This is a genomic window from Duganella aceris (assembly GCF_011090165.1).
Taxonomy (GTDB): Bacteria; Pseudomonadota; Gammaproteobacteria; order Burkholderiales; family Burkholderiaceae_D; genus Rugamonas; species Rugamonas aceris.
The window spans coordinates 56,371-114,041 of record NZ_JAADJT010000003.1; the positions used below are offsets into that span (position 1 = coordinate 56,371).

At 66.3% G+C, this 57,671-nt stretch carries 43 protein-coding genes and 1 riboswitch (2 of these 44 only partly in view); of the genes, 21 read left to right on the forward strand and 22 right to left on the reverse strand.

Features of this window, described 5'->3' with window-relative positions; all coding sequences use genetic code 11:
* The 4 genes from GW587_RS07475 to GW587_RS07490 form a co-directional block, all read left to right on the forward strand.
* Window positions 1–1,231: the 3' portion of a sensor histidine kinase gene (locus tag GW587_RS07475; RefSeq protein ID WP_166100598.1), read on the forward strand. The gene continues 194 nt to the left of window position 1, outside the view; the window shows 1,231 of its 1,425 coding nt (coding positions 195–1,425); its start codon lies off the left edge, out of view; the stop codon is at window positions 1,229–1,231.
* The gene (locus GW587_RS07480) at window positions 1,221–1,784 is read left to right on the forward strand and encodes a hypothetical protein (RefSeq protein ID WP_166100600.1); all 564 of its coding nucleotides are present in this window, start codon (window positions 1,221–1,223) and stop codon (window positions 1,782–1,784) included. Before GW587_RS07475 ends, GW587_RS07480 begins: the two co-directional genes overlap by 11 nt.
* A complete protein-coding gene (locus GW587_RS07485) occupies window positions 1,781–3,199 on the forward strand; it encodes a sigma 54-interacting transcriptional regulator (RefSeq protein ID WP_166100602.1) in 1,419 nt (472 codons plus the stop codon). Before GW587_RS07480 ends, GW587_RS07485 begins: the two co-directional genes overlap by 4 nt.
* Before the next feature lie 206 nt (window positions 3,200–3,405).
* Window positions 3,406–3,738, forward strand: coding sequence for a BON domain-containing protein (locus GW587_RS07490; protein ID WP_166100603.1), 333 nt, complete (start codon window positions 3,406–3,408; stop codon window positions 3,736–3,738).
* An 80-nt stretch (window positions 3,739–3,818) separates the two neighbouring features.
* Here GW587_RS07490 and GW587_RS07495 read toward each other — a convergent pair whose 3' ends face one another.
* Both GW587_RS07495 and GW587_RS07500 read right to left on the reverse strand, forming a co-directional pair.
* A complete protein-coding gene (locus GW587_RS07495; protein ID WP_166100605.1) occupies window positions 3,819–5,141 on the reverse strand; it encodes a homoserine dehydrogenase in 1,323 nt (440 codons plus the stop codon).
* 41 nt (window positions 5,142–5,182) lie between these two features.
* Window positions 5,183–6,415, reverse strand: coding sequence for a pyridoxal phosphate-dependent aminotransferase (locus tag GW587_RS07500; RefSeq protein WP_166100607.1), 1,233 nt, complete (start codon window positions 6,413–6,415; stop codon window positions 5,183–5,185).
* A gap of 194 nt (window positions 6,416–6,609) precedes the next feature.
* On the opposite strand from GW587_RS07500, the gene GW587_RS07505 reads away from it, so the two are divergent.
* The 10 genes from GW587_RS07505 (at window position 6,610) to GW587_RS07550 (ending at window position 16,820) form a co-directional block, all read left to right on the forward strand.
* Window positions 6,610–7,002: an Mth938-like domain-containing protein gene (locus GW587_RS07505; protein WP_166100609.1), complete on the forward strand. Its 393-nt coding sequence runs from the start codon at window positions 6,610–6,612 to the stop codon at window positions 7,000–7,002.
* On the forward strand, window positions 7,002–8,660 hold the full coding sequence (locus GW587_RS07510; protein WP_166100610.1) for a glycosyltransferase family 39 protein: 1,659 nt from the start codon (window positions 7,002–7,004) through the stop codon (window positions 8,658–8,660). Before GW587_RS07505 ends, GW587_RS07510 begins: the two co-directional genes overlap by 1 nt.
* 16 nt (window positions 8,661–8,676) lie before the next feature.
* Window positions 8,677–9,048, forward strand: coding sequence for an SMR family transporter (locus tag GW587_RS07515; protein WP_166100612.1), 372 nt, complete (start codon window positions 8,677–8,679; stop codon window positions 9,046–9,048).
* Window positions 9,049–9,094: 46 nt separating this feature from the next.
* Window positions 9,095–10,234: a DegT/DnrJ/EryC1/StrS family aminotransferase gene (locus tag GW587_RS07520; RefSeq protein ID WP_166100613.1), complete on the forward strand. Its 1,140-nt coding sequence runs from the start codon at window positions 9,095–9,097 to the stop codon at window positions 10,232–10,234.
* A complete protein-coding gene (locus GW587_RS07525) occupies window positions 10,231–11,241 on the forward strand; it encodes a glycosyltransferase (protein WP_166100615.1) in 1,011 nt (336 codons plus the stop codon). Before GW587_RS07520 ends, GW587_RS07525 begins: the two co-directional genes overlap by 4 nt.
* A complete protein-coding gene (locus GW587_RS07530) occupies window positions 11,234–12,181 on the forward strand; it encodes a formyltransferase (protein WP_166100617.1) in 948 nt (315 codons plus the stop codon). The genes GW587_RS07525 and GW587_RS07530 overlap by 8 nt, the downstream gene beginning before the upstream one ends.
* A complete protein-coding gene (locus GW587_RS07535) occupies window positions 12,178–13,218 on the forward strand; it encodes a bifunctional UDP-4-keto-pentose/UDP-xylose synthase (protein WP_166100618.1) in 1,041 nt (346 codons plus the stop codon). Before GW587_RS07530 ends, GW587_RS07535 begins: the two co-directional genes overlap by 4 nt.
* A 32-nt stretch (window positions 13,219–13,250) precedes the next feature.
* Window positions 13,251–14,195 (forward strand): polysaccharide deacetylase family protein, encoded by a 945-nt coding sequence (locus tag GW587_RS07540; RefSeq protein WP_166101561.1) that lies wholly within the window; start codon window positions 13,251–13,253, stop codon window positions 14,193–14,195.
* A 60-nt stretch (window positions 14,196–14,255) separates the two neighbouring features.
* Window positions 14,256–14,699 carry a peroxiredoxin gene (locus GW587_RS07545; protein WP_166101563.1) on the forward strand — a complete coding sequence of 148 codons (444 nt, stop codon included), beginning with the start codon at window positions 14,256–14,258 and terminating at the stop codon, window positions 14,697–14,699.
* A gap of 270 nt (window positions 14,700–14,969) precedes the next feature.
* Entirely contained in the window at window positions 14,970–16,820 is a 1,851-nt protein-coding gene (locus GW587_RS07550; RefSeq protein ID WP_166100621.1) for a PhoH family protein, read from the forward strand.
* Between the two features lie 154 nt (window positions 16,821–16,974).
* Here the strand turns inward: GW587_RS07550 and GW587_RS07555 are convergent, their stop codons facing one another.
* On the reverse strand, window positions 16,975–17,613 hold the full coding sequence (locus tag GW587_RS07555; RefSeq protein WP_166100625.1) for a CCXG family PEP-CTERM protein: 639 nt from the start codon (window positions 17,611–17,613) through the stop codon (window positions 16,975–16,977).
* Window positions 17,614–17,894: 281 nt separating this feature from the next.
* Between GW587_RS07555 and GW587_RS07560 the strand changes: the two genes are divergently transcribed.
* Window positions 17,895–18,179, forward strand: a complete 285-nt coding sequence (locus GW587_RS07560) for a type II toxin-antitoxin system HicB family antitoxin (protein ID WP_166100628.1) — start codon at window positions 17,895–17,897, stop codon at window positions 18,177–18,179.
* Here the strand turns inward: GW587_RS07560 and GW587_RS07565 are convergent.
* Window positions 18,136–19,446, reverse strand: coding sequence for a PepSY-associated TM helix domain-containing protein (locus tag GW587_RS07565; protein WP_371875554.1), 1,311 nt, complete (start codon window positions 19,444–19,446; stop codon window positions 18,136–18,138). The two genes, GW587_RS07560 and GW587_RS07565, sit on opposite strands and share 44 nt — an antisense overlap.
* A gap of 52 nt (window positions 19,447–19,498) precedes the next feature.
* Window positions 19,499–21,730, reverse strand: coding sequence for a ferric-rhodotorulic acid/ferric-coprogen receptor FhuE (gene fhuE, locus GW587_RS07570; RefSeq protein WP_166100630.1), 2,232 nt, complete (start codon window positions 21,728–21,730; stop codon window positions 19,499–19,501).
* A gap of 38 nt (window positions 21,731–21,768) precedes the next feature.
* Here fhuE and GW587_RS31810 point away from each other — a divergent pair, with 38 nt between their 5' ends.
* The 3 genes from GW587_RS31810 to GW587_RS07585 are packed head-to-tail and all read left to right on the forward strand — an operon-like array spanning window position 21,769 to window position 22,766.
* On the forward strand, window positions 21,769–22,200 hold the full coding sequence (locus GW587_RS31810) for a toxin-antitoxin system TumE family protein (RefSeq protein ID WP_166100516.1): 432 nt from the start codon (window positions 21,769–21,771) through the stop codon (window positions 22,198–22,200).
* The gene (locus GW587_RS07580; protein ID WP_166100631.1) at window positions 22,181–22,537 is read left to right on the forward strand and encodes an HVO_A0114 family putative DNA-binding protein; all 357 of its coding nucleotides are present in this window, start codon (window positions 22,181–22,183) and stop codon (window positions 22,535–22,537) included. Before GW587_RS31810 ends, GW587_RS07580 begins: the two co-directional genes overlap by 20 nt.
* A gap of 28 nt (window positions 22,538–22,565) precedes the next feature.
* Window positions 22,566–22,766 (forward strand): heavy-metal-associated domain-containing protein, encoded by a 201-nt coding sequence (locus tag GW587_RS07585; protein ID WP_166100634.1) that lies wholly within the window; start codon window positions 22,566–22,568, stop codon window positions 22,764–22,766.
* Window position 22,767: 1 nt separating this feature from the next.
* On the opposite strand, the gene GW587_RS07590 is transcribed toward GW587_RS07585, so the two are convergent.
* Window positions 22,768–23,490, reverse strand: a complete 723-nt coding sequence (locus GW587_RS07590) for a glutathione S-transferase (protein WP_166100636.1) — start codon at window positions 23,488–23,490, stop codon at window positions 22,768–22,770.
* 73 nt (window positions 23,491–23,563) lie between these two features.
* Between GW587_RS07590 and GW587_RS07595 the strand changes: the two genes are divergently transcribed.
* On the forward strand, window positions 23,564–24,325 hold the full coding sequence (locus GW587_RS07595; RefSeq protein ID WP_166100639.1) for a sulfite exporter TauE/SafE family protein: 762 nt from the start codon (window positions 23,564–23,566) through the stop codon (window positions 24,323–24,325).
* On the opposite strand, the gene GW587_RS07600 is transcribed toward GW587_RS07595, so the two are convergent.
* The 11 genes from GW587_RS07600 to GW587_RS07655 form a co-directional block, all read right to left on the reverse strand.
* Window positions 24,322–26,379: a TonB-dependent receptor gene (locus tag GW587_RS07600; protein ID WP_166100641.1), complete on the reverse strand. Its 2,058-nt coding sequence runs from the start codon at window positions 26,377–26,379 to the stop codon at window positions 24,322–24,324. The two genes, GW587_RS07595 and GW587_RS07600, sit on opposite strands and share 4 nt — an antisense overlap.
* Entirely contained in the window at window positions 26,376–30,455 is a 4,080-nt protein-coding gene (locus GW587_RS07605; protein WP_166100643.1) for a cobaltochelatase subunit CobN, read from the reverse strand. Before GW587_RS07605 ends, GW587_RS07600 begins: the two co-directional genes overlap by 4 nt.
* Window positions 30,442–30,777: a DUF2149 domain-containing protein gene (locus GW587_RS07610; protein WP_166100646.1), complete on the reverse strand. Its 336-nt coding sequence runs from the start codon at window positions 30,775–30,777 to the stop codon at window positions 30,442–30,444. Before GW587_RS07610 ends, GW587_RS07605 begins: the two co-directional genes overlap by 14 nt.
* A gap of 1 nt (window position 30,778) precedes the next feature.
* Window positions 30,779–31,375 (reverse strand): MotA/TolQ/ExbB proton channel family protein, encoded by a 597-nt coding sequence (locus GW587_RS07615; RefSeq protein ID WP_166100648.1) that lies wholly within the window; start codon window positions 31,373–31,375, stop codon window positions 30,779–30,781.
* Window positions 31,376–31,540: 165 nt separating this feature from the next.
* A riboswitch (cobalamin riboswitch) is annotated at window positions 31,541–31,759 on the reverse strand.
* A complete protein-coding gene (locus GW587_RS07620) occupies window positions 31,757–32,626 on the reverse strand; it encodes a hypothetical protein (protein WP_166100651.1) in 870 nt (289 codons plus the stop codon). (Overlaps the previous riboswitch by 3 nt.)
* A gap of 77 nt (window positions 32,627–32,703) precedes the next feature.
* Window positions 32,704–33,564, reverse strand: a complete 861-nt coding sequence (locus GW587_RS07625; RefSeq protein WP_166100654.1) for a FecR family protein — start codon at window positions 33,562–33,564, stop codon at window positions 32,704–32,706.
* Window positions 33,533–38,032, reverse strand: a complete 4,500-nt coding sequence (locus GW587_RS31225; protein WP_229259349.1) for a two-partner secretion domain-containing protein — start codon at window positions 38,030–38,032, stop codon at window positions 33,533–33,535. The genes GW587_RS07625 and GW587_RS31225 overlap by 32 nt, the downstream gene beginning before the upstream one ends.
* A gap of 21 nt (window positions 38,033–38,053) precedes the next feature.
* Window positions 38,054–39,625, reverse strand: coding sequence for a ShlB/FhaC/HecB family hemolysin secretion/activation protein (locus GW587_RS07640; RefSeq protein ID WP_166100657.1), 1,572 nt, complete (start codon window positions 39,623–39,625; stop codon window positions 38,054–38,056).
* A gap of 157 nt (window positions 39,626–39,782) precedes the next feature.
* The gene (locus tag GW587_RS07645; RefSeq protein ID WP_166100659.1) at window positions 39,783–46,919 is read right to left on the reverse strand and encodes a YDG domain-containing protein; all 7,137 of its coding nucleotides are present in this window, start codon (window positions 46,917–46,919) and stop codon (window positions 39,783–39,785) included.
* 176 nt (window positions 46,920–47,095) lie between these two features.
* On the reverse strand, window positions 47,096–49,378 hold the full coding sequence (locus GW587_RS07650) for a CHASE2 domain-containing protein (RefSeq protein WP_371875555.1): 2,283 nt from the start codon (window positions 49,376–49,378) through the stop codon (window positions 47,096–47,098).
* 9 nt (window positions 49,379–49,387) lie between these two features.
* Window positions 49,388–51,016, reverse strand: coding sequence for an HD family phosphohydrolase (locus tag GW587_RS07655; protein ID WP_166100661.1), 1,629 nt, complete (start codon window positions 51,014–51,016; stop codon window positions 49,388–49,390).
* Between the two features lie 198 nt (window positions 51,017–51,214).
* Here GW587_RS07655 and GW587_RS07660 point away from each other — a divergent pair, with 198 nt between their 5' ends.
* Window positions 51,215–52,111, forward strand: a complete 897-nt coding sequence (locus GW587_RS07660; RefSeq protein ID WP_166100664.1) for an MBL fold metallo-hydrolase — start codon at window positions 51,215–51,217, stop codon at window positions 52,109–52,111.
* 104 nt (window positions 52,112–52,215) lie between these two features.
* Window positions 52,216–54,546: a GspE/PulE family protein gene (locus GW587_RS07665; protein ID WP_166100667.1), complete on the forward strand. Its 2,331-nt coding sequence runs from the start codon at window positions 52,216–52,218 to the stop codon at window positions 54,544–54,546.
* On the opposite strand, the gene GW587_RS07670 is transcribed toward GW587_RS07665, so the two are convergent.
* The 5 genes from GW587_RS07670 to GW587_RS07690 all read right to left on the reverse strand — a co-directional run.
* Window positions 54,429–55,013: a cyanophycin synthetase family protein gene (locus tag GW587_RS07670; RefSeq protein WP_166100669.1), complete on the reverse strand. Its 585-nt coding sequence runs from the start codon at window positions 55,011–55,013 to the stop codon at window positions 54,429–54,431. The two genes, GW587_RS07665 and GW587_RS07670, sit on opposite strands and share 118 nt — an antisense overlap.
* A 95-nt stretch (window positions 55,014–55,108) precedes the next feature.
* Window positions 55,109–56,074, reverse strand: coding sequence for an alpha/beta hydrolase (locus GW587_RS07675; protein WP_166100672.1), 966 nt, complete (start codon window positions 56,072–56,074; stop codon window positions 55,109–55,111).
* On the reverse strand, window positions 56,071–56,547 hold the full coding sequence (locus GW587_RS07680) for a GNAT family N-acetyltransferase (RefSeq protein ID WP_166100674.1): 477 nt from the start codon (window positions 56,545–56,547) through the stop codon (window positions 56,071–56,073). Before GW587_RS07680 ends, GW587_RS07675 begins: the two co-directional genes overlap by 4 nt.
* A 7-nt stretch (window positions 56,548–56,554) precedes the next feature.
* Complete coding sequence (locus tag GW587_RS07685; protein WP_166100677.1) at window positions 56,555–57,406, reverse strand: metallophosphoesterase; 852 nt, start codon at window positions 57,404–57,406, stop codon at window positions 56,555–56,557.
* 143 nt (window positions 57,407–57,549) lie between these two features.
* Window positions 57,550–57,671: the end of a hypothetical protein gene (locus tag GW587_RS07690; protein ID WP_166100680.1), read on the reverse strand. Its footprint extends 265 nt past the window's final position; 122 of the gene's 387 nt are visible here — the last part of the coding sequence; its start codon lies off the right edge, out of view — the gene reads right to left on this strand; its stop codon occupies window positions 57,550–57,552.

Consider the following 57,671-nt stretch of genomic DNA (forward strand, 5'->3'; position numbering starts at 1 on the left):
GCGCAGCGCGCGCCAATACCTGGTGCTGGACGACCCCGCCTTCCGCAAGCGCTACGCCGACTCCTGGCGCGAGGCGCGCGCCTCGCTCGACGCGGTGGCCGCCGCCCTGCCCAACACCCAGCCGCAGCTGTTCGAGCATTGGCGCCAGTCCGGCGAGCAAGCCTGGGACATCCTGCAGATGCCGACCCGCGCCCGCACCAGCGCGCGCCAGCAGGCGCTGGAAAAAGTGCTGGCGCCGCTGCCGGCGGTCAACGAGCAACTGGCCGAGGAGGCCAAGCAGGAGGTGGACCGCCGCAACAGCGAGCTGCTGGCCGAGCTGGACCAGCGGCGCGGCGTGCTGACGGCGCAGGTGATCGCCTCGATCGTGCTGGCGGCGGCGCTGGCCGGCGGCTTCGGCCTGTGGCTGTCGCGGCCGCTGGCGCAGATCGAGACCGCGATCGACCGCCTCGGCGAAAACCGCTACGACGACCAGATCGAGGTGCGCGGCCCGAGCGACCTGCAACGCGTGGGCCAGCAACTGAACTGGCTGCGCCAGCGCCTGTCCGACCTGGAGGCGGACAAGGCGCGCTTCCTGCGCCACATCTCGCACGAGCTGAAGACCCCGCTGGCCGCGCTGCGCGAAGGCGTGGCGCTGCTGGAGGACGGCGTGGCCGGCGCGCTGTCGCCGAACCAGCGCGAGATCGCCGGCATCCTGAACCAGAACACGGCGGCGCTGCAATCGCAGATCGAGGCGCTGCTGCGCTACAACGCCGCCACCTTCGACGCCCAGCACGTGCAGCGCCAGGCCGCCGACATGGAGGCCTTGCTGGCGCAATGCATCGATGGCCAGCGCCTGCAAACGCAGGCCGCCGGCCTGACGGTGGTGACCGAAGGCAAGGCGCGGCCGATCGCGGTCGACACCGACAAAATGGCGGTGGCGCTCGGCAACCTGCTGTCGAACGCGGTGCGCTTCAGCCCGCCCGGCGGCCTGATCTGTTTCCGGCTCGGCGAGTTGAACGGCTCGCTGCTGCTCGACTGCATCGACCAGGGACCGGGCGTGGCGCCGGACGACGCGGCGCGCATCTTCGAACCGTTCTACCAGGGCCAGCGCCAGCCGCCCGGCGCGCGCCGCGGCAACGGCATCGGCCTGTCCATCGTGCACGAATACGTGGCCGCGCACAGCGGCGTCCTGCAACTCATGCCCTCCGAACGAGGTGCGCGTTTCCGAATTGAATTGCCTTATGAAATATAACCCGCTGCCCCTGCTGCTGTGCCTGGCCCTGACCGCCTGCACGCTGAATTCGCCGATGCCGGCGCCGCCGCTGCCCGAGCCGACGCCGGCGCCGGTGGTCGAGGTGGAACCGCCGCCGCAACCGCCGCCGGACGAGGTCGGTCCGCTGCTGAGCTATCACCAATCGCTGCGCCGCATGAGCCAGGGCGAGATGCTGAAGGAGTTGAGCGGCCTGAGCCTGCAAAAGCGCAGCCCGCGCGTGGCGGTGCAGATGGGCATGGTGTTGATGCTGACGCGCGGCACCGGCGACCTGGCGCGCGCGCAGGCGCTGCTCGACAGCGTGGCGACCTCGGCCGATATCGACGCCTCGCCGTTCCGGCTGCTGGCGCAAGTGTTGTCCAGCAATTGCGCCGAGACGCGCCGCCTGGCCGAGCACGCCGACAAGCTGGCGGCGCAGCAAAAGGACAGCCAGCGCCGCATCGACCAGCTCAACGAGATGCTGGAAGGCCTGAAGACCATCGAACGCACGCTGCCGGGCCGCCCGGCGCCCGGCCCGCAGGCGGTGACCAAATGAGCACCGCCGCGCACCCACCCAACCAGGGCGCCCACCTGCTGGTGGTCGACGACGACGCCGACCTGCTGCGGCTGCTGTCGATGCGGCTCACCGCCAACGGCTACCGCGTGACGGCGGTCGGCAGCGCCGAGGCGGCGCTGGCGCGGTTGTCGATCGAGCTGCCGCGCCTGGTCATCAGCGACATCCGCCTGCCCGACCGCGACGGCATGGCGCTGTTCCAGGAAATCCGCCACAGCTATCCGGCGCTGCCGGTGATCCTGCTGACCGCGCACGGCACCATCCCCGACGCGGTCGAGGCCACCACGCTGGGCGCCTACGCCTACCTGACCAAGCCGTTCGACGCCAAGCTGCTGCTGGAGCGGGTGGCGCAGGCGCTGAGCCTGTCGGCGCCGGCCGCCGGCCCGGCCAGCGGCGACGACGCCTGGCGCTCCGGCCTGATCAGCCGCAGCCAGGTGATGGACGAGCTGCTGGCCGAAGCGCGGCTGGTGGCGGCGTCCGACGCCAGCATCCTGATCCGCGGCGAGAGCGGCACCGGCAAGGAGTTGCTGGCCAACGCCATCCACCGCGCCAGCCGCCGCGCCAAGGCGCCGTTCATCGCCGTCAACTGCGGCGCGATCCCGGAGGCCTTGCTGGAGTCCGAGCTGTTCGGCCACGTCAAGGGCGCCTACACCGGCGCGGTCGCCGCGCGCGAAGGCCTGGTGCAGGCGGCCGACGGCGGCACGCTGTTCCTCGACGAGATCGGCGACATGCCGCTGCTGTTGCAGGTCAAGCTGCTGCGCGTGTTGCAGGAGCGCGTGGTGCGCCAGCTCGGCTCCGACGCCGGCAAGCCGGTCGACGTGCGCGTCCTGTCGGCCACCCACCGCGATCTCGATGCCGCCATGCACGCCGGCCAGTTCCGCGAGGATTTGTATTACCGCCTCAACGTCATCACGCTGACCCTGCCGCCGCTGGCGGAGCGGCGCGAGGACATCGCGCTGATGGCGACCCAGTTCCTGCAATCGCTGGCGGCCAAGTACGACAAGACGGTGCGCGGCTACGCCCCCGGCGCGCTGGAGGCGCTGACCACGGCCGCCTGGCCGGGCAACGTGCGGCAGCTGTACAACGTGGTCGAACACGTGTGCGCGCTGGCGACCGCGCCGCTGGTGCCCTTGTCGCTGGTGCAGCGCGCCTTGCGCGTACCGTCGCTGGAGGTGCTCAGCTATACCGAGGCCAAGCAGCGTTTCGAGCGCAACTACCTGGTCCAGTTATTGAAACTCACCGACGGCAACGTGGCCGACGCCGCCCGCCTCGCCGAGCGCAACCGCACCGAGTTCTACCGGCTGCTGCAGAAATACGACCTGGACGCCAGCCTGTTCCGCAGCGATTCCGCCGTTGTCGCCAGCGAGCGACAGGACGATCCCCTTAAAAATCAATGACTTGGAAATCGGCGGCATAGGCTTGTCGCCATTTCCCGACAAATCCCGGGCAATATGGACGGGAATATCACGATGTTGCTGTTGCCCATTAGAAAAATAGAGTCAAGTCATTGAATTTTAACGATTTTTCAGAGCTGGCACGGGGTTTGCAAAGGAGAGGATACGTCCCAGACGTTTTACCTCAAACTTGAAAAAGGAAGCAAATCATGATGACTACCAAACTGATCGCCCGCCTGATGGTTGCCGCTACCCTGACCGCCGCTGCCGCTACCGGAACCGCTTTCGCTGCTGGTCAGCAAGAAGGTGCTATGGCCGGCGCCGCCAAGACCGGCACCGCGACCAACGATGAGGCCATCACCAGCAAGATCAAGGCATCACTGGCAGATCAAAAGCAAATCGGCGTGACCACCACTGAAGGCGTGGTTGTGCTGAGCGGTTCGGTTGCAAGCACCGACATCGGCACCAAGGCCATCCAGGTCGCCTCGGCCGTGCCGGGTGTGAAGGAAGTGAAAAGCGAACTGACCGTCGCTTCGAAGTAATCCGCAGTAACAGCTAGCAGAAAATACCCTTTCACCGGACGGTGTGCGTAGACGCCGTCCGGCTTTTTTTCGTCCAAAAATCAGCTCAGGTTTTCCAGGCGGATCTTGGTGACGTTGCCGCAGACCGTGGACAAGCCTTCCATCTTGGCGATGGCGGCGGTGACGTTCTTCTCCTGGGTCTGATGGGTCAGGAAGATGATGTCGGTGCGGGTCTCGCCCTCGGCCGGTTCCTTTTGCAGCATGGCGTCGATCGAGATCGTCGCGTCGGCCAGGATGCGGGTCAGGTCGGCTAGCACGCCCGGCTGGTCGCTGACGTTCATCCGCAGATAGTAGCTGGTGGTGATTTCCGACATCGGCAGGATCTCGATATTGGTCATCGCGTTCGGCTGGAACGCCAGGTGCGGCACGCGGTGTTCCGGATCGGCGGTGGCCAGGCGGGTGATGTCGACCAGGTCGGCGATCACCGCCGACGCGGTCGGCTCGGCGCCGGCGCCCTTGCCGTAGTACAGCGTGGCGCCGACGGCGTCGCCCTGCACCAGCACCGCGTTCATCGCGCCTTCGACGTTGGCGATCAGGCGCTTGGCCGGGATCAGCGTCGGGTGCACGCGCAGCTCCACGCCCTCCACGCCGTTGACCTTGGCGCGCTTGGCGATGCCCAGCAGCTTGATGCGGTAGCCCAGCTGCTCGGCGTAACGGATGTCGATCGCGTTCAGCTTGGAGATGCCCTCGACGTGCGCCTTGTCGAACTGCACCGGAATGCCAAAGGCGATCGCCGACATGATGGTGGCCTTGTGCGCCGCGTCCACGCCTTCGATGTCGAAGGTCGGGTCTGCTTCGGCGTAGCCCAGTTCCTGCGCCTGCTTCAGCACGGTGCCGAAGTCCAGCCCCTTGTCGCGCATCTCGGACAGGATGAAATTGGTGGTGCCGTTGATGATGCCGGCCAGCCAGTCGATGCGGTTGGCGGTCAGGCCTTCGCGCAGCGCCTTGATGATCGGGATGCCGCCGGCCACCGCCGCTTCGAACGCGACCATGACGCCCTGGTCCTGCGCGGCGGCGAAGATTTCGTTGCCGTGCACCGCCAGCAGCGCCTTGTTGGCGGTGACCACGTGCTTGCCGTTGGCGATCGCCTGCAGCACCAGCGCCTTGGCGTCGTCGTAGCCGCCGATCAGTTCGACCACGATGTCGATCTCGGGATCGTTGACGATGTCGAACGGGTCGGCCACGACCTTGACCTTGCCGCCGGTGCGCGCCTTGGCGCGCTCCAGGTTGCGCGCCGAGACGGCGACCACTTCGATGCCGCGCCCGGCGCGGCGGCGGATTTCTTCCTGATTGCGTTCCAGTACGTCGAACGTACCGCCGCCGACATTGCCGACGCCTAACAAGCCTACTTTGATGGGTTTCATATTATTCGTTTCTATTGATCTAAGGTTCGGCTGTGACCCGCTTAAAAGCTGGCGCCGTGGCGCTTGCGGTAGCCTTCCATGAATTTGGCGATGCGGCCAAAGGCTTCCGTCATATCGTCCGAGTTCGGCAGGAACACGACGCGGAAATGATCCGGCGCGATCCAGTTGAAGCCGCTGCCCTGGACGATCAGCACTTTCGTTTCGGCCAGCAATTCGTAAGCGAACTGCTGGTCATCCGCGATCGGATAGATCTTCGGATCAAGACGCGGGAACAGGTAGAGCGCCGCTTTCGGCTTGACACAAGTGACGCCCGGAATATCGGTCAGCAGCTTGTAGGCCAGGTCGCGTTGCTTCAACAAGCGCCCGCCCGGCCCGACCAGGTCTTGTATCGACTGGTAGCCGCCGAGCGCAGTCTGGATCGCAAACTGCCCCGGTGCGTTGGCGCACAAGCGCATCGAGGCCAGCATGTTGAGGCCCTCGATATAATCCTTGGCGTGGGATTTCTCGCCCGACACCACCATCCAGCCGGAGCGGTAGCCGCAGGCGCGGTAGTTCTTCGACAGGCCGTTGAAGGTGACGAACAGCACGTCGTCGGCCAGCGAGGCGATCGAGACGTGCTCGGCCTCGTCGTACAGCACCTTGTCGTAGATCTCGTCGGCGTAGATGATCAGCTGGTGCTCGCGCGCCAGCTCGATGATCTGCAACAGCAGCGACACCGGATACAGCGCGCCGGTCGGATTGTTCGGGTTGATGACGACGATGGCGCGGGTGTTGGCGTTGATCTTGCGCCGCATGTCGTCGATGTCCGGATACCACTCCTGCTGCTCGTCGCAGATGTAGTGCACCGGCTTGCCGCCCGACAGCGACACGGCGGCGGTCCACAGCGGATAGTCGGGCGCCGGCACCAGCACCTCGTCGCCGTTGTTGAGCAGCGCGTTCATCGACATCACGATCAGCTCGGAGGCGCCGTTGCCCAGGTAGACATCCTCGATGCCGACGCCGGCGATGTTCTTGCTCTGGGTGTAATGCACGATGGCCTTGCGCGGCGCGAACATGCCCTTGGAATCGGTGTAGCCGGCCGCGTTGGACAGGTTGATCTTCATATCCTGGACGATCTCGTCCGGCGGATCGAAGCCGAACACGGCCAAGTTGCCGATATTCAACTTCGTGATCTTGTGTCCTTCTTCCTCCATTTGCCGGGCTTTTTCCGGCACCGGGCCGCGGATCTCGTAACAGACTTCCGCCAATTTGTTCGATTTTTGAATCGGTCGCAAAATAAAATCCTGTCCAGGTGAGGCAAACCGCTGCGACCTGCCAAAACCACGGCGCCGGTCGATGCTGCAATGCGAAAAGAACCATTCTGCCGAAAGCCTCCCATTTAATCAACACCTGCCCGTCCGAAAGGCCTAAGTCCGGCCCGAAACCGCTACAATGGCGCTTCTTTCCGACCCACAGCGCGATTTCTCCCATGAAGCTCCACGCCAGCGACACCAAAAAATACCAGACCGTCACCGGTTACGACGAAACCGGCGTTGAAATCAACGCCCAGCGCTACAATTACAGCCTGATCGTCCTGCCCGAATCCGAGCCGCGCGCGTGGCACGCGCCGACCTTCGACAGCATCACGGCCGAACATTTCGACATCATCGGCGCCGACAGCCCGGACGTGGTCATCCTCGGCACCGGCGCCAGGCAGCGCTTCATCCATCCGCGCCTGACCGCCGCGCTGACCATGCGCCGCATCGGCGTCGAATGCATGGACAGCCAGGCCGCCTGCCGCACCTACAACATCCTGATGGGTGAAGGCCGCAAGGTGACGTTGGCGCTGGTGATCGACCACGGCGAGACCAAGCCGGCCTGATGAACGACCTGTACAACTCCAAAAAACTGGTCTGGTCGCTGCTCGCGGCCTTCGTCATCGTCACTTTCTACATGCTCGGCATGCGCACCCTGGTGCCGCCCGACGAGGGCCGCTACGCCGAAATGGCGCGCGAGATGCTCAGTCACGGCGACTGGATCACCACCCGCCTGAACGGCATCAAATACTTCGAGAAACCACCGCTGCAGACCTGGATGAACGCCGCCACCTTCGCCGTGTTCGGCCTGGGCGAATGGCAGGCGCGGCTCTGGACCGGGCTGTGCGGCATGGGCGCGGTGCTGCTGAGCGGCTACACCGCGCAGCGCCTGTTCGGCGCGCGCGCCGGCTTCTACGCCGCGCTGGTGCTGGGCTCCAGCGTGTTCTGGGTCGCCGGCAGCCAGATCAATTCGCTGGACATGAGCTTGTCGACGATGATGGCGATCTCGCTGTGCGCGCTGTTGCTGGCGCAGCGCGACGCCGCCACGCCGGCCGAGAACCGCAACTGGATGCTGCTGTGCTGGGCCGGCATGGCGCTGGCGGTGCTGGCCAAGGGCCTGATCGGCGTGGTGCTGCCCGGCGCGGTGCTGGTGCTGTACTCGGCGCTGGGACGCGACCTCGGCATCTGGAAGCGGCTGCATCTGGGCAAGGGCTTGCTGCTGCTGTTCGCCCTGGCCACGCCGTGGTTCGTGCTGGTGGCGCTGAAGAATCCGGAACAGCCGCACTTCTTCTTCATCCACGAACACTGGGAGCGTTTCTTCCTCAAGCAGCACCACCGCGAAGGCCCGTGGTACTACTTCCTGCTGATGCTGATTCCGGGCCTGATGCCGTGGCTGGGCCTGCTGCCGCAGGCGCTGCTGCACGGCGCCCGCCGCGAAGCCGCGCGCTTCCAGCCCAAGCTGCTGCTGCTGATCTGGTCGGTGTTCATCCTGTTCTTCTTCAGCGCTTCCAGCTCCAAGCTGCCCGGCTACATCCTGCCGATCTTCCCGGCGCTGGCGATGCTGATCGCGGTCCAGCTGGAACACGCGTCGCGGCCGCAACGCATGATCGCCGCCGCCTTGATGCTGCTGGCCGGCCTGGCCGGGCTGGCGGCGCTGCCGCAACTGGGCCTGGAGGGCGAACGCTATCCGGGCGAAGGCATGCTGCTGGTCGCGGCCCAGCCGTGGGCGCTGGCGGCCGCCATCGTCGCCGCCGTCGCCGGCGCCATGGCGATGCTGCACGTGCGCCAGATGCGCCGCGACCTCGGCGTGCTGACCTTGGCCATCGCCGGCTTCGCCGCCACCCAGCTGATCCTGGCCGGCCTCGAACCGTTCGGCGATATGCGCGCCGGCAAGGACATGGTGGCGAAAATCCAGCCCCTGCTCAAGCCCGACACCAGGATCTATTCCGTCGAAACGTACGAGCAGTCGATGACCTTCTACCTGGCGCGCACCGCGACCCTGGTCGATTACGGCGACGAACTCACGTTCGGCCTGCAACAGCAGCCGGAATTGTGGATCCCGACGCTGGACGGCTTCAGCGCGCGCTGGGGCGCCCATACCGCCGCCGGCGAGCGAGCCGTGGCCATCGTCAGCCTCCGCGCCTTCGCCAAACTGCGCGACCGGCAGCTGACCATGCGCGTGGTGGCGCAGGACACCCGCCGCATCGTTATTACCAATCTGTAATGAACAAAAACATACAATGAATATCGCCACTTTCAGTTTCATCGTGTTCGGCGTACTGCTCAACGCGATCGCGCAATTGCTGCTCAAGGCGGGCGCGCGCAACGTCGGCGAAATCCATCTGACGCTGCAGAACTTCTTCGCGGTCGGCATCAAGGTTGCAAGCCAGTGGCCCATTATCGGCGGGCTTACTTGCTATGTGCTATCGGTGGTGCTGTGGATTATCGCGTTGTCGCGGGTCGATGTGTCGATCGCCTATCCGATGCTGTCGCTCGGTTATGTGGTGACCGCCATAGGGGCCTGGTATCTGTTCGGCGAGGCCTTGTCGGCGCAGCGCCTGATGGCGATCGTCGTGATCCTGATTGGTGTCGCATGGCTGGCGCGCACTTGATGAACAAACTAGAATGCGGTTATAGAAACTCGAAAGCACACCCCCTATGACCGCAGCCCCGCCCTTCCTTCCTTTTTCCAAGCCTAGCATCGACGAAGCGACCATCGCCGCCGTCGGCGAGGTGCTGCGCTCGGGCTGGATCACCAGCGGGCCGAAGGTGCAGGCGTTTGAAGCGCAAATGTCGGACTACTTCGGCGGCCGTCCGGTGCGCACCTTCAACTCCGGCACCTGCACCATGGAGATCGCGTTGCGCATCGCCGGCATCGGTCCCGGCGACGAAGTCATCACCACGCCGGTGTCGTGGGTCGCCACCGCCAACGTCATCATCGAAGTGGGCGCCACGCCGGTGTTCGCCGATATCGATCCGCTGACCCGCAACCTCGACCTCGACCAGGTGGAAGCCGCGATCACGCCGCGCACCAAGGCCATCATTCCGGTCTACCTGTCCGGCCTGCCGCTGGACATGGACCGGCTGTACGCCATCGCCCGCAAGCACAATCTGCGCGTGGTCGAGGACGCGGCGCAGGCCTTCGGCTCGGAATGGAAGGGCCAGCGTATCGGCGCCTTCGGCGACTTCGTCTCGTTCAGCTTCCAGGCCAACAAGAACATCACCACCGGCGAAGGCGGCGCGCTGGTGCTGAACAACCTGGAGGAAGCCAGGCTGGCGGAGAAGTACCGCCTGCAGGGCGTCACCCGCAGCGGCGTCGACGGCATCGACGTCGACGTCCTCGGCGGCAAATACAATATGAGCGACATCATGGCGGCCATCGGCCTGGGCCAGTTCGCCAACATCGACAACATCACCGCGCACCGCCGCGCGCTGGCGCGCCGCTACTACGAGGCCTTCGGCGCCGGGTTCGAGGCGCTGTCGGGCGCGCAGCTGCCGCTGCAAGCCTTCGACAGCAGCAACTACCACCTGTTCCAGATCATCCTGCCCGACAACGGTCCGGGCACCCGCGCCGAGTTCATGCGCGCCATGCAGGAACGCTTCAACATCGGCACCGGCTACCACTACGCGCCGATCCACCTGTTCACCATGTACCGCGAGCGCGGCTTCAAGGAGGGCATGTTCCCGGTCGCGGAAAAGGTCGGCCGCCTGACCGTCACCCTGCCGATGTTCTACGCCATGACCCTGGCCGACGTCGACCGCGCGGTCGCCGCCGTCAAAGCGCTGCTGATCAAATGAACGCCGCGCTCCCCAAGCCGGCGATCTCGGTCGTCATCCCGATCTACAACGAGCAGGCCGGCCTGGCCGCGCTGTTCGCGCGCCTGTATCCGGCGCTGGACCGGCTGGGCGAGCGCTACGAGATCGTGTTCGTCAACGACGGCAGCCGCGACCAGTCGGTGTCCATCCTGGCCGAGCAGTTCCGCGCCCGGCCCGACGTGACGCGGGTGGTGCTGTTCAACGGCAACTACGGCCAGCACATGGCGATCCTGGCCGGCTTCGAAGCGGCGCGCGGCGAGATCATGGTCACGCTCGACGCCGACCTGCAGAATCCGCCGGAGGAAATCGGCAAGCTGATCGCCAAGATGCGCGAGGGCTACGACTACGTCGGCTCGATCCGCCGCAAGCGCTGCGATTCGGCGTGGCGCACCTACGCCTCGAAAGCGATGAACCGGCTGCGCGAGCGCATCACCAACATCAAGATCACCGACCAGGGCAATATGCTGCGCGCCTACGGCCGCAACGTGGTCGACCTGATGAACCAGTGCCGCGAGGTCAACACCTTCGTGCCGGCGCTGGCCTACCGCTTCGCGCGCAAGCCGACCGAGATCGTGGTCGAGCACGAGGAGCGCGCGGCCGGCGAATCGAAGTATTCGCTGTACAGCCTGATTCGTTTGAACTTCGACCTGATCACCGGCTTCTCGCTGGTGCCGCTGCAAATGTTCTCCATGCTGGGCATGATGTTGTCGCTGGTGTCGGCGGCGCTGGTGGTGGGCTTGCTGGTGCGGCGCCTGTTCCTTGGCGCCGAGGCGGACGGCGTGTTCACGCTGTTCGCGATCGCCTTCTTTCTGATGGGCGTGATCTTGTTCGGCATCGGCCTGCTGGGCGAGTACATCGGCCGCATCTTCCAGCAGGTGCGCGCAAGGCCGCGCTATGTGGTGCAGGCCGTGCTGGAACAACAACCGTGCCTGTCGGTCGTGGCGCCCATCGGCGTCGAAAAACGTTTAGTGAGCCGTATCGATGAATGAAACAAGCCTGACCGATCTGGATCCCGCCAAGCGCGCGGTGGTGTTCGCCTATCACAACGTCGGCGTGCGCTGCCTGAAAGTGCTGCTGGCCGGCGGCGTCGATGTCGCGCTGGTGGTCACGCACGAGGACAGCGCCGACGAGAACATCTGGTTCGAATCGGTGATCTCGTTATGCCGGGCCGAGGGCATTCCATACATCACCCCGGCCGACGCGCGCGCGCCGGAATTGCTGCGCCAGGTGAGCGACGCCAGGCCCGACCTGATGTTCAGCTTTTACTACCGCCATATGCTGCCGGCCGACCTGCTGGCGGTGGCGCCGGCCTACAATATGCACGGCTCGCTGCTGCCGGAGTTCCGCGGCCGCGCGCCGGTCAACTGGGCGGTGCTGCACGGCGCGTCGGTCACCGGCGCGTCGCTGCACGAGATGACGGTCAAGCCGGACGCCGGCGCCATCGTGTCGCAGATGGAGGTGCCGATCCTGCCGGACGACACCGCGTTCGAAGTGTTCGGCAAGGTCACGGTGGCGGCCGAGCAGGCGCTGTGGCGCGTGCTGCCGTCGCTGCTGGCGGGGACCGCGCCGCGCCTGCACAACGACCTGAGCAAGGGCGGCTACTTCGGCGGCCGCAAGCCGGAGGACGGCCGCATCGACTGGAGCCGGCCGGCGCAGCAGGTCTACAATCTGCACCGCGCGGTCGCGCCACCCTACCCCGGCGCCTTCACCGAAGTCGGCGGCGTGCGTTACGTGATCCAGCGCGCGCGCTTGCCGGGCCAGGGCAATCTGGTCGCCCTGAGCCTGCCGCAGGGACTGGCGGTGCTGGACGGCGCCATCGTCGGCGTCTGCGGCGACGGCCGCATGCTGACCATCGCCGCGCTGAGCGCCGACGGCGCGCCGGTGACGGCGGCGCAACTGCAAGCCCACCTTGAAGGAGCACGCGCATGAAAAAAGTCCTGATCCTCGGCGTCAACGGCTTCATCGGCCATCATTTGTCGAAGCGCATCCTGGCGACCACCGACTGGCACGTCTATGGCATGGACATGAGCACCGACCGTATTTCGGACATGCTCGACCATCCGCGCATGCACTTCTTCGAAGGCGACATCACCATCAACAAGGAGTGGGTCGAGTACCACGTCAAGAAATGCGACGTGATCCTGCCGCTGGTGGCGATCGCCACCCCGTCCACCTACGTCAAGGCGCCGCTGCGCGTGTTCGAGCTGGACTTCGAGGCCAACCTGCCGATCGTCCGCTCCGCCGCCAAGTACGGCAAGCATTTGGTGTTCCCGTCGACCTCGGAAGTGTACGGCATGTGCCACGACGAGGAATTCGATCCGGAGAACTCGGAACTGATCTGCGGCCCGATCAACAAGCCGCGCTGGATCTACGCCAACGCCAAGCAGCTGATGGACCGCGTGATCTGGGGCTACGGCATGGAAGGCCTGAACTTCACGCTGTTCCGCCCGTTCAACTGGATCGGCGCCGGCCTCGATTCGATCCACACGCCGAAGGAAGGGTCGTCGCGCGTGGTGACCCAGTTCTTCGGCCACATCGTGCGCGGCGAGAACATCTCGCTGGTCGACGGCGGCGCGCAGAAGCGCGCCTTCACCGACATCGACGACGGCATCGACGCGCTGGTGAAGATCATCGCCAACCAGGACGGCGCCGCCAGCGGCAAGATCTACAACATCGGCAACCCGGTCAACAACTACTCGATCCGCGAGCTGGCGGCGATGATGCTGGAGCTGGCCGCCGACTATCCCGAATACGCCGGCAGCGCCAGGCAGGTCAAGATCGTCGAGACCACCTCGGGCGCCTACTACGGCGCCGGCTACCAGGACGTGCAGAACCGGGTGCCGAAAATCACCAACACCTGCGCCGAACTCGATTGGGCGCCGACCACCGGCATGGCCGACGCGCTGAAGAAAATCTTCGACGCCTACCGCGGCCAGGTCGGCGCCGCCCAAGCATTGATGGACTGAATTTGACCACGACCACCTCCCCCGCGCCGCTGATGGTGCTGAAGATCGACATCGACACCTATCGCGGCACCCGCGAAGGCACGTTGAACCTGGTGCGCATGCTCAAGGCGCACCAAGCCGGCGCCACCTTCCTGTTCTCGCTCGGCCCCGACCACACCGGCTGGGCGCTGCGCCGCGCGCTGCGGCCCGGCTTCTTCAGCAAGGTCTCGCGCACCTCGGTGGTCGAGCACTACGGCCTCAAGACGCTGATGTACGGCACGCTGCTGCCCGCCCCCGACATCGGCAAGGACTGCGCCGACCAGATGCGCCAGGTGCGCGACGCCGGCTTCGAGTGCGGCATTCACACCTGGGACCACGTGCTGTGGCAGGACAACGTCGCCCAGCGCGACGGCGCCTGGTCGACCGGCATGATGCTCAAGGCCGAGGCCCGCTACACGCAGGTGTTCGGCGTCGCGCCGCGCACCCACGGCGCCGCCGGCTGGCAGATGAACGACGCCGCCTTCGCCCGGCACGACGCGGCCGGCTACGCCTACGCCTCGGACGGCCGCTGCGTGCTCAACGAGGACGGCACGCTGGCCAATCCGGCCGACGGTCCGCACCGCCTGGCCGATGGCGCGCACGTGCTGAAGCATATCCAGTTGCCCACCACCCTCCCTACTTTGGACGAATTGCTCGGGCGCGAAATCGACGGCACTATCGTCACCACCGCCAATATCGCCGCCTTCCTGCTCAAGCTGACCGAGGGCGCGGGCCGCGACCACGTGTATACTTTGCACGCGGAACTTGAAGGTCAGAAACTCGCCCCCATATTCGAGCAGTTATTGGCGGGGTGGCGCGCCCAGGGTTACCAACTGGCGTCCATGGCCGACTACCATCAGAAGGTGCAGCACCTCGCCTTGCCGGTCTGCCCGATCACCTGGGGCGAACTGCCGGGACGTTCGGGCCGGCTGGTGGTGCAAGGCGCCGCCCGATCTTAATGCGTACCACTCAGGAGATAGCCTGTGGCTGATAGCCAATCCGAAGTACAAAAATCGCCGGTGAGCGATTTCGCCGCCCCGATGACCAGCGGCCAGACCTTCCAGATGGCGGGCCGTCCGGCGCGCCACACCGTGCTGTTCTTCTACCCGAAGGACAACACCCCCGGCTGCACCACCGAAAACATCGCGTTCCGCGATCTGCACGAGCAATTCCAGGCCGCCGGCACCGAAATCTACGGCATCAGCCGCGATTCGCTGCGCTCGCATGAAAGCTTCAAGAGCAAGCTCGGCCTGCCGTTCGAACTGATTTCCGACCCCGAGGAAGCGGTTTGCCAGCAGTTCGGCGTCATGAAGATGAAGCAAATGTACGGCAAGACGGTGCGCGGCATCGAGCGCAGCACGTTTGTGATTGACGCTCATGGGCAATTGGTGAAAGAATGGCGAGGCGTGAAAGTAGCGGGTCACGTCGATGAAGTGCTGGAATTTGTAGCGCGTCAGACTTGAAGTGCGCGTTGCAGCTTCCGGAGTTTGCTCAACCGTAGCAGAACCATGCGTACCAGCCCTTGAGTCATCACTGTAATTCCTCCCACCCTACATGGTGGCCAGCCGGCCACCACGCGGTACTTTCCCCGGGCAAGATGCGCGCCCGTCGGCAGTCTTATAACCTGAATTACCCAGCATCCACCCCATCCGGTTTCCTGTTCGCTCGCGCCCGCACCGCGAGCCCACAGCCCATGGGCGGATTCCTCCAGATATTTTTTGATTGAGATCCTGATGCCACTGCCAAAATTACCTAGTAAGCCAGCGACTTTACTGCTGGCGAAAGATTATCCCAAAGCGACAGGGCCGCGCCCGGTTGCCGCCGTCGCGGCGGTCGCCGAAGTAGCGCCCGCGCCGAAGAAAGCGGCGCCTGTCAAAGCAGTCCCTGTATCCAAAGCAAAGCCGGCCGCCAGCAAGGCGCCGGCCCCGGTCAAATCCAAGGCCGTGGCCGCCGTATTGAAGGCCGCGCCGGCCGTGCTGAAGGCGGCCGCCGCAGGTGTCGTCGCCCCGGCGCCGGCCCCCGCCCCGGCCCCGGCCAAGCCGAGCGCCAAGGCCAAGCCGGCCCCGGCCGCGCGCGCCAAGGTCACGCCGATCACGGCCGAAGCGCCGCATCCGGCCAAGCACAAGCCGAACGAAGTGTCGATCAAATCGTCGACCAGCCGTCACGCCGACCAGACCGGCACCACCAAGCTGTTCGTGCTCGACACCAACGTGCTGATGCACGATCCATCGTCGCTGTTCCGCTTCGAGGAGCACGACGTCTACCTGCCGATGATGACGCTGGAAGAGCTGGACAACCACAAGAAGGGCATGACCGAGGTGGCGCGCAACGCCCGCCAGGTGTCGCGCACCCTGGACGCGCTGGTGTCCAACACCGACGACGACGCCATCGAGAACGGCATCCCGCTGTCCAAGCTGGGCAACAAGGACGCCAAGGGCCGCCTGTTCTTCCAGACGCGCCTGCAGACGGCGGACCTGCCGGTCGGCCTGCCGGTCGGCAAGGCCGACAACCAGATCCTGTCGGTGGTGCGATCGCTGGAATCGGAGCAGGAAGGCCGTCCGGTGGTGCTGGTGTCGAAGGACATCAACATGCGCATCAAGGCGCGCGCGCTGGGCCTGCCGGCCGAGGACTACTTCAACGATCACGTGATGGAGGACACCGACCTGCTGTATTCCGGTATCGTCCAGCTGCCGGACGACTTCTGGACCAAGCATGGCAAGGACCTGGAGAGCTGGCAGGAAAACAAGAACGGCCAGAGCGCCACGTTCTACCGCGTCACCGGCCCGTTCGTGCCGTCGTTGCTGGTCAACCAGTTCATCTTCCTGGAGCCGAAGAACGGCGAAACCCCGTTCTACGGCCAGGTCAAGCAGATCAACGGCAAGACCGCCGTGCTGCAGACGCTGCGCGACTTCAGCCACAACAAGAACAATGTGTGGGGCGTGACCGCGCGCAACCGCGAGCAGAACTTCGCCTTGAACCTGCTGATGAATCCGGAGTGCGACTTCGTCACGCTGCTGGGCCAGGCCGGCACCGGCAAGACCCTGCTGGCCCTGGCGGCCGGCCTGGCGCAAGTGCTGGAAACCAAACTCTACAACGAAATCATCGTCACCCGCGTGACGGTGCCGGTCGGTGAAGACATCGGTTTCCTGCCGGGCACCGAGGAAGAGAAGATGTCGCCATGGATGGGCGCCTTCGACGACAACCTCGAAGTGCTCAACAAGTCCGACTCGGACGGCGGCGAATGGGGCCGCGCGGCGACGCAGGACCTGATCCGTTCGCGCATCAAGATCAAGTCGCTCAACTTCATGCGCGGCCGCACCTTCGTCAACAAGTTCCTGATCATCGACGAAGCGCAGAACTTGACGCCGAAGCAGGTCAAGACGCTGGTGACGCGCGCCGGTCCCGGCACCAAGATCCTGTGCTTGGGCAACATCGCGCAGATCGACACGCCGTACCTGACCGAAGGGTCGAGCGGCCTGACGTATGTGGTGGATCGTTTCAAGGGCTGGTCGCACAGCGGTCACGTGACGCTGGCGCGCGGCGAACGCTCGCGTCTGGCGGATCACGCCAGCGAAGTCCTGTAGTAGAATCGGAACGTACCTGTTAAGCCCCGCCGGCAGCGATGCCGGCGGGGCTTTTTTTAACTCCGGGGTCAGAGCTAAAAACTGGACACGGGCTCTACCGTAGCGGCCGCTACGGTAGAGCCCGTGTCCAGTTTTTAGCTCTGACCCCGGAGTTTTAGCGGCGGCGGCGCGCGACGGCGCCGACCACGGCCAGGCCCGCCAGCAGCATGCCGTAGGTTTCCGGTTCCGGCACGGCCGCGACCGCCATCAGCGTGTTCGCCGAGAAGCTCTGATAGGCGCCGCCGTTGACCGCGTACTGCACCTGCTGGCCACCGTCGCAGCAGCCCTCCAGGCCGTAGATGGTCAACGTGTGGTTGCCGGCCGACAGCGCCTGCCCGCTGACCTGGAACACCGAGTTGGTGTTGACGTAGCTGTGTGCCCACCACATGTCGCTGGTGTTCAGCGCCACCGCGTGGCCGTCGAGGAACACGGCGCCGCCGTTACCGAAGTCGACCCCGGCGCGGAACGAGTACGTGGCGTCGCTGGCCACGCCGAAACTGATGTTGGACTTGAAGGCGATGTTGCTGGCGCCGGCGCCGAACAGCGACTGGTTGGAGACAATGTCGTAATTATTCAACACGGTTGCGCCGTATGGCGATGCGCCGACGGCGGCGTCGACCACGCTGCGGTAGTCCAGCGCCGTGGCTTGCGCGCCGGCGTTCGAGTAGCCGGTCTGGAAGGTGATGACGGCGGCATCGGCGCCGCCGGCGACGGCCATGGCCAGCGCCAGAGCGGTGAGTGTGCGGTTCTTCATGGTGTATCCCCTGTATGGTTGGTTGAACTAAGCATGGCGCTTGACCAGGTACGGGGATGGGGGACCGTGGCGAGTATCTTTCTTTAAAGATACTTAAAATGCACTTAAGCATTAATTGAATGGTATCCGAGGCAATTGTCGATGTCAATCATTCAAAGCGGGGAATAGAGGGGTGTTCGGCCTCGACGACGAAATCGCTTGAAACCCGCCGCGACCTGTATGACACTGGATGTCCAAGTCATTGATTTCACCGGCCTTTCCGATTACAGCGGAGGTAAGACATGGATATCCCTATCTTGATCCGTAGGAAAGACGGCCTGCGCTACGGCGTCACCGTGCCCGACATGCCCGGCTGCGTCACCACCGGCGACACCGTGGACAAGGCGATGAGCAACGCCACCAAGGCCATCTACGGCCACATCGGCCAGCTGGTGCGCCAGGGCCGCGCCTTCGAAATCAAACCGTCCGAAGTCGAGACCCTGTCGCAGGAACCGGACTACGCCGGCGGCATCTGGGCGCTGGTCAGCCTCGACCTGTCGAAACTTGACGATCCGCCCGAGGGTTGACCGTCCGCGTCACGCCGCGCCGCTGCGCCGCCGTCGCCAGCCGCGAGGCGCGCTTGCGCCACCAGATGATCACCCCGGTCACGCTCAGCACCGCCACCACCACCCCCATGAACGAGATCAGGATCCGTCCCGGCAGGCCGAGGATGCGCCCCGAGTGCAGCGGGAATTGCGCCTGGACGAAGATGTCGGCCGCCGTGCCCTTCCATGGCTGGCGGTCGCCGACCAGGCGCCCGTCGCCGCCGTCGAAATACAGCACCGCCGGGCCGACGCCGCCGGCGCCGTGGTCGTCGCCCGGCTTGAAGAAGCTGACGCCGTAGATGCCGAACTCCTGCGAATAGAAGATGCTGCCGGCCGGCTCGGCCCATTGCCGCCGCCGCGCCTCGTCGCTGGCGGTCTGGACGATGTCGGCGTAGGCGATGCGCGGTTCGATCGGGTGGTGCTTGTCGGCCATCGGCCGGGTGTCGAACGGCGACGGCGTCACCTTGGACACCTTCTGCATCACCGGATAGAAGATCTCGCTGTACAGGTTCAGTGAAAACGCGGTGAACGCCAGGATGAACAAGAGCGCCCAGGTCCACAGGCTGAAGGCGCGGTGCAGGTCGAAGTTAAGCTTGCTGCTGCCGCCGTTCCAGCGCACCTTCCACGCCGGCTGCCAGCGCTGCCACCAGCTCTTGCCGGCCGGCGACGGCTGGACGTCGGCCGGCAAGCGCTGATGGCGGCGCACCGGTAAGGTCAGGTAGAAGCCGACGAAGCTGTCGAGCACCCACACCATCGCGATGCCGCCCATCAGCCACAGCCCCCAGCGGTCGATGCCCCACAGCTCGGGCAGATGCAGCGTGTAGTGGAAGCGGTACAGGAAGGAGACGAAGGTCTCCTTGGTGATCGGCCACACCGCGCCCCACTCGCGCTTGCCCAGCTCGGCGCCGCTGACCGGGTCGACGAACACCTGGTTGAAGCCGGGCTCGGCCAGCTTTTGCGTCGCCGGATCGACCCTGGCGCTGATGCCGAAGGCGATCGACTCGCCCTGTTGCGCGTGCAGCGGCACGAACGACACGCGCGCCTGCGGATAGCGCGCCTCGATCTGCCGCGCCAACGCCAGCGACGCCTGCGCCGGGCCGGCGGTATGGGCTTCCATCAGGTGCGGATTGAGCAGGTCGTCGAGCTCGTGATCCCACGAAATGATGGCGCCGGTGACGCCGCTGATAAATAAAAAGCCGGCGATCAGCAGGCCGGCGTAGCGGTGTATCAAAGTCCAGAAAGCGCGCACGATCACCTCGCGTGATGAGGGACCGGCGCCGCGACGGCGCCGGCCCCGTGGGTTAGAAGCGGTACTTCAGCGTCAGCGTCGCCTGGCGCGGCGCGGCGTAAGTGATCGCGCCGTAGGCGGCGAACATGCCGAAGTGCTTTTTGTCGAAGGCGTTGTTGACGTTCAGCTGCGCCGACAGGTTGTTGCTGATGTCGTAGCGCGCCATCAGGTTGACCAGGCTGAAGCCATCCTGCTCGATCCGGCCGTGGCTGGTGTTGGTGGCCGGCGCGTTCGGGTCCAGCGTGTAGGTGCGGCCTTCCCAGTTGACGCCGCCGCCGACGGTCAGCTTGCTCAGCTCGCCCGGCAGGCGGTAGGTAGTGTAGACGCGGAACAGCTTGCGCGGATAGATGCTGTTGAAGTCGTCGCCGTTGGCGTCTTCCGCCTTGAAGTTGGTGTAGCCGGCGGTGGCGTTCCAGCCCTTGGCCAACTCGCCCGAGATCTCCAGCTCGACGCCCTTGCTGGTGGCGCCCTTGCTGCCGACGTAGTACGCCTCCGGCGCCAGCGGACCGGTGCCGTCGCGATCGACCAGGCCGGCGGCCTGCCCCAGGTTGTCCTGCTTGATCTTGAAGATCGCCGCCGACAGGTTCAGGCGGCCGCCGAAATATTCGCCCTTGATGCCGGCTTCGATGTTCTTGCCGGTGATCGGGTCCAGCGTGCCGCCGCCGAAGTCCTTGTAGTTCTGCGGCTGGAAGATCTCGGTGTAGCTGGCGTAGGCCGAGTAGGTGTCGTTGAGGTCGTAGACCAGGCCGGCGTACGGCGTCACTTCGTGGTCGTTCTTCAGCTCGTAGGCCGGGGTGTACAGGCCGACGCCGGTTTTCTTGTAGTCGCTGACGCGGGCGCCGATGATCAGCTTGAGCGGCTCGGCGAGCGAGAAGCGCGCCACGCCGTACAAGGCTTCCTGCTTGGTGACGCTGTTTTCGTAGAAGGTCGGCGCGCCCCAGCTCGGGGTCGGATAAGCGGCGCCGTTCCAGTTGTTGAAGTTGCCGATGTCCGGGTTCTGGCTGCCGAAATCGGCGGCTCGGCTGTCGGAGGCGAACTTCTGTTCCGAATACTGGTAGCCGAACGCGGCCTCATGCTTGCGGCCGAACAGCTGGAACGGACCGCTGGCGTGCAGGCCGAAGTCGTTCTGCGTGGTATGGGTCAGGTAGGAGCCGGCGAACGGGAACATGCCAAGGCCGGTCGCGCGGTCGGGCACGCCGGACACGTACAGCAGATAGGAGTCGGCCTTGCGGTCGCTGCGGGTGGCGGAGGCGCGCAGCTTCCAGCCGCTGTCGAATTCGTGTTCCAGGGTGGCGAAGTAGTTGTCGTATTCGGTTTTCCAGCTGGTCCAGCCGGCGGACGAGGTTTTCGACACGTCCCAATTGGTCAGCGAGCCGTCGGTGTACCAGTACGGCAGGCCGCCCCACATCGGGCCTTTCGGATCGGTTTGCTGGTAGCTGTAGCCGATCGACAGCAGCGTCTTCGGCGTCAGGTCGGCGTCGACGGTGGCGTAGATGGTCTTGCTCTTGTTTTCCACCAGGTCGATCCAGCTGTCGCGCTGGGTGTATTCGCCGACCACGCGGGCGCGCACGGCGCCGTCCCTGGTCAGCGGGGTCGACACGTCGGCCATGGCGCGGCGTTCCTGCCAGCTGCCGATGCCGATTTCGGCCGAGCCGGTCAGCTCCTTGCTGGTGGCGTGCTTGCGCACCAGGTTGATCGCGGCCGACGGATTGCCGGCGCCGGTCATCAGGCCGGTGGCGCCGCGCACCACTTCGACCCGGTCATAGATCGACAGCGAGCCGGTGACCTCGCCCGAGCTCCAGGCCTGGTCCCAGGTGGTCGGGATGCCGTCGATCTGCAGGTTGTCGATATCGAAGCCGCGCGAGGTGAAGCCGGCGCGGTTGGTTTCATACTGGTTGACCGAGACGCCGGTGACGTTGTTGACCACGTCGGTGACGGTGGTCAGGCCCTGGTCTTCGATACGCTGCTGGGTGACGACGGTGACCGACTGCGGCGTGTCGCGCAACGACATGCTCAGCGGCAGAGCGGTCTTGGTGCGGCCGGTGGTGTAGGAACCGGTGCCCTCGGTGGTATCGCTCATCTTCTGCGCGGAGATCTGAATCTGCGGCAGCACGGCGGCCGACTGCTGCGCAGCCTCGGCATGCGCCTGCGCCTGCGCCTGCGCCACCAACGGCGCCGCGAGCGCCACCAAGACCGCCAACCGCTTCAATTCAAAACGCCCGTGGGCGTGTGCAAGCTTATCCATCTAATCCCCAGTCAACAATGCAAATAAATTATGAGAATGTGAATGATAACGATTCTCATTCAATTGTCAATGAAAACGGGGAAATAGCATGGTTTTTTACTCAAATTAACATGCAGATGACTGATTTACATCAACCAAAGCAAGCAAATACGAGCACCGGAGTTAGCTCAGCGCTACTGTCCATTCAATTGACATCGCAAACCGGCGGGCGCACCATGAAGGCAACTTTGATCCATAAGAGGCGTTTTTCTACTCGTCGGCTGCGTTTGCAGAATCCGTTATTTGGAGGCTGCCTAGCTTACGTGGTGAATGGCAGATGTGTACTCCGGTATGACAACGAGGCTGGCAAAGACGACCATCGCCACTATGGCAGGCTGGAGCCACCATACAACTACCGGTCTATCCAACAGTTGATGGCCGACTTTGAGGCGGATATTAAGAGGTGGAACAATGAAAACGGTGACCTTTGAAGTGTGTCCGCCAAAACAAGCGATGACGGATCTGGCTCGGGATTGGGAGGCCGACATCCCGGAAACTTCCGCGAAAATGATCTTTGCGTCCGAAGTGCTGCTAGCACAAGTCATGAGCGAAGCGAGATGGGACATCTTGAAGACGCTTCGCGGCGTCGGCGGCATTCGGGTTGACGAACTCGCCGCGCGCTTGAATCGTGACGTCGAAGGGGTCGAAGCCGACGTTGCGGCGCTTTTGAACGCTGGCGTTTTAGACGGCGACCAGCAACAACACGTCATCTTCCCCTATGATCAGATTCTCCTTGACCTTCCCACCACGGGAAGGTCTACAGTATGATCATCGAAACTTTTTTGAGGGGTAGGCGATGTATCAGTTGCAAGTGGAAAACATGAGCTGCGGGCACTGCGTGGGGGCGGTGACGAAGGCGGTCCAGGCCGTTGATGCGGCGGCCAAGGTCGAGATCGACCTGGCCAGCAAATCGGTCAAGATCGACAGCGCCAGCGATCTGGCGCCGCTGACGTCGGCCATCGCCGATGCCGGCTATCCGGTCGTCAGCGCGGCCTGAGTTATTTATCCAGCTCGGGATAGTGGCGGAAGATGCCGTCTTCGTTGAACGGTATCCTCCGCTGCGACGCCACATAGGCCACGATGTTCGGCCGCGCCGCCACCTGGTCGTGCAACGCCGTCAGCGCAGGATACGACGGCGCCAGCTTCGTCATCGTCTTCGGGAAGGCGTAGCGCAAGCCTTCGATCAGCTGGAACAGCGACAGGTCCACATACGACAGCCGCGAGCCGATCGCCCAGCCGCCCCGCCCCGGATTGCGCGTCACCACGCCCTCGAAATAATCAAGGAACTTCGGTATCCGGTGCAGCCGAAAATCCTTCGAACGCGCCTTGGCTTCCTTCTTCTGCTCTTCGTAGTATTTGCCGGTCGAGATGGGATGATGCGTGTCGTGCGCCTCGGCGACGATGTCGCAGATGGTCAGCTGCAGCTGGTTCGCCCACAAGCGCCCTTCCTGCGCACGCGGCGCCAGGCCATGCCGCGCACCTAAAAACATCAGGATGTTGGAGGTCTGCCCGATCAGCATCCCGCCCGCTTGCAGCACCGGCGGTGCGAACGACGGATGATCGACCTGGCCGCCATCCAGGCTGGCCATCAACGCCGGCATGCCCTTCTTCTGCCGCGCCACGTCGGCGTACGGTATCGCCGCCTCCTCCAGCGCCAGACGCACGAATTCGCCTCGGCCCTGCAGGCCGTCCCAGTAATAGAGTTGGTATGGAGTCGTCATACGCAAAGCTTAGCGCAGAGCGCCGGCTTGAGGCGCGCGGTTATAATCGGTGATCACATTCCGAGGCCGCACCATGGCGCTGGTACCACCGCTCGATTTGCATGTCATCGCGTTGATCGCCGGCGCGGGCTTCCTGGCCGGCGTGCAGAACGCCCTGGCCGGCGGCGGCTCCTTCATCACCTTCCCCGCGCTGCTGCTGGCCGGCGTGCATCCGCTGGCCGCCAACATGACCTCCACCATCGCCATGTTCCCCAGCCAGACCACGTCCGCCATCGCCGGCCGCAAGCTGGCCGAAGGCGTCGGCACGCTGAGTTTCAAGCACCTGCTGATCATCAGCTTGATCGGCGGCGTGCTGGGCGCGCTGCTGCTGCTGCACACGCCGCCGACCTTCTTTGAAAAACTGGTGCCGTGGCTGATTCTGTTCGCCACCTCGGTGTTCGCGTGGGGCAGCTTCCGCCGCAAGCCGCTGCACGCGGCCGGCGGCATGCCGCGCTGGGGGCTGGTCGTGGCCCAGGCCTGCATCGCGATCTACGGCGGCTACTTCGGCGGCGGCATCGGCTTCTTGATGTTGGCCGCGCTGACCATCGCCGGCCAACAGGTGCGCGTCGCCGCCGCCACCAAGAACGTGCTGGCGGCGGCGATGAACGCATCGGCGACGCTGATCTTCGCCACCTCGGATCTGATCAGCTGGCCGGCCGCGACCGCGCTGTGCCTCGGCGGCATCGCGGGCGGCTTGTGCGGATCGTGGCTGATCTACCGTTTGCCCGAGAAGTTCATGCGCGGCTTCGTGGTCGCGGTCGGCGTAGTACTGACCGTGTGGATGTTCAGCCGTTAGAAGGTGGCCTTCAAGGTCAGGCGGAAGCTGCGCGATTCGGCCGGATGGTAGTGGAAGTCGTCCACGCCTTCGGCCGGCTCGCCTGGCAAGCGTGACGCGTAGTAGTAATCGACGTCGCTGACCTTGCGGTCGAACAGGTTGAACACATCCAGCGCCAGCGACCAGCGGCGGTCGATCTTGTAGCCCACGCGCGCGTAGGCGATCGCCGTCGTCGCCGAGCGCTTGCTGTCGTCCTCGATCAGCGGACGCGGTCCGAAATAACGCATCTGGAACGCGCCCGACCACGGTCCGACATCGACCACCGTCGCGCCGAACGACGCCACCTTGCCGATCGCGCCGGGGATATGATCGCCCGCCTCGTCATGCTCGGTGTAGTGGCTGCGCGAATACGCCAGATCCAGATCGAACAGTAGCCATTGATTGGCGATGTAGTGGTTGTTCCACTCGACGCCGGAGCGGTAGCTGCCACGGCTGGCCGAGGTGTCGCCGGCGTCGCCGGAGAACACCAGCTCCGACGCGGAACGCAGCTTCCACAAGGCCATCGAGCTTTGCAGACCCGCTATCAACTCGGTGCGCGCGCCGACTTCGGCGCCGCGCGTCTTGACTAGCGGCGTGACCGGATCGACAGGCTCCAGCTCGCGCGGCGTCAGATGCACGGTGGTGCCGCGCGCGTCGTTGCTGTGGAAGCCTTCGCCGAAATTGACGAAGAATTCGGTCTTGGCCCAAGGCCCCAGCACCATCGAGATCTTCGGCGACGTGGTGCCGGCGCTGACCTTGCCCGAGTTCTCGGCGATATTGCTGTCGACGTCGAAGCGGTAACGGTCGTAGCGCAGGCCGGCGGTGGTGCGCATCCACGGCAGCCACTGCACCGTGTTCTCCAGGTAGACGCCGGCGCTGGCCTGCTTCACCTTCGATTCGGTGATGGTGCCGGTAATCTGCTGGTGCACGGTCTTGTACAAGGCCAGCGGCGACAGATAGTCGTAACGCCCCTGCACGCCGATCTTGTTGCTGACATCCAGCCCGCCCCATTGACTGAACCAGGTCTGGCCGACGTCGAAGCCCGCCATGCGGCGCTTCTCGGTCTGGCGCGACTGGTCGCCGTCGACCGGGTCGTCGAGGAAGTAGGTGAAGTTGTTGTACAAGTCCAGGCTCGATTGCACCACGTAGGCGTTGGCTTGTAACAGCGTCTCGCTGGTGCGCTGGCGCAGCGACGCGGACAGGCTGTAACGCGAAGTGCGGCCGCCGTCGGTCGGGTCGATGGCACCGTAGGGATCGATCTCGCCGCTTTGCACCGCGCGCAGCGGGATCTGGTTGCTGGCGTACCACGCGCCCTTGTAGGCCATGCCGGTGACGCTGAACTGGTTGTCGCTGCCGCCCTGCGTGTAACGCAGCACGCCTATGCTCTTGTGGAAGGCTTCCGGATTGGTCCACGGGCCGTTGTTGTGGCCCAGCTCTGCGCCGTACACCAGATTGCCGGCGCCCAGCGGCGTGGATCCGGTCAGCACCGAGCGGATGTATTTATGCTCGCCGATGCTGACGCTGGCGGTGTTCTCTTTCAGCTTGTTCGCCAAGCCCATGTGGGCCGCGCCGGCCGAGGCGAAGTCGCCTTCGTCGGCATAGTACGGGCCCTTCTTGTAGTTGATGCGGTCCACCAGTTCGGGGATCAGGAAGTTCAAATCGGTGTAGCCCTGGCCGTGCGCGTGGGTGCGCATATTGACCGGCATGCCGTCGACGAAGGTGGCGAAGTCGGTACCGTGATCCAGGTTGAAGCCGCGCAGGAAGTATTGATTCGCCTTGCCGTCGCCGCTGTGCTGCGTGACGATTACGCCGGGCACAAACTCCAGCAGCTCGCCGGGGCGCAGCGCCGGACGGTTGGCGATCAGCGCCGCCGTCACCGATCCCTGGCTGGCGGCGCCGGAGGTGCCGACGCCATTGTCGTAGTGGCCGCGCACTTCGACCGTATCCACGGCGGCGACGGGCGCGCCGTCTTCGGTGGCGTAGGAGGCCAGCGGCCACAGGGCCGCCAGTGTGGCGATGGATTTACTGCGGATCATAAAAAGCCCTTCAATTTACGTAATTTGTTGCGGCGGCCGACATAGCCGACGCCGACCAGCGCGGCGGCCAAGGCCAGCAGCGCCAGCGTGCCGACGGTCTTCTGCACCGGCGTCAGGTTGGTCAGCGTTTGCATTTCGAAGCCGTCGACTTTGGCGTCGGCCGCGTCGGCTTTCAGCTTCGGCGCCGGCTCGGCCGGTTTGGCCTTGGCCTGCGGCGGCCGTGCGGACGGCGGCTGATCTCGCGGCTGATCCTGCGGCTGGCTTTGCGCCTGGTCCTGCGCCTTGGCCTGCAATGCCTGCAATTGCGCGACCGCGTTCTGCGCGGCCGCCTGCGCCGCCTGCGGATTCGGCGCGCCGCCGCCGACGCGGCTGGCCGCTGCGGCGCCATGCGCGATCGCGGTGTTGGTGCCGACATTGGGCGCGAACTCCGGATTGAACTGCGGCGCGATCTTCAAGGTCGCCTTGCTGCACGAATCCGCGCTGCACGACACGCCGGCATCCTTGATCGCCTGCGCATTGGTCTGCGTCAGCTTGCTGCGCACCGCGTCGCTCGGCTTCCAGTAACCGCGCTCGATGGCGCTCAGCATGCGGTCCGTCATCGCCTGGAAGGCGCGCAGGTTGCCGCTGTTGGCGAAACGCTCGCGCACCTTCAGCCCGTGGCGATCCTCGACATAGGTGTCATACATGCGCTGCCACTTGGTGCTGTCCACCACCTCCGGCACCGTGACCTGCCATGCCCACAGATAATCGACCACGCGGTTGATGTAGCGCGCGCCCGAGTAGCCCTGTTTCAGCATGCTGTCGGCCCAGCGCGGGTTCAGGTAACGCGACTGCATCTCCTGGCCCATGTACTGCTCCAGCGTCTTGTGGCCCGGCTTGCGCGGGTTGGACAGATCGCTGACCATCACCTCCGGCGTCTTGCCGTCCACGCTGCGGATCGCCATCGCGGTGCCGCCCAGGTATTGGAAGAAGTCGTCGTTATCCAGCGTCGCGAACAGATTGCTGGAGCGGCTGTGCAGCGCGATCTGGCTGCCGGAGATGGCCTGCTTGAACAGCTCGCGGCGCTGGGTCGGATTGGCCTTGTCGTCGCCCCAGTAGCCGGCGCCGAACGGATGACTCATGCGGTTGATGAACACGTCCGCCACTTCCTTCTCGTTTTGCCAGGCGTTGGTCAGCGGGATCAGCTTCTCGATCTGCGTGCCGTAGGCGCCGCTCGGCAAGCCGAAGATGCGCACCGACGCCATGCGCTGCGCCTCGTCGGCGCCGATGCCCTTGGCGGCCAGCGCGATGGCGGTTTTGCGGCTGTGCTCCGCCATCACGTTGCCGCCTTCGTCGTCCTGCCTCTGCGCCAGCTGCGCGGCTTGATCCATCAACGTCAGCAGATTGCCGAACAGATCGCGGAACAGGCCTGACGAGATCAGCGTCACGTCGACGCGCGGGCGGCCCAGCTGCTTGCGCGTCAGCGGCTCCACGCCGGTGACGCGGCCGCGTTCATCCCAAGTCGGACGCACGCCCATCAGCGACATCGCCTGCGCCTCCATGATGCCTTCGTGGCGCGATGTCTCGACGCCCCACAGGTTCATGCTCAGTTTCGTCGGATAGGCGCCATGGCGCTTGCGGTAATCGTCCACCAGCTGCTGCGCCAGTTTGGCGCCGGCTTCGTAGGTGGTCTTGCTCGGGATGCGCGACGGATCGAGGCCGAAGAAGTTGCGCCCGGTCGGCAGCGCGTCCGGATTGCGCACCAGGTCGGCGCTGGCGCCGGTCGGGATATAGCGGCCCGACAGCGCCTGCATCAGCCGTTCCAGTTCCAGATCGGCGCTGCGTTCGATGTCGGCCTCCAGTTGCGCGATGCGCTTGGCCTTTTGCTCGGCGGTGGAGGTGCTATCGAGGCTGACCACGGCGCGCGCGGTGGCGTTGCGCTGTTCCGGCGCCGGCGCCACGCCGAAGGTGTGCAGCCCGAACGGCGTCAGCTTGCCGCCGGTGTCGTCGAGGTATTCCTCCAGGCCTTCCATGTCGGCTTCCGATTTCAACTCGGACTTCTTCATGTCCTTCAACACACCGCTCTTGGCCGCCAGCCGGTTGATCGCCAGCAGATGGCTGCGCGCCAGCAGCGGGCTTTTCTGCTCCGCCACGCGGTAGTCGTTCAGCAGCGCGCCCAGTTCGCGCAGGTCCGGATTCAGGCCGGCCACGTCGAACGGTGGCGTCATGTGGTCGATGATGGTGGCCATGCCACGCCGCTTGGCTTGTATGCCCTCGCCCACGTCGTCCATCACATAAGGATAGATGTTGGGCATGGCGCCGATCAGCGCCTCGGTCGGATCGCTTTCGGACAGGCCGGCTTCTTTGCCGGTCAGCCATTCCTGCGTGCCGTGGGTGCCGATGTGCATGACAGCGTTGGCCTTGAAGTCCTTTTGCAGCCACAGATAGAAGGCGATGTATTCATGCGACGGCGGCATGCTGACTTCGTTGTGCAGCTTCTCCAGGTTCTGCTCCCACGCGCGGCCGGGCTGCGGCGCCATCAGCACGTTGCCGAAGCGGCGCGCCGGATAGACGAAGAAGGCCTCGCCCTTGGCGTCGCGCCACAGCACCGGCGCCTTTTCCGGCACGCCCCAGGATTTTTCGATCGATGCGCGCAGCGGCTGCGGCAGTTTGGCGAACCACTGCTGGTAGTCCGACAGCGGCACCAGCAAGGCCTGGCCGCTTTCGGCCAGATGCTTCAGGCCCGCCATGTAGTCGCCCTTCGATTTGCCGGGGTAGTTGCCCCACTGTTGGATCTCGCCTTGCAGCGCGTCCTGCGTGGAGGGCAAAGCTTCGGCATCCCCCGCTCCGGTGCTGTAGCCTTCCCGCTTCAGGCGCTGCACGATCTGCCACAGGCTCTCCGGCAGCACGTTCAGGTAGGCCGCGCCGATGGTCTCGGAGCCGTGCGGGTAGTTAAAGTAGATCATGGCGATGTTCTTGTCGCCGTTGGCTTTCTGGCGCAGCGCCAGCCACGCGGCCACGCGCTCGTTGAGGCGTTCGATGCGCTCGGCAATCGGCGTCTCCTCGACGTAGGCCAGGCCGGTCTGCGCATCGCTGATGCGTTCGCGGCTTGCGACCACGGTCGGCTGGATCAGGCCCGCCACTTCGGCGCCGGCCAGCTGCCAGGTACGTTCGATGATATCCAGGCCGATCGGCGATTCCTGCCACTGCGCCAAGGTCTGCTGGCTCAGCGTGATCGCGTTGATCGCCGGGACGCCGATCTTGTCGAGGATGGCGCCGGTGTTGGCGGTGCCGCCGACCTTCATGCCCAGCGCGACGATCAGGTCGACGCGGCTCTTGCCGTTTTCATCCAGCAGCAGGCGCAGCGGCGTATCGTACGGATAGCCGAACACCGGCACCGCGTTGTAGCCGCTGGCCTCCAGCCGCGCCACGATGGCCGCCAGCGGCAGCGTTTGTCCCGCCACCAGGCTGGCGCGATAGAACGGCACGGCGATCCACGGCGCGCCCGGCTTGTGCCGAGCGTAGCCTTTCACGTACTCGTCCCAGGTGGCGACGGTGCGGTTGGCGCTGACGTCGTACAGGCCCACCTCCGGCATTGCATGCACCGGCGCCACGTCGACTTTGGAGCCAAAGTTCTGACGCAGGACGTAGCGCAGCAGGTTGCCCATGTTCTCGACGCCACCCTCGCGGTGATAGGCCTGGATGGTGGCGTCATCGCGCACGCCCTGCTCGCGCATGGCGTCGTCGATGGCGCCGCCGACCGCGAACACCGGCTTGCGCCCGGCTTGCAGCGCTTGTAGCTCGGCGCTCAGGCCGGTCATGGCCTGGCGTCCCTTGGCGTTGATGATCGCCACGTCGGCGCTCGACAGCGCAGTGCGGTCGGCCGGCGTCAAGCCGTTGGCGGGGATGATGCGGACCGCCACATTCAGCGCCTTCAATTCCGCCTGCAGGCCGCGCACGGCCAGCACGGTCGGCCGCGATTCGACGTCGCCCAGCATCAGCGCCAGCGTGCGCGGCGCCTGCGCCGACTGCACATAGCCGCCGACGCACAGCGAGACCAGCAAGGCGGCCAGCACCCATAACTTATTCCGGTACATAGATCACCTTCCCATCCGGTAGTTGATACGCCGTGCCCAGGCGCTTGCCCGAACCCGACAACGGTTTGTCGCTGACTTTGCTGACCTTGATCTCGGAACCCTTCTTGGTCAGCACCTCGACATGGCCGTCGGCGCTTTTCTTGGCGATGGTGACTTCGGAATTCGGATCCAGCAGATCCATCATGTTCCAGGCCGAGAACAGCGCCAGCATCATCGCGACGATGAACACGATGCTGGCGTCGAACAGGTTGGCGACGCCGGCCAGCGGGTCTTCGTTATGCTCGCCGATGCGGCTGTAGCGGTGGCGGTTCAGATAGCGCATATCAAGCTCCCGCGCGCACCAGGTGCGGCTTGGCGTCCTGCGTTGCCAGCAGCGATTCGGCGGCGTAGGCGATCTCGGTCAGGTCGCTGCGTAGCCAGTGCTCGCGCACCAGGCTCAATACGTAGGCGCTGACGCTGCACGCCAGGCCGACCACGGTGGCGGTGAAGGCGGTGGTCATCGACTCGGCCATCTTCGGCAGATTGCCCTGCGCCAGGCCGGCCAGCGAGATGCCCATCGGGATCAGGGTGCCCATCAGGCCCAGCGCCGGGCCGACCCGCACCACGAAGCGCACGCCGTCGAGGCGGCGCACGCCGGCGGCGTCGGCGCGCTGCACCAGCCGTTCGAGACGCGCGTCCAGACCCGGCTCGCCCTCCTGCGCGGTCAGCGCCGCGTGCATCTCCTGCTTTGCGGTGGCGACCAGCATGCGCACGCCGCGTCGGCGTTCCAGCCATTCCGCGCCGAAGGTGCCGAAGCACACCAGCATATGCAGCACAAGCGCCGCGATGCCGAGCAAGACCGGCAGGTACAACACGTTGGAAATGGAATACAGCAGCGTCTCGATGGAGCCGATGGCCGCGCCGGTGGACAGATTAAACATGGTGGGATCCTGAAAAGGCAGCGCGCAGGGGCGTGCGAACGGCGCATGCGCGAGGCATGGCCGCCGGTCGGCGAAGCCGCGGCGTGCTGGATAGATGCATTGAAAGATCTGGCTACAGATGCAAGCCGCTCACCTCCCCGTGAGCGGATTGAACAGAAATGCCTGGGCATTTCCACCTGTTTGGCCGGTATCCGGGCTCGCAAGCAGACCCGCCTGACCTTCCCATGCAAACGCACAGTGGTATAGAGAGGCGGGTTGTCGTCGGCGACGACGCTTGTTTACCGTTGCGGGGGCAGCACAGGTTGACCGGCGGGGCCGGCTTCCTGTTTCCCGTTTAACTGCGCATCCGGACAGACGCGCGAGCACCAAAACGTGGCGAGATTATACAGAACTCGGCGCTACGGAGTTCCGTTTTTCAAACCAGCGGAAGTACAGCAGCATCTCGCCGCCGACGATGGCGGCGATGGCGAGCCAGATCATGGCGATCATCAGGTAGCTGCTCTGGAAGGTGGCGTTGATCTGCTGGCGCGCGGCGTCGAGGATGATTTGCGGCAGTGTGCGGTCCAGTACCGTCATGTCCAGCTTGCGGTTGGCGTCCAGCAGCATCTTCTTCAGCGCGTCGGCGCCGAAGCTGACCGCCTCGCCTTGCGCCTGGCCGCGCATGTCGGTCTTCAGCGCGGCCGCCATGCCTTCGACCTTGGCGATGATGATCTTCTGGAATACCGCCGTCAGTACTTCGCCGCCCAGCTTGCGCAGGGTCCAGTTGACGATGCGCGCCTTGCCGCGCTCCCACAGGCTGTCAGAAGTCGGCTGGTAGTACAAATCCTTGAGCGTGGCGTCGACCAGCTCGCGCGCGCTCACCGGCTGGCCGGGGGCGACGCTCGCCAGCTTGGCGGTCACGTATTCGCGCAGCACCACCGTGTTGGCCCGGACCAGCGGCACGGCGGCGGATTCGAAGATGCTCATGGTTTGCTGCTGCACGTGGCGCACCACGCCGATGGCGCTGGCGCCGAACACCGCGCCGGCCAGGATCAGCACATAACTCAGCTTGGCCAGCACGTTCCAGACGCGCGGACGGCGGCGCAGCAGCTTCTTGCGCGCGACCCAGACCATCAGGAAGATGGCGATCAGCAGGCCCAAGCCGGCATACAGCAGCGCCGAGGGCAGGCTGCTCCAGAACAGGTTGAGCAGGAAGTCGGCCAGCGGCTCGGACCAGTGGCTCAGCGCGGTGGCGTCGGTGTTGAACGGCATGTGCATCTCTCGATCGGTAGGAGATCGAGAGTGTAGCGCAACATGTTGTTTAAATACTCACGCCTATCGTGCGCGGGTCAGCGCACTTCGCAGTCGACGGAGCCGGACTTCGGTGCGCTGGTCGATCCGACCACCGGCGCCGGCAGGCTGAATGCCGGCGGCAGCGTGAATTGCAGGCCCGGGTTCTTCGGCAGCACCACCGGCGCCTGGACCGGCGTCGGCACGAAGCCGAACTGGTTGGCGGAGAAGTTCTGGCTGCCGCCTTTGTTGGTGACGTTGATCAGGCCGTCGATCACCTGGACGTACAGGCCGGGCGGCAAAGGCGGAGTTCCCGAATTGGGCGTCGGCGTCAGGCCGGCCGGCAGCGGGATGTTCGCCTGCGCCAGCATCAGCGGCTGGATCGGATAGGTGTCGCCCAGACCGGCGGTGCTGGCCATCAGATAGGCTTCGCGCGCGGCGATCGCTTGCGCGGACGGTTCGACCCATTCGACGATGAAGGTGGTGCCGCGAATGCCGATGGTGGCGCTCGGCGTCTTCATCGCGAATTTTTCCTTGTTGCGCTTGCCCAGCAGGCCAGTCACCGAGCGCAGGCCGCCCTTGACCAGGCTGAACGAGGCGTTATCGCCGTCCGGCTTGGCGTCGTCGTAGCTAAAGTTCTCGACCTTGAAGGTGGTCGAGGGCTTGAGCGTGATTTCGCTGTTGTCGATGAACTTCACCAGGGCGTAGGTGTTCTTCTCCGTCACCAGGGTGTCGCCGCTTTCGACTTCCGACCGCAGCGACAGGATGCGCACCGCGCCGTCGGCCTTCTTGGCCAGCAGCGGGCCGTTCAGATGGATGACGGTGCCCGCCACTTGCGCGGCCCAGCTGGCGCCGGCGGTCCAGAACAGGACCAGCAGCAGCAGCGCCTTAATTACAGTACATTTTTTTAACTGATTCATTTTTGGTCCCGCTCTTGTCATTGGATGCGACTTCTTTGGTATCGGTCTTGTCTGCTTTCTTGTCGTCGGGCGTGCTCGAATTGGCCGCGCCGCCGGTGGTGCTGCCGCCGCCGCTGGACTTGACGCGGTCCTTCTCGTTTTCAAGGAAGGCGACCTGGTCGAAGTCGGTCTTCGGCGCGGAGGCGCTGACCGTTTTGATTACCTCGTTGCTCGCCTGCTGCACCGGTTTCACCGGCTCGCTGGCCGTCGGCGGCGACAACACCTGGCACAGCGCCGAATTCGGCGCGATGGTGCAGATGTCGGCCGACGGTGGCGGCGTTGGCGTCGGGGTTGGTGTCGGCGTCGGCGTCGGCGTCGGCGTCGGCACCGGCGTCGGTACTGGCGTCGGTACTGGCGTTGGCGTTGGCGTTGGAGTCGGCACCGGCGTTGGCGTCGGTACTGGCGTCGGCACCGGCGTTGGCGTCGGCACAGGCGCAGGTGTCGGTACTGGCGTCGGAACCGGCGTCGGCGTCGGCGTTGGCGTCGGGACCGGCGTAGGAACCGGCGTTGGCGTCGGGACCGGCGTAGGAACCGGCGTTGGCGTCGGCGTTGGCGTCGGGACCGGCGTAGGAACTGGCGTCGGCGTCGGCGTTGGGGTCGGCGTCGGCGCAGGCGTCGGGGTCGGCGGTGGCGGCTGGATGGTCGTCGTTACGCCTTGACCGGCGGTGATGTTGCTGTTGGTCTGCACCGGCGCCGATGCGGTCAACGACAGGCTGCCGCTGGTGCTCACCACTGCCGATCCGCCGAAGGTGATGGTATTGCTCGGATCATAGCCGGTGCCGGCCGCCAGCACGATGCTGCCGGAGGTCGAACTCACCTCGCCGTCGATCACCAGCGGGCTGTGGGTCTGCAGCGTGATGCCGCCGCTGCCGGTCCGCACGCCACCGTTCGGCGGCGTGCCCGCTGCGATGGTCATGCCGCCCATGTTGTCGATCTTGATGGCGCCGCTGTTGCCGGCGCCTTCCTGCAGCGCCTTGTACACCGTCATCACATCCGAATGGTCGGTGTTGTTGCTGTTGGCGATGTTGATGCCGGAGCCGCCGGTGGTGGTGTTGACCACATACAGCTTCGAAACGCGGGTCGCCAGCGGCACCGCCACGCTTTCAACCATGCCGCCGATGCCGCCGGTGGCGTTCATCGTCAGCGCGTCGGCGACGATGGTGCCGCCGCCATTGGTGATGGCGCCAGCCACAGTCAGCGTCACATCGGTGGCCGAGCGCACGCCGTCGATGTCGAACAGCGCGGTCGCGTTGGCGTCGCCGCCGCCCTGCAGCTTGCCGATCGCCAGGCCGCCGCTGTTGGTGAACTGGATGCTCCCGGTGCCGGTCTGCGTCACCGCCAACTTGCCGACGCTGTTGCCGACATTGTTCAGCGTGATCTGGCCATTGGTGACCACGCCGAGGCCGCCCACGCCGATCGCGCCGGTCTGGGTGATGTCGCCGTTCTTGCTGAGCAAAGCGACGCTCGAGGTGAAGCCGCTGAGGTTGTTCACGCCGGTGCCGGTGCCGCCGAAGCCGGCGACCGAGATATTGCCGACATTGAGCACGCTGTCCGTCGAGCCGAGACTGATCGCGGGCGCCTGCAGGTAATACAGCTTGGTCACGTTCAGGCAGGTGGTGTCGCCGTTGCAGTTGGCGTCGGCGCCGATCGTCATCTTGTAGCCGTTGGAGAACGGCTTGATGCTGGCCGCCTTGACGGTCACGTTCGCCCCCAGCGACAGCGCGTTGGCGCTGACATCGAACACGTCGGCATCGATGGTGTCGCTGACCGATACCGAACCAGCCTTCAGCACCACATCGTTTTGCGCGCTCAGCGCGTGCGCCACCGATATGCCGCCGTTGTCGGCGGACAGCTTGATGCCGCCGGCGGCCGCACTGATGCCCATCGCGCCGACCGACAGGCCGCCGCTGCCGTTGAAGATGAAATCGCCGCTGCGGGCGCTGCCCTGCACTGAGCTGACCACATTGGCGCCGCTCAGATTCACCGAGGCGCCATCGAGCGACAGCGCGCCGGCGTGGATGGCCCCGGCGCCGCTGATCGCGCCGCCCTTCAGCGACAGGCCAGGCGCGGAAACCGTGGCGCCGTTGCTGAGGTCCACCGCCCCGGCGACCGTCACCGCTCCGGCATAACCCTCGGCGGAGCCGATGTTCAGCGAGCCGGTGTGCAGCGTCAGCAGCGCCGCCTGCGTCAGCGCGCCCACCGCGTCGCCGCCCAGCACGATCGCCGAGTTGCCGCCATACGCGTCGAGGTTGATGCTCTCGGCGGTGACGCTGCCGTTCAGCGCCATCTTGTCGCCCTTGAGCGACACCGCCGACCCGGTCAGCACGCCGTTGGCGCCGACGCTCAGCGTGCCGCTGCCGTCCACGCTGGCGTACAGGCCGCGCCCGCCGCTCAGCGCGTGGTTCAGGCTGATGTTGCCGCCGCTCTCCAGCAGCAGATATCCGGTATTGCTGGTCAGCGCGCCGTTGCTGGCGATATCGCCGGAAGCGCTGTGGCCGATCATCAGGCTACCGGCGCCGACCGCGTCAAATTCGGTCTGGGTCAGCGTCAACGTAGCGGTCGACGCGTCGCCGCCCAGCGTGGTGGCGCGGCCGGCGCTGTAGGCCGACAGCGACACCGCGTTCTGGCTGTCGTTGGAGCCGCCGCCGACGCTGTTGCGGCCGCCGTTGAAGTGCATATTGTCGGCGGCGATCGCGATCAGGCCGGCGCCGTCGGCGTTGATCCTGCCGTCGCCGCCGACCGTGAAGTGGCCGCCGGCGGATTCGACGCGCGCGTCGAGATCGCCGCCGTTCAAGCCGACAATACCGTTGATCAGGATGTTCGCGCCCTTCAGCGTCAACAGCCCGCCGTTGACGCCGAGCGCCGTCTCGTCGCTGTACTTGGCGATGTTGACCGAGCCGACGCCGGTCGCGCTGCCGCTGGCGGCGTCGTTGGCCGACAGCGTGATGTTGCCGCTCATGCGCAACTGCGCGTTGACGTTGATGTCGTTGCCGGCCTGCGCCGTCAAGCTGACATTGGCGTTGGTGTTGTTGACCGATGATTTGAACGTGATGTCGTGCCTGGCCTGCAGCAGGATGTTGCCGCTGCTGGCGTTGGTCAACAGGGAGGCGGCGATCGCGGTGACGCCGGAGGTCGCCGCACCAAAGGGATTACCGTCGGCCAGCGTGACGTTGGTGCCGCCGTATTGCGTGATCTCGATGTCGTACGGATCGATCACCCAGGTGCCGTCCGCACCGTGCACGGCGCGGGTCAGCACGCGCGCGCCGGCCACGTCCAGGAAGCCGCCCGAGGTCTCGACCAGGCCGCCCTTGCCGCCGGCCGCGCCGCCGCGCGCGGAAATGCTGCCGAACATGCGCGTGGTGTCGTCACCCCACACCACCACCGTGCCGCCGTCGCCGTTGACGCCGGCGTCGGCCTTGATGACGCTGTCCTGCCCGACGAAGGTCTGGCGCGCGTTCTGCACCGCCGCGTTCCTGCCCTGGTAATCGCCGCCGACCAGCACCTTGCCGCCGCCCGCCGCGCCGCTGGCGTCGACCAGCGCGTCGCCGGTCACGCCCACGCGCGCGCCAAGCAGCATGATGTCGCCGCCGGTGTTGAGATTGCTGCCGATGGCGGTGGTGCTGCTGCCCGCCTCCACCAGCGTGGTGCCGCTGGCCTTGAGGATGATGCTGCCGTTCTCGCCGCGCACCGCGCTGTCGGCGTTGATGTTGCCGCGCTGCGTGACCAGCGCGCCGTAGACGCCGACCCGGCCGCCCTGCGCCACGATCTTGCCGAGGTTGATCGCCTGGTCCGCCGGCGCCGAGACCACCACCTGCACGTTCGGATCCTTCGAATCGAACAGTTGCACGCTATGGCCGGCCGCCAGCACTACCTGGCCGTTCGGCGACGAGATCACGCCGCTGTTTTCCACCGCCGGCGCGATCAGGAAGATCTGGCCGCCGGACGGCGTGCTGATGGCGCCGGCGTTGCCGACCTTGCCCGCGTTGGCGGCGCCGTCGAAGTTGTTTTTACCGGCCAGGAAATCGGCGTTGGAGAGGTTCAGGCTGGACGCGACCAGGCCGTTGACGTCGACCCGCGAGCCGGCGCCGAAGATCACGCCGTTGGGATTAATCAGGAACACCTTACCGTTCGATTGCAGCGAGCCGAGGATCTGGCTCGGGTCCTGGCCGGTGATGCGGTTCAGTACCTTGCTGTCGCTGTTCTGCTGGATGAAGCGGGTGATCTCGCCGGCGCCGATCGAGAAGCTCTGCCAGTTGATGATGGTGTTGGGCGTGTTGGTGATCGAATACACGCCGCCCTGCTGGTTGAACGTGGCCATGCCGTGCACGACGGTCGGCGACGCCGGATTGGCCTGCGCGCTGGAGAACGCCGCCGCGACGACCACGGCCAGCAGTTTGCGGCGTAGTTGGATAGGGGTTTGCGATTTCATTTTTTATTCTTCTTCACATCATCAGTAGGCCAGACCCAGGCGCACATGCAGGCGGTTGGCGTCGGCACGGTTGGTGGCGCCGGCGCGCAGCACATGGCCGTAATCGAGTTGCAGGTTCACATAGGTCGACAGCACGAAGCGCGCGCCGACGCCGGCGCTGGCGATCGAGGTGCTTTCGAGCTCGCCGGGCTGTGCATGGTTGCGCTTGATGTAGGCGTTGTCGTAGAAGCCCAGCAGGCGGCAATTCCAGTTGACCTGGCGGCACAGGTTGGGCGTGTACAGCTCCAGGTTGACGCCGAGGCCGGAGTCGTTGGAGATCTCGCGTTCGATGAAGCCGCGCACCGAGGTCGCGCCGCCGGCGCCGAACTGCTCGCCCGGAATCAGCGCGTCGTTGCTGTACTGGCCGTTGGCGATGGCGCGCACCTGCCAATCGTCCGCCAGCGCGCGCGTGACGCTGCCGCCGAAGCGCACGATGGTGTAGCTGTCCTTGGCGCCGACCCGCACCGCGAAAGCGTCCTTGCCGCCGTTGGAGCCGCCCGGAATGTTGTGCAGCAGCGTGACCTGGCCGCCGATTTCGCCTTGCTTGATCGGCAGGCTGGCCTGGTAGGCGATGCTGACCGGATGCACCGTGACATCGTTGCCCAGCTCGGTGCCGGACAGTTGCACGCTGTTCTTGAAGGCCTTGACGTCGACGCCGTAGCTGAGCCGCGCTTCCAGTTCGCCGCGCTTGGCCAGCGCCTGGTTGTAGCGCGCGCCGTACACCGCGCCCTTGCCGCTGACGGCCAGGTTGAAAGCGCCGGCCGCGATGGTGCCGGAGTCGACGTTCGAATAGCTGGCGTAGAAGTCCAGCGAATCGCCCGACTCGTACAGCGGGATATGGTAGCCGGCGCCGTACACCTTGACCCGGCCCGGTTCTTCGGCCGAGGTGGTGTATTGCAGCGTCGCCAGGTGGTCGCGGCCGAACAGGTTGGCGTTTTGCAGCACCACGCCGAGGTGGGTCTTGCCGGTGGCTTCGGTGCCGGTGTTGTCGGCGTTGCCCATCACCTTCCACGGCGACTCGTCCTTGACGTCGAGCACGGCGTCGACCTCGTCGGCCTTCTCGCCGCTCTGCAGCTTCATCGTCACCTGCTTGGAAGGATTTTCGTTGGCCTGCTTGAGGTTGGACGAGACCTGCTTCAGGTTCGGCGTGGCGCCCTCGCGCAACGCGGGCAGGCTGCGGCGGATATTCGCTTCGTCGAAATACCGGTTGTTCCTGACGCTGACCCGGCCGACCTTGGTCTCCACCACCCGCAGGCGCACCACGCCGCCGTTGAGTTCCTGCTCCGGCAGCTCGATCGTCACCACGTTGTAGCCGCGCTGGTGATACACCGCCTCCAGCGCTTCCAGCGCGCGCTGGACATCGCCGAAGTCGCGCTCCTTGCCGGTGAATTTCCCCAGCAGCTCGTCGATCTGCGGCTGCGACAGCAGCGTGTTGCCGGCGACTTCGAAACGGGTGATCTCGAAATGAATCGCGCTGTCGTCCGCTCCCCATGCCGAAGAGACGGCGGCGGCCAAAAGGGACCCTGCCAGCAGGCGCGTTAGGCTATTTCTCATGTGTCGGCTCTGGAATTTTTATTGATACTATCTGGACAATTTTGCATTTTTATTACTTGCAATTAACAAACTTTCCCCGATGCTAGCATAGCGTCTAATTAATGCCTATTTGAAACTCTCGATTTGGGCCGGGGGACGGCGAGTGTTGGTTTTCAGCCTAGTTGCAATAGGTTTTCTTGACAGCTTCCTTGGCGTCGCCGCTTCCGTGCGACACGCCGTCGGCGACTTTTTCGCCCGGCACCTTGTCGTCCGGCTTGCTGTTGCCGCCGCTGCCGCCGGCCGTGGCCACGCCGTTGCCCGGCACCTCGGTGATGCCGCCGCCACCGCCTTGGCTGCCGCTCGATGAGCGGTTGATGATGTTGAGCGTCGCGTTGAGCGCCTGCGCCACCGGCTGGTTCGGCTGGTTCAGCGTGGCCGCGTCGGCGGCGGCTTTGGCGGCAGCGTCGGCGGCAGCCTTCGCGGCGGCATCGGCGGCGGCCTTGGCGGCGGCGTCGACTGCGGCCTTGGCGGCGGCGTCTGCTGCGGCCTTGGCGGCGGCATCGGCGGCGGCCTTCGCGGCCGCGTCGGCTGCGGCTTGGGCTGCGGCCTGTGCGGCGGCGTCGGCGGCCGCTTTCGCGGCGGCATCGGCGGCGGCCTTGGAGTCGGCGGCGGCTTTCTCGGCGGCGGCCTTGGCAGCGGCATCGGCGGCGGCCTTTGCGTCGGCGGCAGCTTTCTCTTCGGCGGCGGCTTTCTCTTCGGCGGCGGCTTTCGCGGCGGCGTCGGCGGCCGCCTTGGCGGCGGCATCGGCGGCGGCCTTGGCGTCGGCCGCGGCTTTCGCATCGGCGGCGGCTTTCAGGTCGGCGGCGAGTTTGGCGTCGGCGGCGGCTTTCGCGTCGGCCGCCGCCTTGGCGGCTGCGGCGGCCGAACCGTCGTTAATCGTCGGCACGGTGCCGGCGGCAAACACATTGCCAGGCGTGCTGACCGAACCCAGCGGCGCCGACAGCGTCACCGGCGAACCGCCGCTGCTGATCAGCGTGCCGCTGCTGGCGGTGATGTTGCCGCTGGCCGCGGTGGCGGAAATGCTGCCGCCCGCCGGCACCGTCAAGGTGCCGCCCAACACGATGTTAGTGCCGGCGATCAGGCCGATGCTGTGCGAGGCGTTGAGCGCCGAGCCGCCGCCCAGCGTGATGTCGGTACTGGCCGACAACGCGATATCGCTGCCGTCGATGGCGTTGTTGATGGTGATCGGGCTGTGCGCGGTGATCGACACCTGCCCGCTGCCGGCGCCGGCCACCTGCGCGACGATGGCGCCGACGGTGTGGATGCCGCCATGGTTGTCGATGACGATGTTGCCGGTGGTGCTCAGCGGCCCCAGCGCCAGCTCGCCGCTAGTGACCGTGTTGCTGAGCGCGATGTTGCCGGCGTAGGCATGCGCCTCGAAGGCCTGCACATGGTTGTTGGCGTCGGTCAGCGCGATGCCGCCGTAGGCGTTGGCGACCACGCTGTCGGCCACCAGCGCGCCGGTCTGCGTGATGGCGCCGCTGCTCTGCGCGTTGAGCGCGATGCTGTGGGCGCGGATGTTGCCCACGACGATATTGCCGCCGGCGCCGATGCTCACTGCGCCGTCGCTGTCGATGATGCCGCCGCCCTGGCTCAGGCTCGCCACGTCCAGCGTGCTGCCACCGCCGACGCCTTTCAGCATGCCGCTGCTCAGCACCAGGCTGTCGGCGTGCAGCTGTCCGCTCAGGTCCAGCGCGCCGCCGTTGAGCGTCAGCGCGCCGGCCAGGCTGGAGCCGTCGCCGCCGGCGCCGGTCAGCGTCAGCTTGCCGCCGGACAGCAGCAGGCTGTTGCCGCCGGAAGTCAGCTTGACCAGCGTGGTGTTGCCGGCCGTCGCGTCGTAGGTGACCACGTTCTGGCCGCCGCCCAGCGTCGCCGCCAGCACGTTGGCGCCGTCCGGCGCCACCCCGTCCAGCCAGTTGCCGGCCGCGCTCCACAGGCCGCTGCCGCCGGTCCAGGTCGACAACGGCCGCGCGGTGATGCTGCCGCTCGCGCCCGGCGCCAGGACATAGTTGCCGGCGTCGCCGCCGCCCAGCGCCGGCGTGCCAACGATGCTGACGCTCTTGGCGACGCCGACGTTCTTGTCGGCGTAGCTCGCGCTGGCGGAGCCGGCCGACAGCGTGACCGCGTCGCTCGGTCCCTGGTTGATGCCGAGCACGCCGGACAGCGTGGCGCCGGCGAAGGTGGCGGCGGTCGAGTTGTTGTATTCGCGGCTGGCCAGCGTCAGCGTCAGCGTGGCCGGCGTGATGTCGGCGCTCAGGCCGGTCGGCAAGGTCACCGCGTAGTTGCCGGCGTCCGCGCCGCTGAGCGCGATGCCGTTGACGGTGACGGTCTTGGCGCTGGCGACGTTCTTGTCGGCGAAGGTGGCGTTGCCGGCGCCGATGCCGACCTGGTCGCCGCCGAGCACGCCGGCCAGCGTGCCGCCGACCAGCGTGGCCTTGCGGCCGTAGGTGTCGGAGACGCTGTCGTAGTCGAGGTTGTAGACGCGGCTGGCGGCGGTCATGCCGTTGATGCTCACCAGCGCCGGCGTGATCTCCCCGCTCAGATCGCTTGGCGACACCAGCACGTAATTGGCGGCGTCGCTGCCGCTCAGCGTGAAGCCGCCGGTGCTGATCGTGACCAGCTTGTTGCTGCCGACGTTCTTGTTGTCGAAGTGCGCCACGCCGCTGCCGGCCAGTACCACCTGGTCCGAGCCGAAGCCGCTGACGCTCGGGGTGCCGGCCAGCGTCGCCACGTCGTTGCCGTTGTACTGCCGGGTGGCGACGCTGAGGCCGTCGATCGGCAGCGCGGCCTGCAGGATCGTGCCGGTGCCGGCGCCGCTGATGCCAGACAGCGTGTAGTTGCCGTGCTCGTTGCCGGACAGCACAGGATTGGCGACGCTCAGGTTCTTGCCGCTGCCGGCATTCTTGTCGGCAAAGGTCACCACGCCGCTGATGCCCAGCATGTCCGCGCCGACCAGGTTGTCGAAGCTGTAGCTGGCCTGGCCTTCGAGGGTGTAGCCGCCGTCGTAGGTCTTGGTGGCGGACACGATCGCGTTCACCGCGCGCGGCGTGATGGTCAGCTGCGGGTTGGAACCGGCGTAGCTGATGTCGTACTTGGTCGACCACAGGCCGCCGACGTCGTAGCTGCCGGCGTTGACGGCGCCGCCGTAGCCCAGCGTGCCGTCGATGCCGGCGGCCAGCGTGCCGCCGCTGCCGCCGAAGCCGGCCGACGCGCCGTCGTAGGTCTTGGTGACGGCGCTGCCGCCGGTCACGGTCACCGTGTACGGCGTCAGCAGGGCCTTCAGCAGCGGCGTGGTGTGGCCGTCGTAGATGCGCCAGATCGGCGCCGAGACGAAGTCGAAATCGACGAAGCTGCTCTGCTGCGTCATCTGCTGCGACGACAGCGCGACCGCGCCGGCGCTGTCGTAGCTGGTGCCGGCGGTGTCCAGGTTGAAATAGCCGCCGCTCAGCGTGCCGCCCTCGTGCGCGCCGACCATGCCGTGGACGCTGGTGAAGCCGCCCCCCTGCACCACGCCGCTGCTGTACACGCGGCTGATGCTGCCGTCGTACAGGTCGCCGACCAGGCCGCCGATGTTGGCGTGGTTCTGGTAGGAATCGTTCAGGTTGCCGCCGACGTCGCCGGTGGCGTAGGCGTCGCTGATGACGCCGCCGCTGACGTTGCGTCCCGCCAGGCCGCCGACGTTGCGCCCGCCGTTGACGCTGCCCGCCGCGTACGACGAGGTGATGTGGCCGCCATTGTTGTCGCCCACCAGGCCGCCGACGATCTCGCCCGAGGCGTAGACCGAGCCGGTGGCGAACGCGTGTGTGACCAGGCCGATATCGGAACCGCTGGTGGTGTTGCTGCCGACCAGGCCACCGGTATAGCCGTTGCCGCTGGCATGCACGTCGGCGCTGGAGGACGAGGTGTTGATCTGGCCGGTGTTGCGGCCCACCAGGCCGCCGATGTTGGCGCCGCTGGCGTCGCTCACGCCGGTGACGCTGCCGCTGCTGGACGAAGCGGTGATCAGGCCGCCGTTGTTGCCGGCCAGCGCGCCGACGTTGGTGGCGCCGCTGACGTTGCCGTCGACGCTGATGCCGCTGATGTAGCCGATGCCCTGGGCGACGTAGCCGGCCAGGCCGCCGACGTTGCCGTGGCCGCTGACGGCCACGCCGCTCAGCGTCAGATCCCGGATGGTGCCGGTGTCGACCAGCGAGAACAGGCCGACGTTGTCCTCGCCCGGCCGGCTGATGGTCAGGCCGGCGATGCTGTGGTGGGCGCCGTCGAACACGCCGGTGTACACGCCGCTCTGCGCGATCGGCCGGAAGCCGCCGGTCCACTGGCCGCTGGCGCTGGCGTCGATATCGTTGGCCAATTGGTAGGCGGTGTAGTTGGCCAGCGTGGCCGCGCCCTGCAGGCCGTAGACGTCGGCCAGCAGATACGGGGTTTGCAGGCTGCCGTCGCCGCCCAGCGCGCGCACGAAGCTGCCGCCGGTCAGCTGGAAATCGCCGGCGCTGAAGGCCGGCAGCGCGCCGCCGAGCTGCGACCAGTTGCCGCTCTGGAGTTCGAAGGTGCCGCCGACCCCGACGTCAGCGCCGGCGCCGATCGCGGCCACCGCGCCGAGCCGCAGGTCGCCGCTGGTCGCGAGCGAAGCCTGCAGGTCGATATTGTGGCGCGCGCTCAAGGTCAGGTTGCCGCCGATGATCTGCGGCGCGCTGACGACGATGTCGCCGCTGCCGATATGGCTGCTGTTGATCGCGACATGCAGATTGCCGGCGTTGACGCCGGCCAGGTCGGCGCCGGTCAGCGCCAGCGTATCGGCCGGGTTGCCGCTGGCGCCGAGGTTGATGGCGTTGCCGGTTTCCAGGCTGACGCTCGGCGCGTTCAGCGAGCCGCCGGCCAGCGTCATCTTGCCGGCGAACAGATTGATGCCGGAGGCGGAACTGGCGCTGCCGGCATTGGTGATGCGATGCTCGCCGCTCGGCAAGGTTTGCAGGCTGAGCACGCCCGGCACCGACAAGGCCGCGCCGCTGTTGATGGTCAGCGCACCCGACTGGGTTTGCAACAGCAGGCCGCCGCCGCCCAGCGAGCTGGCGAGATCGAGGCTGCCGCCGACGGTCAGCGCGCCGCTGGCCGCGCTGTTGCTGAAGGACGAGCCGATCGACAGCAAGCCGTTGACCGGCACGCTGATGCGTTGCAGTTCGGCCTCGCTCAGGCCCAGCACGCCGCTGGCGTCGGCCGCGTTGCCGCCGATGGCCAGGTCGACCGCATCCTGGTAAGGCTGCAGCCGCACCTCGTGCTGGGTGGTGCCGCTGATGGCGCCGTTGAGCGTCATGCGGTCGGCCTTGAGCAGGATGTCGCCGCCGGAGGACGACACCGTTTGCCCGGCGCCGACGCTGATGGTGCCGCCCGCCTTGGCCGACGACAGGCTCACGCCGCCGGCGCCGGCCACGTTGCCGGAGACGCTCAGGTCGCCGTTGTACGCGGTCGCCGTCAGCGTCCCGCCGGCGCTGCTGGCGCCGAGATTGACGTTGACCGCCGTCAGCACGGCGTTGCCGGCGGTGGCGCCCAGCGTCGCGCTGCCGCCTATGGTGTTGCTGTTGTTGTCCAGCGTGATGCTGTTGGCGGCGATCGCGCTCAGGCTGCTGACCGCCAGCGCGTCGATCGGGCTGGTGGTCTGCACGATCGAACCGCCGGCGTTCAGGTGCAGCGCGGCGTTGATGCCGGTGACGGCCGCCTTCAGCTGGATGTCGTTGGCGGCTTGCAGCGTCAGCCCATGCGCGCTGCTCCACAGCAGCGGACTGAGGACGTGGATGGTGCCGCTACCGGTGCCGCTGGCGTTGGCGGTGCTGATGGTGACGTCGGTGGTCAGCAGCGCGGTTTGCAGGATGCCGGTCAGCAGCAGCGAATCGGGCACCGTCGCCGTGTCCAGGAACAGGCCGCCGATATTCGGCAACGACCCGCTGCCGAGCATGCCGGCGGCGCTGGCGACGCCGCTGTTCAGCGCGACGTACACATCGCTCGGATCGAGCAACAGGCTGCCGGTGGCGCCCAGCGGCGCGCGGGTGTCGACCCGGCCCCGCATGTCGAGATAGTGGCCGGAGGTTTCAACCAGGCCGCCGTTGCCGCCGGCCGCGCCGCCGCGCGCGGAGATCGTGCCGAACACCTGCGTCGCCTGGTCGCTCCAGACGATGACCTTGCCGCCGTCGCCGTCGACGCCGGCGTCGGCCTTGATGACCACGTCCGCGCCGACGTAGCTTTGCCGCGCGTTCGCCACCGCCGCGTTCTTGCCCTGGTAGTCGCCGCCGACCAGCACCGTGCCGCCGCCCGCGCCGCCGCTGGCGTCGACCACGGCGTCGCCGGTCAGGCCGACCTGCGGCCCGAGCAGCTGGATGGCGCCGCCGGTGTTGAGGTTGCTGCCGTCGGCGCCGCCGCGCGCGCTGGTGCTGCTGCCCGCCTCCAGCAAGGTGGTGCGGCTGGACTTGAGGACGATGCGGCCGTCCTCGCCGCGCACCGCGCTGTCGGCGTTGATCGTGCCGCGCTGGTTGACCAGCGCGCCGTACACGCCGACCCGGCCGCCCCGCGCCACGATGCTGCCGAGGTTGAGCGCCTGGTCGGCCGGCGACGACACCACCACCTGCACGTTCGGGTCGGCCGAGTCGAACAGTTGCACGCTGTGGCCGGCCGCCAGCACCACCTCGCCGTTGGGCGACGAGATCACGCCGCTGTTTTCCACCGCCGGCGCGATCAGGAAGATCCGGCCGCCGGACGGCGTGCTGATGGTGCCGGCGTTGCCGACCTTGCCCGCGCTGGCGGCGCCGTCGAAGTTGTTGCGGCCGGCCAGGAAGTCGGCGTTGGAGAGATTCAGGCTGGACGCGACCAGGCCGTTGACGTCGACCCGCGAGCCGGCGCCGAACATCACGCCGTTGGGATTGATCAGGAACACCTTGCCGTTCGACTGCAGCGAGCCGAGGATCACGCTGGGGTCCTGGCCGGTGATGCGGTTCAGCACCTTGCTGTCGCTGTTCTGCTGGATGAAGCGGGTGATCTCGTCGGCGCCGACCGAGAAGCTCTGCCAGTTGATGATGGCGTTCGGCGTGTTGGTGATGGTGTAGGTCTTGCCCTGCAGGTTGAAGCTGGCCTGTCCCGCCACCACGCTCGGATTCACCGGCGCCGCCTGCGCGCCGCCGTGACATGCCGCCACCAGCGCCGCGATCAGCTTGCGGCGCAGCGGCGCGCGCCCGGCGCCGCCGGCAGGGTGATGGGTATGGGATCTCATAACGTGCTCCTCCCGCAGGGCCTAATTGCCGGATTGATTTAGCCACAAGGAAACTTATGTTCCTGAAAGTTTAATCCGTATTGTCCGGTTCGCCACGAGATTTCGCGCCGCGCGGCGCATTTTCAGCGGAAACTGTGGCTGGCTTATTGCGCCGTCATGATTGCCGATTTTTCTATTTATTTGGTCTCGAAGGTGGTCACGCCGTCCCAGTCCGGGCCCGGCGGATGGGCGCGGTGGTGGGCGATCCGTTCGCCGTACAGCGCATACAGCCCGCGCTCCGGCGACAGCGCCCGCAGTTCGGCCAGCAAGGCTTCGGCCTGGTCCCACTGCTGGGCGCGCACGGCCGCCAGCGCCTGCCGCCAGCGCTCCAGCTCGTGGCGCTCGGCGGCGCCGAGATCGCGCTCCAGCACGATCGGTTCGAAGATCGCCACCGGTTCGTTCTTGCCCTTGACCCTGACCAGGTCCAGCTCGCGGTAGGCGAATTCCGGCGCGGCGGCGCGGGTGGTTTCGCCGACCGCGATGCCGACCCCGTACACCTTGGTGATGCCCTCCAGCCGCGAGCCCAGATTGACGGCGTCGCCCATCACCGTGTAGGCGCGGCGGATCTTCGAGCCCATGTCGCCGACGTGCATCAGGCCGGAGTTGAGGCCGATGCCGATCTTCAGCGGCGGCCAGCCGCGCGCGACGAAGTCGTCGTTGAGGCGGCGCGCGCTGGCCTGCATCAGCAGCGAGGTGGCGACCGCGCGGCTGGCGTGGTCGGCGAACGCCACCGGCGCGCCCCAGAACGCCATCACCGCGTCGCCGATGTACTTGTCGAGCGTGCCGCGATGGCTGTCGCGGATGTCTTCCGACATCGCCGTCAGGTACAGGTTGATGTATTCGCGCAGCGCCTTCGGCGTCAGCCCCTCGGAGATGGTGGTGAAGCCGCGCACGTCGACGAACAGCACCGTCAGCTCGCGGCTCTCGCCGTCCATATTGTATTTTTCCGGATCGTCGGCCATCTCCGCCACCAGCTCCGGCGCCACGTATTCGCCGAAGCGCGACACCAGCGCCCGGCCCTTGCGCACCTCGAAGAAATAGCCCCAGGCGACGTTGAGCACGAACACGCCGGCGATCAGCACCAGCGTCATCGCCATCCGCAGCACCCAGTCCATGTCGGTGTAGGCCCAGTAGTTGAAGCCGAACACGCCGCCGGCCACCGCCGCCGCCAGCAGGATCGACGGCAGCGGCGCCATCACCGCCAGCGCCAGCGCCAGCACCGCGCCGGTCAGCGCCACCTGCACCCCCTCGATGCCGTCGGCGAAATCCGGCCGCAGCTTGAAGCGCTCGTCGAGGATGGACTTGATCAGGTTGGCGTGCACCTCGACCCCGGGATATTCGTTGTTGACCGGCGTCGGCCGCAGGTCCAGCAGGCCCGGCGCGGTGGTGCCGACCAGGATGATGCGCTCGGCCAGCAGCTCCTTCCTGACCCGCCCGGCCAGCACGTCGGCCGCCGAGACGTAGGTGAAGGCGCCGCCTCTGGGGCCGCCGCTGCCGCGGAATTCGATCACGCCGGTCAGGTTCTCGCCGACCGGGATCGCCAGCGGCGTCTTCTCCTGGCCGACGAACATCAGCAGCTTGTCCAGCCCGCCGTGGGCGCGCTCGGCGGCCGACATCTCCGCCACGTTCTTCGAGAACGACGGCGTGATCGCGCGCGCCTGCAGCGCGACGGCGGCGGTGGCCAGCGACAGCGTCGGGTAGTAGCCGTCGCCGATCTGCATCAGCAGCGCCGAGCGGCGCAGGATGCCGTCCGGGTCGGTGATCGCGGTGAAGATGCCGCCGGTGGCGGAGGCGTCCTGCAGGCGCTCCAGGTTGGCCAGGTAGCCGTTGGAGCCGTAGGCCGGCACGGTGCGGCCGTTCAGCGTCTCGGTGGTGAAGAACGGCGCCGGCAGCTTGCCCTTGCGCTGGTCGTCGGCGATGTTATAGCCGAGCACCACCGGCTGGTCGCGCAGCGCGGCCGCCAGCAGGCCGTCGTAGTCCAGCGCTTCCTTCAGCGCGTCGACCCGGCTGCGGAAGCCGACCACGTTTTTCATGTCGGTCTCGGCCAGGTGGTCCAGCACGTCGTAGCCGGAAGTGTTGTCCGCCTCGGGAAACACGATGTCGAAGCCGGCCGCCGCGACTTCGTAATGGGTGGTCAGCTGCGACACCAGCCGGGCGACGATCTTGCGGTTCCATGGGAAGTGGCCGACTTCGGCGATGCTTTTCTCATCGATGTCGACGATCACGATCTTCGGATCGAGCACCGGCTTGACCAGCCGCATGCGCAGTCCGGCGAAGAAGGTGTCCATGCGTTCGATGGCGTCGATGCGCAGGTCGCCCGACACCTGCATCACCGCGATCCCGGTCAGGCACAGGCCGAGCGCCCAGCGCAGGCCGTATTTGTTGAGCGTCTTGGTCCAGCGGGCGGGAAACAGGCGCACGCGCGGTCCTTACGGCGTGTAGCCGGGGATCTTCGATTCGTCGATGGCGTCGATCTGCTTTTCATCCATGTTCTTGTGCGCGAACTCGAGGTAGATCTTGCTGCGGATGAAGATGTCGAACAGGTCCGGGTCGATGTGGCCGTTGAGCGAGAAATGGCCGAGGATGCGCAGCGATTCCGACAGCATCTTGCCCTTCTTGTACGGCCGGTCCTTGGCGGTCAGCGCCTCGAAAATGTCGGCGATCGCCATCAGCCGCGCCTGCACCGACATCTGGTCGCGGGTCAGGCCGCGCGGATAGCCCTTGCCGTCCATGCGCTCGTGGTGGCCGCCGGCGTACTCGGGCACGTTCTTCAGGTGCTTGGGCCACGGCAGCGCCTCCAGCATCTTGATCGACATCGAGATGTGGTTGTTGATGATCTTGCGCTCGGTGTCGGTCAGCGTGCCGAACTTGATGGTCAGGTTCAACAGCTCGTCGGCGTCGAAGAAGTCGCGCTCGACCTGGTCGGGGCCGACCCAGCGCCGCGCGCCGATGCGGCGCACGCGCTCCTGGTCTTCGGGCTTCATGCCCTCGCCGCCGATGTTGGCGAATCGGATGAAATCGCGCTCGTCGCGCAGCGTCGCCTGCGTCTGCGCCAGCTCGGCGGCGATCGCGGCCGAGGCGGCGGCGTCGCCGCCGGCGGCCAGCTGGCGTTTCAGCGCGGCGATCTCGGCGTCGCGCAGCAGCACCTCGAAGCGGGTGTCGATCATCGCGATGCGGTCGAAGATGGTCTCCAGCTTGGTGGCCTTGTCGACCACGTGCACCGGAGTGGTGATCTTGCCGCAATCGTGCAGCAGGCCGGCCAGCCACAGCTCCTTGCGGTCGCCGTCGGTCATGCGGAAGTCGGCCAGCGGCCCGGTCTCGGTGTTGTGCACCGCCTCGGCCAGCATCATCGTCAGCTCGGGCACGAACTGGCAGTGGCGGCCGGTGTACGGCGACTTCTCGTCGATGCCGATGTTGATCAGGTTGACCAGCGATTCCAGCAATTCCTCCAGCTGGGCGATCAGGCGCTGGTGCGTCAGCGCCACGGCGGCCTGCGCCGCCAGCGCTTCGATGAAGCGCTGGTCGGTCGGCGAGAAGGCGCGGATCTCGCCGCCGTCGGCGTCCTTGGCGTTGATCAGCTGCAGCACGCCGACCAGCTCGTGCTCGTGGTCGCGCAGCGGCACCGTCAGGATCGACTGGGTGCGGTAGTTGCGCAGCTGGTCGAACTTGACCATGCCGGAAAAATTGAAGACGTCGGCCTTGTACACGTCCTCGATGTTGACCGACAGCCCGAAGTGCGCCGCGTAGGCGGCCACCGCGTCGAGGTTCTTGTCGCCGCCGGCGTCGAACAGCGGGATGCCGGGCGCGGTGATCGCGACGCCGCTGGCGCCGCCCTGGTGGATGCCGAGCGTGTCGTTGATCAGGATGTGGAATTCAAGGTGGCGCTTGTCGTCGCTGGGGCGGTACAGCGTGCCGCCGTCGGCGTTGGTCATGCCCTTGGCGACTGTCAGAATGCGTTGCAGCAGCGAATCGGTGTCGTGATTGCTGCCCAGCTGGACGCTCAGCTCGATGAGCTGGTCCAGGCGCTGGGCGACTTGCGTTTGATTCAACTCTTGCATGGTTGCTTTTTAAATATCTGACCGAACGGATTCTACGATGGAAGTGTAGCTGTAGCGCAAGCTGTTGTACATCGGGAAATGATGCATGACACAAAATTGCCGCGTCACGTGTCGGGTTTTTCCCTCTTGTGTAAAAAAAAAGCTATTATCGGCCGGCGGCACCAAGCAAAAACAACAAAAGATCATCAGGGATTGAGCATGAAATTCAAATTTTGGGGTGTGCGCGGTTCCATCCCCTCGCCCGGACCGCGCACCGCGCGCTACGGCGGCAACACCACTTGCATCGAAGTGCGCAGCGACAACGACACCCTGATCATCATCGATGGCGGCACCGGCCTGTTTTCGCTGGCGCAGTCGCTGATCCAGGACAAAAGCAAACCGATCCACGCCAACATTTTCATCACCCACAGCCACTGGGACCACATTCACGGCCTACCCTTCTTCACCCCGCTGTTCATCCGCGGCAGCCGCGTGCGGCTGCACGGCGTGACCGACCCGGTCACCGGCAACGGCATCGAGCACGTGATGGGCGTGCAATTACAGAACAGCTATTTCCCCGTCAGCGAAACGCAGATGGACGCCACCATCGAATACCAGACGCTGGAGATCGACCAGCCGGTCCAGGTCGGCGACGCGCTGGTGCGCAACGTGGTGATGAACCACCCGGTCACCGACCTCGGCTACCGTATCGAATGCGGCGGCCGTTCGGTGTTCTTCACCGGCGACCACGAGCCGCACTACAACATCCATCCGCCCGGCCACCCGGAGCACGACGCTTACGCGCGCTGGATGGCGCAGCGCAACGCCGCGATCGACGCCGTGGTCCAGGGCGTGGACGCGCTGATCGTCGACTGTTCCTACACCCGCGAAGAATATCCGGCCAAGCAGGGCTGGGGCCACGGCACCTTCGATTCGGCCTTCGAGCTGGCGCTGCGCTGCGGCGTCAAGGCGCTGTACTGCACCCATCACGAACCGACCCGCGGCGACGACGAGCTGGAGGCGGTGTTCGCCGACGTGATGGCGCGCCATGCGCCGCTGCTCGGTGGTTTGCAGGTCTTCCTCGCTTACGAAGGCATGGAAGTCGAATTGACTTAACCGGGGTCAGTTCCGGCATCGTGCCACAAGCTCAACCGTAGCGGACGCTACGGTTGAGCTTGTGGCACGATGCCGGAACTGACCCCGGTTTTCCCGGAGCGATGATGAACGACGCCAGCGATGTCGACCTGCGGCTTGCCTTCTTCCAGAAGCTGCAGGCAGTCACCACCAAGATTCACGCCACCACCAAGCTCGATGAAATCATGCTCGACCTGGGCATGGAATTCTGCGACCTGTTCAACTGCGACCGCTTCACGCTGTACGCGCTGGACGAGGAGAAGGACCACATCGTCTCCAAGGTCAAGACCGGCCTGACCTCGTTCCGCGACCTCAAGCTGGCGATCACGCCGGCCAGCATCGCCGGCTACGTCGCGCTGACCCGCAAGACCGTCAACCTGGCCGACGTCTACGACCAGGCCGAACTGGCGCGCCACTCGCCGGAGCTGCGCTTCCAGCAGGGCGTCGACCAGCGCACCGGCTACCGCACCAGACAGATGCTGGTGGCGCCGCTGATCGCGGTGCAGTCGCGCGAGCTGCTCGGCGTGGTCCAGTTCATCAACCACCGCGACCGCGCGCCGTTCTCCGCCATCGCCGAGGCCGGCGTCAAGCAGCTGTGCGAGACCCTGTCGGTGGCGCTGTCGCAGCGCATGAAGCCAGCGCAGATGGTACGCACCAAATATGACGGGCTGGTGACCGCGGCCGCGCTGTCGGCGCCGGAGCTGGAACAGGCCACCCGCACCGCCCGCGCGCGCGAGGTCGACATCGAGGAGGTGCTGATCGGCGAGTACGGCGTCAAGCCGCAGCTGCTGGGCCTGGCGCTGGAAAAATTCTTCGGCGTGCCGTACGAACCCTTCCGTCCCGACCGGATCAAACCGGTCGAGCTGCTGAAAAACCTGAAGCGCCAGTACATCGAGGAATCCGGCTGGCTGCCGCTGGAGGACGGCAAGGACGGCGTGCTGGTGGTGGCGCTCGATCCGGAGCGGATCGCGCACACCCGCATCGTCAGCCACATCTTCCCCAAGGCCCGGCCGGTGTACCGCGTCACCGGGCAGCGCGAGTTCCGCCACATGGTGGAACTGTTCTACGGCCACGGCGACAGCGGCAGCGTCGGCGACCTGCTGTCCGGCATGGACGGCGGCGACGACGACGGCGAAGCGCTGGCCGACGTGTCGGAGGCGGTCGAGAACGAGCTGGTCAAGCTGCTCAACAAGATCATCATCGACGCCCACCGCCAGGGCGTGTCCGACATCCACATCGAACCGCTGCCCGGCAAGGGCAAGACCGGGATCCGCTTCCGCAAGGACGGCACGCTGGTGCCCTATATCGAGATCCCGGCCAGCTACCGCAGCGCGCTGGTGGCGCGGGTCAAGATCATGTGCGACCTCGACATCTCGGAGCGGCGCAAGCCGCAGGACGGCAAGATCCAGTTCAAGAAATACGGCCCGCTCGACATCGAGCTGCGGGTGGCGACGATTCCGTCGGCCGGCGGCGTCGAGGACATCGTCATGCGCATCCTGGCGGCCGGCGAGCCGATCCCGCTCGACCAGCTGGGCGTGCTGCCGTTCAACCTGCAGCGGCTACGCGCCACCATCGAGAAACCGTACGGCCTGTTTTTCGTCTGCGGTCCGACCGGCTCCGGCAAGACCACCACGCTGCATTCGGTGCTGCACCACCTGAACACGCCGGAGACGAAGATCTGGACCGCCGAAGATCCGGTCGAGATCACGCAGAAGGGCTTGCGCCAGGTGCAGGTCAACCGCAAGGCGGGGATGGACTTCGCCACCGTGATGCGCGCCTTCCTGCGCGCCGATCCGGACATCATCATGGTCGGCGAGATGCGCGACAAGGAAACCGTCGGCATGGGCATCGAAGCCTCGCTGACCGGCCACATGGTGTTCGCCACGCTGCACACCAACAGCGCGCCGGAATCGATCGTGCGCCTGCTGGACATGGGCATGGACCCGTTCAACTTCGCCGACGCGCTGCTTGGCATCCTGGCGCAGCGGCTGGCCAAGCGGCTGTGCGGCCAGTGCAAGCAGGCGGTCGAGGCGTCCGGGGAGGAGGTGGGATTATTGCTGGCGGAATACTGCGAGGAGTTGCTCAACACCGAGGCCTTCATCCGCGACCCCGACGCCGGCCGCGCCGCCGTGCTGGCCGGCTGGCGGGAGCGGTATGCCAAAGACGGCAAGTTCACGCTGTACCGCGCGGTCGGCTGCGACGCCTGCAACAAGGGTTACAAGGGCCGGGTCGGCCTGCACGAGCTAATGCTCGGCAGCGACAAGGTCAAGCGGCTGTTGCAGGAGCACAGCCGCGTCGCTCAGTTGCTGGCGGCGGCGCTGGAGGACGGCATGCTGACGCTGAAGATGGACGGCATCGAGAAGGTGCTGGCGGGGATCACCGACATCAAGATGGTACGCGCGGTGTGCATCAAATAGCCGGGGCGCGGCTTTGTGCGGCGGTCGGCCAGCGCGCGCAGACGCGCCAGCCCGGCCTTCAGGTTGAACGAGCGCCCGTGACGCAGCGCGTCCACCAGTTGCGTCGCCAGCGCCAGCGCCGGCGCGGCGGCGTTCTTGGCCGAGTACGGCAGCACCAGGCGGTAGCGGCCGCGCATGCGCGGCACCACGCCGATGAAGCCCACCGTCACTTCATTCAGCGCCAGCCGGCGCAATTCGATCGCGACCCGTTGCACCACTTCGACCAGGTGCGGCACGTCGGCGCAGCGCATGCCGACCAGGCCGCTGTGCTCGTTGAGGCCAGGCAGCGCGGCGTGCAGGCGCTGGTCGAGCGCGGCTTCGGCGGCGGGGGTGTCGGGGGTGTCGTCCAGCTCAAGAATGCTGAGCAGGCAGGGCTGGGTGGAGTAGCGATTGTCTTCGTCGAGATAGCGTTGATCGATGATTTTCATGTTCTGTGTTGCCCGTTAAAATTACAGACAGCATTGTGACAAGCATCATGCAAGCGCGGTAGCGGCGCGGGGAGCGGCGCCTTGTAAGACCAGTCTTACAGCAGGCGCGCCGCCAGCGCCGGATCCAGGCTGGCGAGAAACGCTTCCACCGCCGTGGTGTAGGCGCCCGGCTGGCCCAGCGTCTCGTTGATCTCGCGATGGCTTTTATCCTGGGGTAATACTTGCGCGCGCATGCCCAGCGCGCCGGCGCGCGCGGCGTAGCCCTGCGCCTGCGGGCAGGCGTCGTTGCGGCGCGACGAACACACCGCCAGCAACGGTGCGCCGCCGGGCTTCAGCTGCGCCAGCGGCGAGACGCTGTCCCAGTAGCCGGGCTCGGCGCCGAAGGCCTGGTCGTACAGCGGGAAGTGGCGTTGCCGCATCAGGGCCGCCACATCCATCGCCGCGCTGTCCAGCGCCACCGTGCCCAGCCACGGTGTCGCGCCGCGCGACAACGCCTGCGCCGGCGCGGCCGCCAGCAGCGCCACCAGATGCGCGCCGGCCGAGTGGCCCATCAGCACGAACTTGTCGCGGTCGCCGCCCCATGAGGCGGCCTGCGACTGCGCGGCGGCCAGCGCCGTGGACACGTCCTGCGCTTGCTGCGCCACGCTGGCGCCGGGCAGCAGCCGGTAGTTGACCGAGACCACGATCACGCCGCGCGGGGTCCAGCGCCGCACCTTGTTCTGAATCACCTGGGCGTTGGCCTTGTCGCCGGTGCGCCAGGCGCCGCCGTGCACCATGAAGATCACCGGCGCGTGCTCGGGCCTGGCCGGCAGGTAGACGTCGTAGCGCTGCAGCGGATCGGCGCCGTAGGACCGGCCGGCGAGGCGGCGCACGCCGTCCGGCAGCGCGAACGCGGCGGACGGGCCGCCCTCCTCGTCCAGCTCGCCGCGCGCTTCCTGCATCGCGGCGCGGCGTTCGGCGATGCGGTCGCGCAGCGGGCCGGCGGCCTGCGCGGCGGTCGTCGCCAGCGTCAGCGTCAGCGCCGGCAACAGCAACAGCAGCGGCGACAGCCCGCGCCTCATGCGTCCTCCGGCGGCGACGGCAGTTGCTTCTCGAAGCACACCGCAAGCGGGTTGCCGATGTATTTGCCATAGTTGGCGATGCGGCTGTAGCCGCGCGCCTCGTAGAAATCGACCGCGCGCCGGTTGACCAGCCGCGTCTCCAGCCACAGCGCCTGGTAGCCCAGCGCCGCCGCCTCGGTCTCCAGGAAGCGCAACACCGCGCTGCCGACCCCGCTGGTGCCGTGGCGCGCGTACATGCGCTTGATTTCGGCCACGCCCGGCTCCAGCGGCCGGAACGCGCCGCAGCCGAGCGCCGCGCCGGCGGCGTCGCGCGCGACCACGAAGCAGGCCATCGGCCCGCGCACGTCGGCCGCGTCGAACGAGGCGTTGCCGCCGTCGCCGGTGATGGCTTCGAGCGCGGTCGACAATTCCGCCATCAGCCGAATGGATTCGGGCGCGGCCGGGTCTTCTTCGCTCAGCAGGAGTGTGCTCATCCGCAGATTATTGCACAGTACAGATCACCAGCTCCGGATCGGCGTTGATGCGCACCGGGATGCCGCTGCAGCCGACGCCGCGACTGACGATCAGCTCGCCGTTGTCGCGCACCGGAAAGCGGCCGTAATAATACGGCCGCGACAACGGCCCCTGCGGCATCACGATCGGCGTGCCGTCCGGCAGCGCGATCTGGCCGCCGTGGGTGTGGCCGGCGAAGCCGACATCGAAGCGCTGGCCCTTGAGCATCAGCAAGCCGTCCGGCGCATGCATCAGCAGGATGCGGGTGGCGCCGGCGCCTTCGAAGGTGGCGGCGCCGTCCGGCGCGCCGGTCCACGGATCGTCCATGCCGCACACCGAGACAGAGTCGAACGGCGCCGGCAGCGCCACGGCGCGGTTGACCAGCATGGTGACGCCGGCATCCTCGAACAGGCGCGCGATCAGCTGGTCGTCGGTCGACAGGTCGTGGTTGCCGAACACGGCGAACTTGCCCAGCGGCGGAGCGCAGGCGGCCAGCCCCGGACACAGCGCCGCCGCGTGCCGCGCCGGGCCGGTGACGTAGTCGCCGCCGAGCAGCAGCAGGTCCGGCTGCTCGGCGGCGATCCGCGCGAACAGGTCGGCGAAGATCGCCGGATGGGTCGGCCGGCCGGCGTGGAAATCCGACGCGAACGCGATCTTCAGCGGACGCGGCAGGCGCCGTTCCGCCGGCAGCGCCAGCGCGTGGCGCGTCACGCCCATGCGGCCGTGCAGGCCGACGTGGTAGCTCAACGCGCTGACCAGCCCGCCCAGCGTGGCCAGGTCGAGCAGGGCCTCGATGCCATGGTGAAGTCGGGAGTAACGCTTGCTACGAGGGATACGCATGGGAAACCAGGGACGACGGAAGAGGCGGGATGATAGCGCATCCGCAGCCGGCGTGCGCGACGCCGGGCCGGCCGGGTTCCCTACCGAAGGCGGCGCGGCTGCGGCGCATCATCGTCATCTTCGCCACGCGCCGACGCGCGCCGTCACAGCGGCGCGTCGACCAGCAATTGCGGCCGCAGCGCGCGGATGCGGAGTTCGGTGAAGTAGCCGCCGGCTTCGTTGTAGCGCAGGTAGTGGCGGCCGCAATTCAGGCAGCGCGCGATCT

Bases quoted from the DNA above. Each gene is read 5' to 3' on its own strand.
- GW587_RS07480 (WP_166100600.1), top strand. From the start codon at position 1,221: ATGAAATATAACCCGCTGCCCCTGCTGCTGTGCCTGGCCCTGACCGCC.
- GW587_RS07485 (WP_166100602.1), top strand. From the start codon at position 1,781: ATGAGCACCGCCGCGCACCCACCCAACCAGGGCGCCCACCTGCTGGTG.
- GW587_RS07490 (WP_166100603.1), top strand. From the start codon at position 3,406: ATGATGACTACCAAACTGATCGCCCGCCTGATGGTTGCCGCTACCCTG.
- GW587_RS07495 (WP_166100605.1), bottom strand. From the start codon at position 5,141: ATGAAACCCATCAAAGTAGGCTTGTTAGGCGTCGGCAATGTCGGCGGC.
- GW587_RS07505 (WP_166100609.1), top strand. From the start codon at position 6,610: ATGAAGCTCCACGCCAGCGACACCAAAAAATACCAGACCGTCACCGGT.
- GW587_RS07510 (WP_166100610.1), top strand. From the start codon at position 7,002: ATGAACGACCTGTACAACTCCAAAAAACTGGTCTGGTCGCTGCTCGCG.
- GW587_RS07515 (WP_166100612.1), top strand. From the start codon at position 8,677: ATGAATATCGCCACTTTCAGTTTCATCGTGTTCGGCGTACTGCTCAAC.
- GW587_RS07520 (WP_166100613.1), top strand. From the start codon at position 9,095: ATGACCGCAGCCCCGCCCTTCCTTCCTTTTTCCAAGCCTAGCATCGAC.
- GW587_RS07525 (WP_166100615.1), top strand. From the start codon at position 10,231: ATGAACGCCGCGCTCCCCAAGCCGGCGATCTCGGTCGTCATCCCGATC.
- GW587_RS07530 (WP_166100617.1), top strand. From the start codon at position 11,234: ATGAATGAAACAAGCCTGACCGATCTGGATCCCGCCAAGCGCGCGGTG.
- GW587_RS07535 (WP_166100618.1), top strand. From the start codon at position 12,178: ATGAAAAAAGTCCTGATCCTCGGCGTCAACGGCTTCATCGGCCATCAT.
- GW587_RS07540 (WP_166101561.1), top strand. From the start codon at position 13,251: ATGGTGCTGAAGATCGACATCGACACCTATCGCGGCACCCGCGAAGGC.
- GW587_RS07550 (WP_166100621.1), top strand. From the start codon at position 14,970: ATGCCACTGCCAAAATTACCTAGTAAGCCAGCGACTTTACTGCTGGCG.
- GW587_RS07555 (WP_166100625.1), bottom strand. From the start codon at position 17,613: ATGAAGAACCGCACACTCACCGCTCTGGCGCTGGCCATGGCCGTCGCC.
- GW587_RS07560 (WP_166100628.1), top strand. From the start codon at position 17,895: ATGGATATCCCTATCTTGATCCGTAGGAAAGACGGCCTGCGCTACGGC.
- fhuE (WP_166100630.1), bottom strand. From the start codon at position 21,730: ATGGATAAGCTTGCACACGCCCACGGGCGTTTTGAATTGAAGCGGTTG.
- GW587_RS07580 (WP_166100631.1), top strand. From the start codon at position 22,181: ATGAAAACGGTGACCTTTGAAGTGTGTCCGCCAAAACAAGCGATGACG.
- GW587_RS07585 (WP_166100634.1), top strand. From the start codon at position 22,566: ATGTATCAGTTGCAAGTGGAAAACATGAGCTGCGGGCACTGCGTGGGG.
- GW587_RS07590 (WP_166100636.1), bottom strand. From the start codon at position 23,490: ATGACGACTCCATACCAACTCTATTACTGGGACGGCCTGCAGGGCCGA.
- GW587_RS07595 (WP_166100639.1), top strand. From the start codon at position 23,564: ATGGCGCTGGTACCACCGCTCGATTTGCATGTCATCGCGTTGATCGCC.
- GW587_RS07600 (WP_166100641.1), bottom strand. From the start codon at position 26,379: ATGATCCGCAGTAAATCCATCGCCACACTGGCGGCCCTGTGGCCGCTG.
- GW587_RS07605 (WP_166100643.1), bottom strand. From the start codon at position 30,455: ATGTACCGGAATAAGTTATGGGTGCTGGCCGCCTTGCTGGTCTCGCTG.
- GW587_RS07610 (WP_166100646.1), bottom strand. From the start codon at position 30,777: ATGCGCTATCTGAACCGCCACCGCTACAGCCGCATCGGCGAGCATAAC.
- GW587_RS07615 (WP_166100648.1), bottom strand. From the start codon at position 31,375: ATGTTTAATCTGTCCACCGGCGCGGCCATCGGCTCCATCGAGACGCTG.
- GW587_RS07620 (WP_166100651.1), bottom strand. From the start codon at position 32,626: ATGCCGTTCAACACCGACGCCACCGCGCTGAGCCACTGGTCCGAGCCG.
- GW587_RS07625 (WP_166100654.1), bottom strand. From the start codon at position 33,564: ATGAATCAGTTAAAAAAATGTACTGTAATTAAGGCGCTGCTGCTGCTG.
- GW587_RS31225 (WP_229259349.1), bottom strand. From the start codon at position 38,032: ATGAAATCGCAAACCCCTATCCAACTACGCCGCAAACTGCTGGCCGTG.
- GW587_RS07640 (WP_166100657.1), bottom strand. From the start codon at position 39,625: ATGAGAAATAGCCTAACGCGCCTGCTGGCAGGGTCCCTTTTGGCCGCC.
- GW587_RS07645 (WP_166100659.1), bottom strand. From the start codon at position 46,919: ATGAGATCCCATACCCATCACCCTGCCGGCGGCGCCGGGCGCGCGCCG.
- GW587_RS07655 (WP_166100661.1), bottom strand. From the start codon at position 51,016: ATGCAAGAGTTGAATCAAACGCAAGTCGCCCAGCGCCTGGACCAGCTC.
- GW587_RS07660 (WP_166100664.1), top strand. From the start codon at position 51,215: ATGAAATTCAAATTTTGGGGTGTGCGCGGTTCCATCCCCTCGCCCGGA.
- GW587_RS07665 (WP_166100667.1), top strand. From the start codon at position 52,216: ATGAACGACGCCAGCGATGTCGACCTGCGGCTTGCCTTCTTCCAGAAG.
- GW587_RS07670 (WP_166100669.1), bottom strand. From the start codon at position 55,013: ATGAAAATCATCGATCAACGCTATCTCGACGAAGACAATCGCTACTCC.
- GW587_RS07675 (WP_166100672.1), bottom strand. From the start codon at position 56,074: ATGAGGCGCGGGCTGTCGCCGCTGCTGTTGCTGTTGCCGGCGCTGACG.
- GW587_RS07680 (WP_166100674.1), bottom strand. From the start codon at position 56,547: ATGAGCACACTCCTGCTGAGCGAAGAAGACCCGGCCGCGCCCGAATCC.
- GW587_RS07685 (WP_166100677.1), bottom strand. From the start codon at position 57,406: ATGCGTATCCCTCGTAGCAAGCGTTACTCCCGACTTCACCATGGCATC.